The organism is Agromyces cerinus (genome assembly GCF_016907835.1).
GTDB lineage: Bacteria > Actinomycetota > Actinomycetes > Actinomycetales > Microbacteriaceae > Agromyces > Agromyces nitratus.
This window is the reverse complement of sequence record NZ_JAFBCT010000001.1, coordinates 1,879,735-1,936,603: the sequence shown is the minus strand read 5'-3', so window position 1 is coordinate 1,936,603 and position 56,869 is coordinate 1,879,735. Positions and strand designations below refer to the sequence as shown.

Here is a 56,869-nt window from a genome sequence, read left to right as displayed (position 1 = left end):
GCAATCGCTGGTCGACGGTGATCCTCGGCGTCGCCGCCCTCTCGGTCGGCGTGATGGTCTTCCGCATGTTCCAGATCTGGACCGTGCAGCAGGCGTGAGCGCCGAGTCTGAGAGAATCGATCGACATGAGTGACGTGCGCAGTGCCCGACCCGAGGCACGAGAGGGCCGACGGATGAGCGGCATCGGGCGAGTGCTCGTCGCCGTCTACGGGGTGCTCGCACTCGCGGCGACCGGGCGTTCCTTCGTGCAGATCGCCTCGAAGTTCGACGAGGCGCCGCTCGCCTACACGCTCTCGGCGCTCGCGGCGGTCGTCTACATCGTCGCGACGATCGCGCTCGTGCGCCCCGGCATCGCCTGGTACCGCGTCGCGTGGGCGACGATCGTGTTCGAGTTCACGGGGGTCATCGTGGTCGGCACGCTGAGCATCGTCTACCCCGAACTCTTCCCGCACGACACGGTGTGGTCTCGGTTCGGCGCCGGGTACCTGTTCATCCCGCTCGTGCTGCCCGTACTCGGCATGTGGTGGCTCGCCCGCCACCGCCCGACCTCGAGAGCGGATGCCTCGTGAAGACCTTCAAGGGACTCAGCGCCGTGCCTGCGGGCATCGGTCCGTCGGTCGTGACGATCGGCAAGTTCGACGGCGTGCACCAGGGCCACCGTGCCGTCATCGCCCGGGCCCGCGGCATCGCCGACGAGCGCGAGCTCGCGACGGTCGTCGTCACGTTCGATCGCAACCCGCTCGCGCTGCTCGCACCCGACAAGTGCCCCGACGCCCTCGTGAGCGTGCGACAGAAGCTCGAGCTGCTCGCCACCACCGGTGTCGACGCGACGCTGCTGCTGCCGTTCGACCGCGCGCTCGCCTCGGTGCCCGCGACGGAGTTCGTCGAACGGGTGCTCGTCGACGCGCTCGATGCCAAGGCCGTGCTCGTCGGCTCCGACTTCCGCTACGGCGCCCGCGGCGCCGGCGACGTACCCCTGCTCATCGAGCTCGGCGCGAAGTTCGGCTTCACGGTCGAGGTCGTCGACGACGTGCGCCCGGCCGGAGAGCGTCGCGTCTCGTCGACCTGGATCCGCGAGCTGCTCGCCGACGGCGATGTGCGCCATGCCACCGAACTGCTCGGCCACACGCCGACCGTGACCGGCATCGTCGTGCACGGCGCCGCCCGCGGCCGCGAACTCGGCTACCCGACGGCGAACCTGTCGCCCGAGTCCGAGGGGCTCATCCCGTCCGACGGCGTGTACGCGGGCTGGCTCACCGACGCCGGCACCCGGTATCCGGCCGCGATCTCCGTCGGCGACAACCCGACGTTCCAGGGCGTCGCGAAGAAGCAGGTCGAGGCCTACGTGCTCGACCGCGAGCTCGACCTCTACGACCATGTCGTCGACGTCGAGTTCGTCGAGCGCATCCGCGGCATGGTGGCGTTCACGAGCATCGAGGCGCTGGTCGACACGATCCGCGACGATGTCGAGCGTTCGCGCGTCATCCTCGCCGGCTGAGCACGAGGCGCCCCGCCTCTAGACTCGAGGGAATGATCTCGCTCCCGCCCCGACCGCTCTGGGCGGGCCGATCCCTCGCCCTCATCGGCATCGTGCTGGTGGCGTTCAACCTCCGCACCGCGGTGGCGTCGCTCTCGCCGATCCTCGGCCAGCTCGAGGCCGAGATGCCGCTCGCGCCGGCCGTCGTGGGCTTCCTCGGCATGCTGCCGCCGCTCTGCTACGCGCTGTTCGGCATCCTGACGCCCATGGTCGCGAAGCGACTCGGCCTCGAACTGACGCTCGTCGTCGCGCTCGTGGCACTGACGCTCGGCCTCGCCGGCCGCGGGGTCGCCGGTTCGGCGCTCTGGCTCGTGGCCGCCTCGGCGGTGACGTTCGCCGCGATCGGCGTGGGCAACGTGCTGCTGCCGCCGCTCGTGAAGCGATACTTCCCCGACCGCATCGGCCTCGTCACGACGATCTACGTGACGGCGATGTCGGTCAGCACGTTCACGCCGCCGCTCATCGCCGTGCCGGTGGCGGACGCGGTGGGCTGGCGGGTCTCCTTGGGCGAGTGGGCCTTCGTCGCGGCGATCTCGCTCGTGCCGTGGATCGCGATGCTCCTCCATCCGAAGCGCCAGGCCCCCGAGGCGCTGCCCGAAGAGGCCGATCCCGGCCTGCTCCGGTACGCGCTGCGCTCGCCCCTCGCGTGGTCGCTCACGATCGTGTTCGCCGTCTCGGGCTTCAACGCCTACGCGGCGTTCGCATGGCTGCCGACGATCCTGCACGACATCGCGGGCGTCTCGCCGGCTGAGGCAGGTGCGCTGCTCTCGCTGTACGCGGCGATGGGCCTGCCCGCAGGGCTGCTCGTGCCGCTGCTCGCCGCACGCTACGGCAAGGTCGGACTGCTCGTCGCCGTCGCGGTGGCGACGTTCGTGGCCGGCTACCTCGGGCTGCTGCTCGTGCCGAGCTGGGCGACGTGGCTGTGGGTCGCGCTCGCCGGCATCGGGCCGCTGCTCTTCCCGCTCGCCCTCGTGCTCATCAACCTGCGTACGCGAACGCACGCCGGCTCGGTCGCGCTCTCGGGCTTCGTGCAGTCGGGCGGCTACCTCATCGTCGCCGTCGGCCCGCTCGTCGTCGGGCTCCTGCACGAGGCGACGGGCGGATGGACCTGGCCGATCCTGTTCCTGCTCGCCTCGGCGGTGCCTGCGGCGATCGCGGGCGTGGTCGTCGCCCGCCCGCAGTATCTCGAGGACGAGCACTCGCTGGGTCGCTGACGCGCGGTCGGCTGGCGGGCTTCGATGCGCCGGTCACTCGGGGTTCCGTGCGCGCGGAGCGCCCGTGTCATCGGTGCTGCGAGCGCGCGCGGCATCCGCTGCTGCTCTGCTCATGTGAGCACGATCGCCTGCGAGTGTTGCCGATGCGCACCCACCTGCCTACGCTGGAGGAGGAACGAGGAGGCGCATGGACGAGATCGACGAACTGCTCTCGATCAGGGCTGCTGAGCTCTACTACGAGGAGAACAAGACCCAGGACGAGATCGGGCAGGCGCTGCGCCTCACCCGGTGGAAGGTCGGTCGACTCCTCGCCCAGGCGAAGCAGCGCGGATTCATCCGCATCGAGATCCTGCACCCGAGGGCGCGGCGCCTGCCGATCGAGCGGCGGCTTCGCGACGAGCGCGGCCTGGCCGATGCCATCGTCGTCTCGACCGCCGGGGTGACCTCGCCAGAAGAGCTGCAGGCGCGCACGGCCCAGGCAGCCGCCGACTACCTCACCGCGCTGCGACCGGTGCCGCGCACGCTCGGCGTCAGCTGGGGCCGCACGCTCTTCGAGATCTCCCAGCACCTGCGGCAGGGCTGGGCGACCGGCGTCAACGTCGTGCAGATCAACGGCGGAGTGAGCCTCAACCGCCGGCCGGGCACCGCCGCAGCCACCGCGGTCGGCATCGCCCAGAAGGGCGGCGGCAGCGCCACCCTGCTGCCGAGCCCCGCGATCCTCGAGCGTCTCGAGACGAAAGAGGCGATCGAGTCCGACCGCGTCGTCGCGGGCGTCATCGAACTCGCCCGCTCCGCCGATGCCTACCTGTTCAGCGCCGGCGCCGCCGACCACTCCTCGGTGCACGTCGAGAGCGGGTACCTCTCGGTGCCCGACGTCGACCTGCTCGTGCAGAAGGGCGCCGTCGGCGACGTCGTCGGCCGATACATCGACTCCGACGGCAACATCGTCGACCCCGCACTCGATGCGCGCACCGTCGGGCTCACGCTCGACGAACTCCGCAAGGCTCAGCACGCGATCGCCGTCATCTCGGGCCCCGGCAAGCACGCCGTCGCCGACGCGGTCGTACGCAGCCGGCTCTGCTCGGTGCTCGTCACCGACGAGGCCACCGCCCTCCATCTCCTCGACGGCTGACGCCGCCTCATCGCACCACTCACGAAAGCCAGGTCTCCTCTCATGTCAGGCACCTCCCTCGTCTCCGCCCGCGAGCGGGCCATCGCCGTGCTCGGCGGTGAGCCCGACGATGCGACCCTGCGGCGCTACCTGCACGGCATCGCAGGCGTCGACGCCGTCGGCCTCGAGCAGCGCGCCGCCGGGCTCGGCACCCGTTCGATCAAGACGAGCTCCAAGAAATGGGCGCTCGACCGCATCATCGAGCTGATCGACCTCACGACCCTCGAAGGCGCCGACACCCCCGGCAAGGTGCGCTCGCTCGTCGCGAAGGCGGTCACTCCCGACCCGTCCGACCCCTCGACGCCCCGCGTCGCGGCCGTCTGCGTCTACGGCGACATGGTGCCGTACGCGGTCGAAGCCCTCGGCGGCGCGCACGGCGACCCCGACGACGGCCTGATCTCGGTCGCCGCGGTGGCCACGGCCTTCCCGAGCGGCCGCGCCTCGCTCGACATCAAGCTCGCCGACACCGCCGAGGCGGTCGCAGCAGGTGCCGACGAGATCGACATGGTCATCGACCGCGGTGCGTTCCTCTCCGGCCGATACGGCCTCGTCTTCGACCAGATCGCCGCCGTGAAGGCCGCCTGCGCCCGACCCGACGGCACGAGCGCGAGCCTCAAGGTGATCCTCGAGACCGGCGAACTCGTCACCTACGACAACGTGCGCCGCGCATCGTGGCTCTCGATCCTCGCGGGCGGCGACTTCATCAAGACGTCGACCGGCAAGGTGGCCCCGGCGGCGACGCTGCCCGTCACCCTCCTCATGCTCGAGGTCGTGCGCGACTGGCACCTCGCGACTGGCCAGCGCATCGGCGTGAAGCCGGCCGGTGGCATCCGCTCGTCGAAAGACGCCATCAAGTACCTCGTGACGGTCGCCGAGACCGTCGGCGAAGACTGGCTGCAACCGCACCTCTTCCGCTTCGGCGCCTCGAGCCTCCTCAACGACGTGCTGCTGCAGCGGCAGAAGATCGCGACCGGGCACTACTCCGGCGCCGACTACGTGACGATCGACTGAGACGGACATCATGAGCTTCCTCGACTACGCACCCGCCCCCGAGTCGCGGGCGATCCTCTCGCTCCGCGACAGCTACGGCCTCTTCATCGACGGCGAGTTCGTCGACGGCCGCGGCGAACCGTTCCAGACCATCAGCCCGGCGAGCGAAGAGCGCATCGCGATGATCGCCAACGCGAACACCGCCGACGTCGACGCCGCGGTGGCCGCCGCCCGCCGCGCCTACGACCGCACCTGGTCGAAGATGAGCGGGCGCGATCGCGGCAAGTACCTCTTCCGCATCGCCCGCCTCGTGCAGGAGCGGGCCCGCGAGCTCGCGGTCGCCGAGTCGCTCGACAACGGCAAGCCGATCAAGGAGTCGCGCGACGTCGACGTGCCCCTCGTCGCCGCCTGGTTCTTCTACTACGCGGGCTGGGCCGACAAGCTCGATCACGCCGGCCTCGGCGCGAACCCCCGCTCGCTCGGCGTCGCCGCGCAGGTGATCCCGTGGAACTTCCCGCTGCTGATGCTCGCGTGGAAGATCGCCCCGGCGCTCGCCGCCGGCAACACCGTCGTGCTGAAGCCCGCAGAGACGACGCCGCTGACGGCGCTCATCTTCGCCGAGATCCTGCAGCAGGCCGAGCTGCCCGCCGGTGTCGTGAACATCATCACGGGGGCAGGTGACACCGGCGCAGCGCTCGTCGCGCACGAGGGCGTCGACAAGGTCGCCTTCACCGGATCGACCGGCGTGGGCCGGGCGATCGCCAAGCAGGTCGCCGGCACCGACAAGAAGGTCACGCTCGAGCTGGGTGGCAAGGCCGCGAACATCGTCTTCGACGACGCACCCATCGACCAGGCCATCGAGGGCATCGTCAACGGCATCTTCTTCAACCAGGGGCACGTCTGCTGCGCAGGCTCGCGCCTCCTCGTGCAGGAGAACATCCACGACGAGGTCGTCGAGCGACTGAAGCTGCGCCTCTCGACGCTGCGCCTCGGCGACCCGCTCGACAAGAACACCGACATCGGCGCGATCAACTCCAAGGAGCAGCTCGAGCGCATCCGCACGCTCTCCGACATCGGCGTGGCCGAGGGTGCCGAGCGCTGGACCGCGCCCTGCGACATCCCCGAGAACGGCTTCTGGTTCGCACCGACGATCTTCACGGGCGTGCAGACCTCGAGCCGCATCGCCCGCGAGGAGATCTTCGGCCCGGTGCTGTCGGTGCTGACGTTCCGCACTCCGGCCGAGGCCATCGCGAAGGCGAACAACACCCCTTATGGCCTCTCGGCGGGCATCTGGACCGACAAGGGCAGTCGCATCCTCGCGGTCGCCGACCAGTTGCGCGCCGGCGTGATCTGGGCGAACACCTTCAACCGCTTCGACCCCGCGTCGCCCTTCGGCGGCTACAAGGAGTCGGGCTACGGCCGCGAGGGCGGCCGCCACGGGCTCGGCGCCTATCTCGCGCCCGCCCCGATCGGCCAGTCGTCGACGAGCCGTGCGGCGATCGCAGCCGGGTCGTCGACCGCGGCCGTCGAAGCGGATGCCTCGGCGCCCGCGAAGCGCTCGCGGGCCGCGAAGCCCGCGCGAACGCTCAAGACCTCCACGAAGGGATCGAAGCGATGAGCCGCCTCGCCGTGCCGAAGACGTACAAGCTCTACATCGGGGGAGCGTTCCCGCGCAGCGAGTCGGGCCGCACCTACGAGGTGCTCGCGGCCGACGGCTCGTTCCTCGCGAACGCCGCGCTGGCCTCCCGCAAAGACGCCCGCGACGCGGTCGTCGCCGCACGGGCCGCCGTCTCGGGCTGGTCGGGCGCCACTGCGTACAACCGCGGCCAGGTGCTCTACCGCATCGCCGAGCTCCTCGAGGGGCGTCGGGCGCAGTTCGTCGCCGAGATCGAGGAGGCCGAGGGGGTCACGCGCGCCGCGGCATCCGCTCAGGTCGACGAGGCGATCGACCGCTGGGTCTGGTACGCGGGATGGGCCGACAAGTTCGCCCAGGTCGTCGGCAACGCGAACCCGGTCGCCGGGCCGTACTTCAACATCTCGGTGCCCGAGCCCACGGGCGTCGTGGCGGTCGTCGTGCCGCAGGACTCCTCGCTCCTCGGCTTCGTCTCGGCCGTGGCGCCGGCGCTCGTCGCCGGCAACTCCGTCGTGGCGGTCGCGAGCGAGCGGTTCCCGCTGTCGGCGATCAGCCTCTCCGAGGTGCTCGCCACGAGCGACGTGCCGAAGGGTGTCGTCAACGTGCTCACGGGTTCGCCGGCCGAGATCGCGCCGTGGCTCGCGAGCCACGCCGACGTCAACGCGCTCGACCTCGTGGGCGCGGGCGCGCTCGACTGGGTCTCGCTCGAGATCGACGCGGCAGACACACTGAAGCGCGTGCTGCGACCGGAGTCGGGCGCGGATGCCGCAGCGCCGGCACTCGGTCGCATCGCCGCGTTCACCGAGACCAAGACGGTCTGGCACACGAAGAGCCTGCGATAGGAGCACGATGTCCGGACGCAATGGCGCGTCAGACGAACGGGGCCGGCTCGCGACCGACCCCTTCGAGTACCGAATCACGAAGCAGGGCGGCATGATCGTCTCGCGTGGCGGTCATGCGGTGATGACCGTCGGCGGACGCGAGGCCGCACGACTCGTCGCCGCGCTGCAGCGCGCCGACGAGACGCAGGCGCAGCACCTGCTGGCCCGGGCGAGCGGCAACTATCGACGGGGCAACGAACGTTCGTAGGCCGTTCGCCACCGGGTGAGGAGGTTGCGCATGCGCGTGCTGGTGACTGGAGCGACCGGCTACATCGGCGGACGCCTCGTGCCCAGGCTGCTCGCCGCCGGGTACGAGGTCCGCGTGCTCGCACGCCGGGCCGAACGCCTCCGCGATGTGCCGTGGCGCGATCAGGTCGACGTCGTCGAGGGCGATCTGGCCGATCGGGCGTCCGTCGACGTTGCGACCAGGGGCGTCGACGTCGTCTACTACCTGGTGCACTCGATGGGCGGGCACGGGGACTTCGAGTCGACCGAGCTGCGCATCGCCGCGAATGTCGCGACGGCCGCGCGCGAGCACGGCGTCGGCCGTCTCGTCTACCTCGGCGGGCTGCACCCCGCTGGTGAGCGCCTGTCGCGGCACCTGCGCTCGCGCACGCGGGTCGGCGAGATCCTCCTCGCCTCCGGCGTGCCGACGATCGCGTTGCAGGCCGGAGTGATCATCGGCTCGGGGTCGACGTCGTTCGAGATGATCCGCCACCTCACCGAGGTGCTCCCGTACATGCCCGCGCCGCGCTGGGTGCGCAGCTTCATCCAGCCGATCGCGGTGCGCGACGTGCTGTACTACCTGATCGCCGCCGCCGAGGTGCCACTCGATGCGAGTCGTGCCTTCGACATCGGCGGCCCCGAGATCCTCCGGTACGGGCAGCTCATGAATGGGTACGCGGTCGAGGCGGGTCTGCCGCAGCGACCGATCGCGGCGCTCCCGGTACTGACGCCATGGCTCGCGGGGCAGTGGGTCAACCTCGTGACTCCGATTCCGCGTCGCATCGCCGTGCCGATCATCGAATCGCTCCAATTCGACTGCGTGATGCACGACCACGACATCGACCGGGTGATTCCGCCGCCACCGGAAGGGCTGCATCCCTACCGGGTCGCGGTGCGGTTGGCACTTGAGCGGGAACGAGCCGGTGAGGTCGAGACGAGCTGGCGCAACGCCGAGGTGGCCGGGGCCCCGAGCGACCCACTGCCGAGCGATCCCCAGTGGGCGGGGCACACGGTCTATCTCGACGCACGGGAGCGGCGGACTTCCGCTCCTTCGCGCGAACTCTGGCGCGTCATCGAGGGCGTGGGGGGTGAGAACGGATGGTACTCGTTCCCACTCGCCTGGGCGGTGCGCGGGTGGGCGGACAAGCTCACCGGAGGGGTCGGTCTCCGACGGGGGCGGCGCGATCCCGAGACGCTGCACGTCGGCGACGCCGTCGACTTCTGGCGCGTCGAGGCGATCGACCGTGGGAGCTTCCTCCGACTTCGTGCCGAGATGCGGGTGCCGGGGCGGGCGTGGCTGGAGCTCGAGGCGCGGTCGGCGCCGGGCGGTGCCGAGTACCGCCAGCGCGCGGTGTTCTTCCCGAAGGGCCTCTCGGGTCGCCTCTACTGGTGGGCGATCTTCCCCTTCCACGGCATCATCTTCGCGGGCATGGCGAACCGCATCACGGCCGAGGCCGAGGCCGCGGCGCTCCGCGTCGATCCTCGTGACGCCGTGGAATGACCTGGCGGTGGCTGCCGGAGCCGCGCGACCCGCGAACGGGAGGTAACGAAACGGTAACGGCGTTGCTAGAGTGACCTGCACCGCTCGCGCAACGTCGCGCGAACGGTGGAAAGGCCCGACCCGTGCTTCACCCGCTCGACACCCTCGCTTCGGCGAGGGTGCGCCGGCGGCCCGCCCAGGCCGTCCGCGCGATCTCCGAACCCCGACCTGCAGCACCGACCGCCGCTCGACGGCTCACCTTCGACCCGCCTTCGCGCGGCCCGAGAGCCGTGCTCGCGGGTCTCGCGGTGGCTGTGCTCGCCGGCGTGCTGCTCTTCGCACAGGTGCCCCCGACCGTGTACGCCATCGACGTCTTCGGGGCGCTGCGGGAGCCCGGGGAACCGGCGTTCACCGTCGGACACCGCGGCGACCGGGCCGCGGCGCCCGAGAACACGATGCCCTCGCTCGAACTCGCGATGGACGAACTCGCCTTTGTCGAGACCGACGTGCAGCTCACGCGCGACGGGGTGCCCGTGCTGTTCCACGACACGACACTCGAGCGCATCACGGGAGACACCCGGTCGATCGGCGAGCTCGATGCTGCCACGGTCGAACGGCTCGATGTCGGTGCCTGGTACGGCGAGGAGTTCGCGGGCACCCGCATCCCGACGCTCGACGCCTTTCTCGAGGCCCTCGCCGAACGCGACGAAGCGCGGGCCCTCATCGAGCTGAAGGCCGATTGGGGTGCAGCGGGCATTCGTGCGGTGACCGGACTCATCGAGCTCCACGGGCTTCGTGGGCGGGTCGTGCTGCAGAGCTTCAGCCTCGAGACGCTCTTCGCGCTGCAGCGCGTCGCGCCGACGATTCCCCGCATCATGCTGATCCGGGAGCTGCCGGCGAATCCGGTGCCGCTGGCCGAGCGGCTCGGGGTCATCGGGTTCGGCACGACCGTGGAATCCGTGACCGCCGAACCGGCCGCACTCGTGGCCCTGCACGAGGCCGGCGTCGCGGTGCTCTGCTACACGCTCAACAGTCACGAGCACTGGGAGGAGGTGAGCGCGCTCGGCGTCGACGGCATCATCACCGACGAGCCGAGCGAGCTCGACGACTGGCTGGCGGTCACCGCGCCGGGCACGTGATGCGCGCAGTGCGTGTGATGAAAGTGCGCTGAAAGGCGCCCGTCCCACGATGTCTCTCGACCAGACGAGAGCGATCGGAGCGGGCATGCGCACGAGGTATCGACGAAGCAGCAGTGGCAGTGGGCAGAGCGGAGGCGCAGCGGGCGCGCCGCTCTCCCGGGCTCGCATGGTGGTGGTCTGCCTCGCGCTGCTGCTCGAGGGCATGAGCGCATCGGGCATCAACGTGCAGATCGCCGCGATGCGCGACGAGGTCGGCATCGGCTCGGCCGAACTGGCGCTCGTGGCGAGCGCGTTCCTGATCGCCTACGCCGGGCTCCTGCCGATCGCCGGCTCCCTCGCCGACACGCTCGATCGACGTCGCGTGTTCCTGCTCGGCATCGCCCTGTTCGGCGTCGGATGCCTCGTCTGCGCGTTCGCTCCCGAAGCGTGGGTGCTCGTCGCCGGGCGCCTCGTGCAGGGCGCGGGTGCGGCCCTCAGCGCTCCCGCGGCGCTCGCCCTCATCACCGAGGGGCTTCCGAGCGGTGCGGCGAGGAACCGGGCGGTCGCACTGTACGGCGCGATGGGCGCCGTCGGCTTCTCGCTCGGTCTCGTCGTGCCGGGTGTCGTGGTGACGCTGTTCGGCTGGCGGGCGAGCTTCCTGGTCTCGATCCCGGTGGTGCTCGCGGTGCTCGCGGCGACCTGGCGCATTCGCGCCGGCCGAACCCGATCGACGGAGCGTCCCGATGTCTTGGGAGCCGTGCTGCTGACTGCCGGGCTCATGATCGGTGTTCACCTCGTCGGGGCGATCGGACGCATGTCGGCGCTCGTCGCCGGCATCGAGCTCGCCGTGTTCGGGGTCGTCGTGATCGCGCTCATCGCCAGGAGGGGCGTGCGGGGGTTCCCGAGCGGGGTCGTGCGTTCGCCGGGCGTGCGCTCGGCGTGCCTCGCGCTCGCCGGCGTGTTCGCCGGCGTCGTCGCGTCGATGTACGTGCTGAGCCTCGGGCTCGTCGAGAGCGGCGCGACGGCGCTCGTCGTCGCGCTTCTCATCCTGCCCCAGCCGCTGGCATTCAGCATGCTGGCGGGTACCGGTGCCAGGCTCGTGACCCGCATCGGCGCCCGGCCCACGGTGGCCATCGGTGCCGCGGTCCTCGTGGCGAGCCTCGCGTGGCTCGGATTCGTCGGTCTCGCCGTGCCGCCATGGGTCGGAGTCCTGCCCGCGATGCTCGGCGTGGGGTGCTCGCTCGCCCTGGCGTTCCCGGCCGTTTCGGTCGCCGCGGTCGATGCCGCACCTGAAGAGGCCCGCGCCACCACCGCCGGACTGCTGACGACGGCGCAGAACATCGGCGGCGCGGTCGGCATCGCCCTCGTGACGACGGCCGGCCTCGTGCCCGGCGTCGGGGAGCCGGTCGGCATCGAACCGGCGATGTTCGTCTCGGCGCTGTTCGTGGTCGTCGCTATGGTGGCGGCGGCCGGAGTCGGCGCGGCGCGACACCGAAGCCGGCAGACGCAGACGGAGGCGGGAGCTACGCGATGAGCCTCGTCATCGCCACCGATCTCGACGGCACGATCGCGTTCGACAACCGCCGCCCTGATCGCCTCATCCGCGCCGTGCTCTCCCGGTTGGTGTTCGGCTACGACGCGCGGCTCGTCGTGGCGACGGCCCGATCGCCGCGAGTGCTCGAGGCCTGGTTCGGTTCGCTCGGACCGTTCATCAGCGGGGTGTGCTGCAACGGGGCGCTGGTCAGCGAAGGCGGACGCGAGGTGCATCGTGCTGCGCTCCTGCCGGAGCTCGTGAGGGAGGTCGCGCTCGCCCTCGGAGCGGTCGATGCCGCATTCTGCCTCGACTACGGCGACGGGTTCGTCGAGAGCCGGCCGGGGGCACTGCCGTGGATGGGCGAGCGCGCTCGCCGGGCGATGCCGGAGGGCGGGCCGCGGCTCGACGGGGTCGTGAAACTCTGCGTCGCCGACGGCGCCGGCAGGGCGCCGGAACTCACGGCGTTGGCCGGGGGCCGGGCCGAGGTGTTCCCGCACGCGACGGGAGACGCCGACGTCGTCGCCGCCGGCACGAACAAGGCGAACGGGCTCGCCCGCATTCTCGCGGACGACGACGTCGTGCTCGCCCTCGGCAACGACCTGAACGATCTGGAGCTGCTGCGCTCGGCCGATCGTGCGGTCGTGGTCGGCACCGGGCTGCCCGGGATCGAACGCCTCGGCCACGTGGTTCGCACGCCGGCCGACATCGGCAGGATCGCGGCCACGCTGATGTCGGAGGCACGCGGACTGGCGCCGTGGATGCCGCGAGCGCGCCTGGCGTGAGCGCGCCCGGCGCGAGGGCGGGCCCGGTGGTCTGCGACCCCGCGGCCGCCGATCACGGCTCGATCGGAGCAGTCGCGCCGTTCCGCAGTCGCTCGCCGATCGCCATCGCCTCCTCGAGGAGACGAGCCGACTCCTCGGGCGCTCGCCCTTCGCGGAGCTCGGCGAGCGCGCGCAGGGCAGGCGCCAGCTGAGCGAGCGATCCGCTCCGTCTGCTCGCTTCGATCGCCGCCTCGAACATGCGCTCGGCCTCGTCGGGCGTTCCGCTCGCGGAGAGCGCTCGGCCGAGCACCTCCGCCGACCAGCCCTCCATCTCCAGGTCGTCGATGCTCCGCGCGAGTTCGTGGGCACGGCGGGCGATGCGCACCGACTCGGCCGTCGAGCCGAGTCCGAGCTTCGCGTCGGCGAGCGCCCGGAGGCCGAGGCAGCGAACGCGCTCCGAGCCGATCCGGTCGGCCGCCTCGAGCGCGAGCCGACTCGCCGCCTCCGCCGCCTCGTGGTCGCCGAGCGCGTTGTGGGCGAGCGCGAGGTTGCCGTGCCCGAGGCCGAGACGGGCGACGTCGCCGACCTCGGCGTTGATCTGCACGGCCTCCTCGAGGCGTTCCACTGCGCGGGCCGGGTCGCCGAGCAGCCGCTCCATCTCGGCGATGTTGTTCAGCGCGATCGCCGCCCCGGTGGGGTCGCCGAGTCGGCGGCTCAACTCGAGCGCACGGGTGAGGCGTCTGGTGGCGGACGGGTAGTCGATGATGTGCGCGTCGTGCGAGCCGAGCAGTCGCAGCGCAGTTGCCTGCCCGAGCAGGTCGTCGCGACGGGTGGTGCGCTCCAGCAGGTCGGAGAACAGGAGCCGTGCCTCGGCCAGCCATCCCTGCGCAGCCAGATACGGGCGGAGCCGGAGCACGATCGCGATCGCCCGTGCGTCCGACTCCGGTCCGGTCGCCCTGACGACCGCGGCGATCGCACCGTGCTCGTCGTCGAGCCAGGCGCGCGCAGCCACGGCGTCGGGGAACGGGCCGGCGCGGGTGGCGGGGGAGACCTCGTTCACTGCGGCGTCGTCGGGTTCGCGGGCGTCACTCGCCGTCGGCATCGGTCCCCATCTGGGCACGAGCACCGCCGCGGCATCGGCGCAGCCGGCGGCGTAGTACGCGAGGAGGCGGTCGTGGGCATCGGCTTCCGCACCGGCTCCGTGTTCGGCCTCCGAGAGCTCCCGGGCGTACGCCCGCAGCAGGTCGTGCTGGGTGTGCCGACCGCGTTCGTCGACGTCCACGAGATGCACGCGCCTGAGGGAACGCAGATCGGTGCGTGCATCACCGGGGTCGCCGCCGATGACGGCGACGACGGCGGCTTCGGGCGCGCCCTGATCGGGGAGGCGCCCGAGCAGCCGGAACACCCGTCGCACCCGCGGGTCGAGGGCTTCGTACGACCAGGACAGCACCGTGCGCAGGCCCGACCGGGAGTCGTCGCCGGTGTCCAGCCGATCGAGGTGGTCGCGGTGGGCGTCGAGGTCGTCGGCGAGCCGTTCGACGCCGTGCCCATGGGTGACGGCGATGCGCGCGGCGATCTGCAGGGCGAGCGGCAGGCCGGCGCACTGCGCGGCGAGGCGTTCCGCTTCGGCCCGGCGCACCCGATCCGGCACCAGCGTGCGGATCAGTTCGACGGCGGCGTCGCGGTCGAGGGCGGCGAGCTCGACGTGGTGGACGGGAACATGCACGCCGAGCCCGACGAGCCCTTCGCGACTCGTGACGACGACCACGGGACCCTCGCCGGGCAGCAGGGGCCGCACCTGGTCGACCGATCTCGCGTTGTCGAGCACGATCACCATCCGCCGGTCGTGCACGAGACTGCGGAAGAGGGCCGCGAGCTCCTCGACGTCGCTGGGGACGTTCCACCGGTAGCCGAGTGCCCGCACGAAGCCCGCGAGCACGTCGCTCGTGGCGCGCGGACGTGTCTCGCTGAAGCCGCGGAGGTCGACGAACAGGCTGCCGTCAGCGAAGTGCCGTCGCGCCCGGCGTGCCCAGCCGAGGGCGAGCGCCGTCTTGCCGGCGCCCGCCGTGCCCGAGATGACCGCGATGCCTGCTGCATCCATCGAGGTCAGCAGATCGAGCCGTTCGAGTTCGGCGTCGCGGCCGACGAGGGTGCCGGCGGCCGGCAGCTGTCGGGGTGCAGGCGTTGGATCGAGCGCGTCGCCCGACACGAGGCGCCGGTGCAGCTCGTCGATCTCGGCGCCGGGATCGATGCCGAGTTCCTCGGCGAGCGCCGAGCGGAGCGAGAAGTAGGCGTCGATCGCGTCGGCCTGGCGCCCGGAGCGGGCCAGCGCGATCATGTGCAGGGCGACGAGCTCTTCGTCGAGCGGGTCTGCCGCGACCGCCGCGCCGATCTCGGCGAGGAGCCCGGCCGGATCGTCGCGTTCGAGCTCGGCGCGGAGCACTCGGTGCTGCACGGTCCGCTGCGCGTCGCGGGCGCGCACGCGTGCGGACTCGAACGCTTCGCCGTCGAACCCGTCGAACGCGGGGCCACGTACCAGCGCGAGAGCGGCACGACCCCGATCGGATGCCACGAGGCGCTCGAACTCGGCGGTGTCGAGTTCGTCGTCACCGGCGATGAGCCGGTAGCCGTCGGGCTCGCGCAGGAGGCGGTCGGCGTCGTCGAGCGTCGCTCGCAGTCGGTGCACGAGCAGCTGGAGCCGGGCGGCGGTTCCGTCGTCGCCCCAGAGCAGCTCGCTCAACCGGTCGTCGGTCACGCGGGCCCCGTCGGCGACCAGGAGGGCGGCGAGCAGGGTGCGCGTGCGGACTCCGCGCGGCGTGATGTCGCGACCGTCGAGACGCACCACGAGCGGACCCAGCACCTCGAAGCGCATGGTCATGAGGCATGCCACCACCGACACCACATCGCCCGGAGTCTACCGAATCTCCCCCCGTTCGGGGGTCAATCGGTGGTGACGGTGAGACCGAGGGCCGCAGCGGCGTCGGCGAAGACGCCGTGCATGGCGGGGGAGAAGAGCACGAAGCGGATGAGCTCCGGCGCCGGTGAAGCAGCCGCCGTCGAGAGCGCCACGCGCGCGGCATCCGCTGCGGGCCATCCGTAGACGCCGGCCGAGACGGCGGGGAGGGCGACGGAGGCGGCTCCGAGCGACTCGGCGAGGCCGAGCGAGTTGCGGTAGGCGTCGGCGAGCAGCGCTCGCCTGGCGTCGGCCTCGGGGCCGTCGCCGGGCCAGACCGGGCCGACCGTGTGGATGACCCAGCGCGCGGGAAGCCGGCCCGCGGTCGTCGCGACGGCCTCGCCGGTCGGCAGGCCGTCTGGCAGGTCGGTCGCGCGAAGGCGCCGGCACTCGGCGAGGATCTCGGGACCGCCCGCCGCATGGATCGCGCCGTCGACACCGCCGCCGCCGAGCAGCGAGGAGTTGGCCGCGTTCACGATGGCGTCGACCTGCTGCACGGTGATGTCGCCCGTGACCAGCTCGATGCGCGGCATCCGCTCGCCTACCCCCGGTTGTTGGAGAGCTCGAAGATGCGCACGAGTTCGGCCACGGCGGCGTCGCGCTGCTCACCGCCGGCGTCGTACATCTCGGTCACGTGCGTGCGCAGGTGGTTCTCGACGAGGAGCTTGTTGAGGGAGCCGAGCGACTTCTGCACGGCCAGGGAGAGCGTGATGATGTCGACGCAGTAGTCGTCGTTGTCGATCATCTTCTCGATGCCGCGCAGCTGGCCCTCGATGATCTTCGTGCGGTGCAGTGCGCGCTTCTTGATGTCCTCGATCACCTCAACAGGATACCCCGTTTGCGCCAGATACCCCAGGGGGGTACTGTTGGGACTCGGCCCTCGACCAAGGAGACATGGATGACGCTGCAGCACGAGACCCGCACGATCGACCTCGGCATCGAGGGCATGACCTGTGCGAGCTGCGTCGGGAGGGTCGAGAAACGGCTCGGCAGGCTCGACGGCGTCGAGGCCGAGGTCAACCTCGCGACCGAGAAGGCGCGCGTGCGGTTCCCGGCGACGACGTCGATCGACGACCTCGTCGAGGCGGTGCGCCAGGCGGGCTACACCGCCCATGTGCCGGCCGCTCCCGCCGCCGAACCGGACTTCGGCGACCAGGGCGCAGACGTCACGCTCCCGCCGTCTCTGCGCGGCGCGTCGGCCACCGGTTCCGACCTCGTCACGGATGCCGCGGGGCGGGCGAGTGCTGCGGCATCCGACCCGCTCATGACCCGTCTCGTGGTGTCGGCCGCACTCACCGTGCCCGTCGTGCTGCTCGCGATGGTGCCCGCGCTGCAGTTCACCTACTGGCAGTGGTTCTCGCTCATGCTCGCGGCGCCGGTCGTCGTCTGGGGCGGCTGGCCGTTCCACCGCGCAGCGGCGGTGAACCTGCGCCACGGCTCGATGACGATGGACACGCTGGTCTCGCTCGGCACGCTCACCGCGTTCGCCTGGTCGCTCTGGTCGCTCTTCTTCGGGCACGCCGGCATGCCGGGCATGACGCACGAATGGACCTTCGGGGTGCGGGGCACCCCGGGCGGCGACATCTACCTCGAGGTGGCGGCGGGCGTCATCACGATCCTGCTGCTCGGGCGCGTGCTCGAGCACCGTTCGAAGCGGCGCGCAGGCCAGTCGCTGCGCACCCTCCTCGAACTCGCGCCGCGCGAGGTCTCGGTGCTGCGCGGCGAGGGCGCCGAGGAACGCGAGGAGCGGGTGCCGATCGCGGCGCTCCGCCCCGGCGACCGCTTCGTCGTGCGCCCCGGCGAGCGCATCGCCGCGGACGGTGTCGTGGTGCGCGGCGAGGCCGGCGTCGACGAGAGCATGCTGACCGGCGAGCCCGCGCCCGTGGACGTGGCACCCGGAACCTCGGTGACCGCGGCGACCATCGTGCACGGCGGCAGCCTCGTCGTGGCGGCCGAGCGCGTCGGCACCGACACCCGGCTCGCGCAGATCGCGCGCCTCGTCGAGGACGCGCAGCTCGGCAAGTCGCGCGCCCAGCGCCTCGCCGACCGCATCTCGGCGGTGTTCGTGCCGATCGTCATCGCGCTCGCCGCGGCGACCGCGATCGTCTGGGTCGCCACCGGCAGCCCGGTCGAGCAGGCCATCACCGCGGCGGTCGCCGTTCTCGTCATCGCCTGCCCCTGCGCGCTCGGCCTCGCGACGCCGATGGCGATCCTCGTCGGCACCGGGCGGGGCGCCGAACGCGGCATCCTCATCACCGGACCGGAAGCGCTCGACCGTGCGGGCGACGTCGACACGATCCTCCTCGACAAGACCGGCACCCTGACCACCGGCCGCATGAGCCTCACCGGTGTGACGCCCGCCGACGGCGCGGAGGGTGGCGAGAGCGTTGAGGGCGCCGCCGCCCTGGATCTCGCTGCAGCGCTCGAGCGCGGCTCCGAGCACCCGGTCGCGCGGGCGATCGTCGACGGGGCGGATGCCTCGGGCTCGGCGTGGCGCGGCCTGCAGGTGCACGACTTCCGGGCCCACGCCGGGCTCGGTGTCTCGGGCGTCGTCGACGGGGTGCCCGCGGCGGCCGGGCGTCCGGCCTTCCTCGTCGAGCTCGGATACCGCATGCCGGCGGCACTCGAGGCGCGGGCAGCAGCCTCCGACCACACCCTCGTCGCCGTGGGATCCGCCGGCGAGGTGCAGGCGCTCGTCGAGGTCGGCGACCGGGTGCGCGACGGTGCCCGTGAAGCGGTCGACCGGCTCCGTGCGCTCGGGCTCCGTCCGGCGCTCGTGACCGGCGACGCCGAGCGCCCTGCCGCCCGGGTCGCCGCGGCGCTCGGCATCGACGAGGTCCACGCGGGAGTGAGCCCCGAGGGCAAGCTCGAGATCGTACGTCGCGAGCAGGCCGAGGGTCGCAGGGTCGCGATGGTCGGCGACGGGGTGAACGACGCCGCGGCGCTCGCGGCGGCCGACCTCGGCATCGCGATGGGCGGGGGCACCGACGCCGCGGCATCGGCGAGCGACCTCGCGCTCACGCGCGACGAGCCGGGGGCCATCGCCGACGCGATCTCCCTCGCCCGGGCGACGCTCCGCACGATCAAGGGCAACCTGTTCTGGGCATTCGCCTACAACGTGGCGGCGATCCCACTTGCGGCGGCGGGCTTCCTGAACCCGATGATCGCGGGCGCCGCGATGGCGTTCTCGAGCGTGTTCGTCGTGCTGAACAGCCTTCGTCTTCGCCGGGCATGAGCTGCGACGCGGGCCTCGAACGGGGTAGCCCGTCGGGGCCCGCGACCGCGCTAGCGTAGGGGCATGCGCCGCTCCCGCACCGCACTGATCGGCACCGCTGCCGCTGCCGCGGCCGTCGGACTCGTGGCCGCGCTCGCCGCGGCGCTCCCGGCCGCAGCGGTCATGACCGCAGCTCCGAGCGCCGCAGCCGCAGCATCGCGAACACTCGCCGAGCCTGCGGCATCCGTCATCGGAGATGTCTCGAGCGGCCTCGACGACTTCACCTTCGATTCCTTCGACGCCGTCTACCAGCTCTCGCGCGATGACGGCGGCCGCTCGGTGCTCGACGCGACCGAGACGCTCGTCGCCCGGTTCCCCGAGTTCGACCAGAACCGCGGCATCCGGCGTGCGATCCCGAGCTCCTACCGCGGGCACCCGACCGACATCGAGCAGATCACGGTCTCCGACGGCACCGGCGCGCCGCGTTCGTTCGAGGTCGAGGAGTCCGACGACGACGATGACGGGGACTTCCTCTACGTCACGATCCGCGCCGACGACTTCGTGCACGGCGAGCAGACCTACGTCATCAGCTATCGGCAGCACAACGTCACGCAGCAACCCGACGATGCGAACATCGACGAGTTCTACTGGGATGTGAACGGCACGGGGTGGGCCCAGCCGTTCGGGCGGGTGAGCGCCGAACTGCACCTGAGCGACGACCTCGACGCGGCCCGCACCGGCGCGGTCGCCTGCTATCGCGGCACCGAGGGCTCGAGCACACCCTGCGATTCGCTCCAGGAGGAGTCGCAACCGCCCGTCATCACGGCCGAGGTGTTTGACCTGCTGCCGCTCGAGACGCTCACTCTCGCGCTGGCGTTCGACGCCGACACCTTCGTGCCGCGCGATGAGGCGTTCGGCTCGTCGCCCGCTGCGGTCGGCGGGGCCGTCGCAGCCGTGATCGCCGTGCTCTCCGCGGCGGCGGCGCTGTTCCTGCGTCTCACCCGGTGGCGCGACCATCCCGGGCGCGGCACGATCATCGCCCAGTACGAGCCGCCGCCGGGCGTCTCGACGCTCGTCTCCGCCGATCTGGTCGGGGCGTCGGCGAAGGGCGTGACGGCGACGATCCTCGAACGGGCGGTCGCCGGTCAGTTGCGCATCGTCGAATCCGGCAGGAAGAAGTACGCGGTCGAGTACGTGGGCGGCGGCGCACCTGTCGATCCCGATGCCGATGCGGTCGTGTCGGCGCTCTTCCGCGACCGCCGAGCCGGTGAGCGGCGCGAGCTCGCGAACGACACGGCGCTCGGCAAGCGCCTGTACGGGATCAATCAGGCGATCGGCAAGCGCGTGGTCGCATCGGGCCTGCGCCGCCGGCCAGCCCTCGGGCTCCGGGTGCTGCTCCTCGTGATCGCGGGCGTGGCCGCGATCCTCTCGTTCGTGCTCGGCGTCATGGCGCTCGATGCCCAGATGGGCGGGTTCTGGCCGGCCGTCTGCTTCGGCATCGCGTTCCTCGCGGCGGTGCTGACGCTCGTCGCCGTCGCCAGCGTACGTCCGCTCACCGAGCAGGGCCGCGCGCTCCGCGACCACCTCGAGGGCCTGCGTCTCTACATCCGGCTCGCCGAGGCCGACCGGCTCCGCGTGCTGCAGAGCCCGAGCGGTGCGCTCAGGGTGGAGCGGCCCGCGGCATCCGATGGCGGGGCCGCGTCGACGGATGTCGCGGGCGCACCGGTCTCGACCGTCGCCCTCGACCCGGTGACCGTGCTGAAGCTCAACGAACGGCTGCTGCCCTACGCCGTGCTCTTCGGCCTCGAGCGCGAATGGGCCGAGGTGCTCTCGGCGCTGCACGAGCAGGTCGGCACCGAGCCCTCCTGGTACTCCGGATCCAGCGGGTTCAACGCCGGAGTGCTCGCGTCGGGCATCTCGTCGTTCTCCTCCGCCTCCAGCTCGTCGTGGTCGGGGTCGGCGTCGAGTTCCGGGTCGAGCGGCTCCGGCGGCGGCGGCTCCGCGGGTGGCGGCGGAGGCGGCGGAGGCGGCGGCGGGGTCTGACCGTCACCGTGTCGCGGCCCTCGTGCGCCGGACGCTACTCGGCGGCTGCGCCCGGCTCGTCGCCGAGATCGACCCGGCGCTCGGCGTCGACGCCGGGTACCTCGTCGTCGAGGCTGTCGTCGATCGAGCGCGCGTCGTCGTCGGCAGCGTCGTCGAGTTCCTCGAACTCCATGTCTTGCGACACCGTGAATTCATCATCGGGCGAGAGGTCGTCGCCCGCACCTGCGAGACCGTCCATGAGGCAAGGGTAGGCCTGTCGCGCCGATCTTGCACGGGGTTGAGGCTAGACTGGCTCTGCGCACGACGAATCCGTTCTTCGTCCGACCGCGTGAGCTGGGTGTGAATGAACCCGAGTTCGCGTGCTGCTCGGTTCGGGATTCGCGCACCGCGGGCCACCGACCAGTTCGGTGCCGCCGAGCGGTCTCGACCATCTCACGATGTCGAGGGGGGCGCCGGATTCGGCACAAACGGATTCGGCCCAGACACTGGAGGACCATTGGCCCAGACGAGGCAGCGGCAGCGCACGCGTTCGCGTGACGATGACGCACCGATCATCCCGATCCTCGCGCGCAAGGTGCGCGAGGTGGAGCAGAAGGCGCAGAAGGGCAAGCTCGGCCCGACGAACCGCACGAAGTTCCAGGTGATCGCACTCCTCATGCGCGAAGAGCGCGCCCGGGTCAAGGCCGACACCGAGATCACGGATGCCGCCCGCTCCGAGCTCCTCAAGCGACTCGACGGCATCGCGCAGATCCTCGCGAAGACCGCGGCCCGCGACACGAGCCTCATCGCGCTGCTCGAGCCCGACGCCTCGATCTCGACCGTCGCCCAGCGGTTCCGCCGCGACTGGCTGCTCGAGTCGGGTGCCGAGCTGTCGCCCGATGAACTCATCATCACCCGCGAGGCCGAGGTGACGCCCGTGCTCAGCGAGAACCAGGTGATCCCGGCATCCGTGCGCTCGCGGCAGCTCGCGAACCCGTTCCTCGCACCCGACTTCTCGAAGCAGGCAGCTCCGGTCGTGCCCGTGCGTCGGCTCGCCAACTGGGAGCTGCTCGGTCCGCTGTTCAAGTCGTTCGAGGTCGGCTCCGGTGGTCAGGCGGCCACGATGGAGCTGCCCGAGGCGCCGAAGGTCGACCGGCTCGCGCCGCGCGGCCTCGAGCTCATGAAGCACCAGGCGCGTTTCATCGAAAGCGCTCGGCTGGGGCACCGCACCTTCCTGCTCGCGGACGAGCCGGGTCTCGGCAAGACGGCGCAGTCGGTGCTCGCGGCATCCGTCGCCGGCGCCTACCCGTTGCTCGCGGTCGTGCCGAACGTCGTGAAGATGAACTGGGCGCGCGAGGTCGAGCGGTGGACCCCGCATCGCCGGGCGACCGTCATCCACGGAGACGGCGACACGCTCGACGCCTTCGCCGACGTCGTCGTGGTCAACTACGACGTGCTCGACCGCCACATGGCGTGGCTGTCGACCCTCGGGTTCAAGGGCATGGTCGTCGACGAGGCGCACTTCATCAAGAACCTGCAGTCGCAGCGTTCGAAGAACGTGCTCGCCCTCGCCGACCGCATCCGTCGTGCCGCGCCGGGCGGCGACCCGCTGCTGCTCGCCCTCACGGGCACGCCGCTCATCAACGACGTCGACGACTTCCGCGCGATCTGGAAGTTCCTCGGCTGGATCGAGGGCGACAAGCCCTCGCCCGAACTGCTCGGCAAGCTCGAGGAGTCGGGGCTCACGCCCGCCGAGCCCGGCTTCTACATCGCCGCACGCCGCGCCGTGATCGACCTCGGCATCGTGCGTCGCCGCAAGGTCGACGTCGCCGCCGACCTGCCCGCCAAGCGCATCGCCGACCTGCCCGTCGAACTCGATGACGAACTCGGCCGCTCGGTGCGCGCCGCCGAGCGCGAGCTCGGCAACCGTCTCGCCGGACGCTTCCGCGCACTCGTCGAGGCGCGGCACCTGCGCGTCGGCGACCTCGACGACGACCAGCGCGACCAGTTCATCCGTGCCGTCGCGAGCGCGGAGCTCGAGGAGTCGAAGGCGACGAAGTCGGGTGAGAACGTCTTCACGATGGTGCGACGCATCGGTCAGGCCAAGGCCGGGCTCGCCGCCGACTACGCGGCCCAGCTCGCGCGCTCGGTCGGCAAGGTCGTCTTCTTCGCCAAGCACATCGACGTCATGGACCAGGCCGAGGCGGCCTTCGCAGCTCGTGAGCTGCGCACCGTGTCGCTCCGGGGCGACCAGACGGCCCTGCAGCGCCAGGCCGCGATCGACGCGTTCAACAACGACCCCGAGGTCGCCGTCGCCGTCTGCTCGCTCACTGCGGCAGGCGTCGGCGTGAACCTTCAGGCCGCGTCGAACGTCGTGCTCGCCGAGCTCAGCTGGACCGCCGCCGAGCAGACGCAGGCCATCGACCGCGTGCACCGCATCGGTCAGGACGAGCCCGTCACCGCGTGGCGCATCATCGCCGCGCACACCATCGATGCGCGCATCGCCGAACTCATCGACTCGAAGCAGGGGCTCGCAGCCCGTGCGCTCGACGGCAGCGATGTCGAGCCCGGTTCGGCGGACTCGGTGCAGTTGGACGCCCTGCAGCACCTGCTGCGTCAGGCGCTCGACGGCGCGCTGTAGGTCGATTCGAGGCACGGCGCACGGCTCGGGTGACCCGGGTCGGAAGGGGAAGTCGAGGTTCGCTAGACTTCCGGAGTCGTGCCCCGATGAAGCGGCTCCGGCGACGAACCCCAGAGCAACAAGGAGTCCCACGAGCATGAAGATCGGCATCCTCACATCGGGCGGCGACTGCCCCGGCCTCAACGCGGTCATCCGCGGTTCCGTGCTGAAGGGCGTCATCTCGTACGACACCGAGTTCGTCGGCTTCCGCAACGGCTGGCGCGGCGTCGTCGAAGAGGACATCGTGCCCATCGTGCGCCACGACGTGCGCGGCCTCGCCAAGCAGGGCGGCACGATCCTCGGCTCGAGCCGCACCAACCCGTTCGAGGGCGAGGGCGGCGGCCCCGAGAAGATCCAGGAGATGCTCGACCGCAACGGCATCGACGCGATCGTCGCGATCGGCGGCGAGGGCACGCTGACCGCAGCCCGTCGCCTCTACGACGAGGGCGGCATCAAGGTCATCGGCGTGCCGAAGACGATCGACAACGACCTCGCGGCCACCGACTACTCATTCGGCTTCGACACGGCCGTGCAGATCGCGACCGAGGCCATCGACCGCCTGCGCACGACGGCCGACTCGCACGGGCGCTGCATGGTGCTCGAGGTCATGGGCCGCCACGTGGGCTGGATCGCCCTGCACTCGGGCATGGCCGGCGGGGCGCACGCGATCCTCATCCCCGAGCAGCCGCAGTCGATCGAGCAGATCACCGAGTGGGTCGAGTCGGTGCGCGATCGCGGCCGGGCGCCGCTGGTCGTCGTCGCCGAAGGCTTCAAGTTCGACGACATGGCCGAGGCGCACTCGCACAAGGGCCTCGACGCGTTCAACCGCCCCCGCCTCGGCGGCATCGCCGAGCTCATCGCTCCCATGATCGAGGAGCGCACGGGCATCGAGTCCCGTGCCACGGTGCTCGGTCACATCCAGCGCGGCGGCGAGCCGACCGCATTCGACCGCGTGCTCGCGACGCGCCTCGGCATGGCCGTGGTCGACGCGGTCTACGACGGCGCATGGGGATCGATGGTCACCCTCCGCGGCACCGACATCCAGACCGTCTCGATCGCCGACGCGGTCGGCACCCTCAATCAGGTGCCGCAGTCGCGCTACGACGAGGCGAAGATCCTCTTCGGCTGAGCGTGCCACTGCCCCAGGTGTGCGTCTGCTACCTCCTGCGCGAGCGGGCGGGGCGCGTGGAGGTGCTCCTGGGGCGCAAGAAGCACGGCCTCGGCATGGGCTACTTCGTCGCGCCCGGCGGCAAGCTCGAGCCGGGCGAGTCGGCGACGGATGCCGCGGTGCGCGAGGTCTTCGAGGAGTCGGGTCTCGTCGTCGCGACGGCCGACCTCGAGCCGCGCGGCATCCTGAGCTACCTCTTCCCGCACAAGGAGTCGTGGAGCCAGGAGTCCAACGTGTTCGTGTGCCGCAGCTGGACGGGCGAGCCCGTGCCGTCGGACGAGCTCGACCCCGTGTGGTTCGACGTGCGCGAGATCCCGCTCGACGAGATGTGGGACGACGCGAGCCGGTGGCTGCCCGACGTGCTCGCCGGCGGCACGGTGCGGCGCACCTTCGTGTTCGGTGCCGACCTCGCTACGGTGGTGGAGGAGCACAGCACCGTCACGTAGGATCGATTCGTGCATGGCGGACTTGCTTCTGCAAGGCACGTCCCTTGAACATCTGGTGAACTCCCTCATCCGGGAGTCACCGATCCCAGAGAAAGACGCCGGTGGATCTCACCCTCATCGTCGTGCTGGTCATCGCACTGGCGCTCTTCTTCGACTTCACCAACGGGTTCCACGACACCGCCAACGCGATGGCGACCCCCATCGCCACGGGTGCGCTGAAGCCGAAGGTCGCCGTCGGGCTCGCCGCGATCCTGAACCTGATCGGCGCGTTCCTCTCCACCGAGGTGGCCAAGACCATCTCGGGCGGCATCATCAAAGAGGACGACATGGGCTCGCTCGCGCCAGAGCTCATCTTCGCGGGCCTCATCGGCGCGATCGTGTGGAACATGATCACGTGGCTGCTCGGCCTGCCGTCGTCGTCGAGCCACGCGCTCTTCGGCGGGCTGATCGGCGCGGTGATCGTGGGTGCGGGCATCGGCGCGATCGATTTCGCGGTCGTGATGTCGAAGGTCATCCTGCCCGCGCTGCTCGCCCCGGTGACGGCAGGGCTCATCGCCTACGGCGCGACGAAGCTCGCCTACGCCATCACCCGGCGCTACGATGGCAAGCCCGACGGGCGCGACCGGTTCCGCCACGCGCAGATCTTCTCCTCGTCGCTCGTCGCCCTCGCGCACGGCACCAACGACGCGCAGAAGACGATGGGCGTCATCACCCTGACCCTCGTCGCTGCTGGCCTGCAGCCCGCCGGCTCCGAGGTGCAGCTCTGGGTCATCGTCACCTGCGCCATTGCGATCGCCCTCGGCACGTACATGGGCGGCTGGCGCATCATCAAGACGCTCGGCACCGGCCTGACCGACGTGAAGCCCGCACAGGGCTTCGCCGCCGAGACCGCGACCGCCGCGACCATCCTGGCCTCGAGCCACGTCGGCTTCGCCCTGTCGACCACCCAGGTCGCCTCGGGCTCGGTCATCGGCTCCGGCCTCGGCCGCAGGGGTTCGAAGGTGCGCTGGCGCACCGCCGGCCGCATCGGTGTCGGCTGGCTCCTGACCTTGCCGGCGGCGGGCGGCGTGGGCGCACTCGCCGCGGTCGTCGCCCATCTCGGCGTCATCGGCATCATCATCGACACCATCGTCGGCGTCTCCGTGATCATCGGCATCTTCCTCTGGTCGCGGCGCAACGAGGTCTCCCACCACAATGTGGTGAGCGAGGTCGCCCACTCGGGGCGCGCCGTGAAGATCAAGCGCAACCCGAAGCCGAAGAAGAAGGTGACCTCGTGATCGACCTGGGTGCGTTCCTCCTCGTCTTCGTCTCCGCCATGATCGGCACGATCGTCGTGGTCTCCGCATACGCCCTCGGCGTCCGGCTCCTCACGCTGTCGGGGCGCACACCCATCGTGACGCCCGCCGAGTTCACCGACGCGATCACCGTGGTGACACCCGCCGAGATCCGCCAGGCCGAGAAGCGAGCGGCCAAGGCGGCGAAGAAGAGCCCGCTGAGCGAACGACAGAAACGCGCTGCGCTCGTCGGCGCATGGGCGTGCTTCGTCGTCAGCGGCGCGGCCGTGATCTACGGCATCTACCTGATCGTCGGCGAGCACGTCATCAAGCTGTTCACCTGAGCCACTCCAGTCCACCCGTCGCGCCCTCCTGGGCGCGTCCCTCATCGAAGGTTCCCGGATGACCACTGAAACGACGACCGAGACGACCCCTGAGGCGGCACCGCAGAGCGAGACGCCGCGGCATCCCGTCGATCGCTTCTTCGAGATCACCAAGCGCGGCTCCACCGTCGGCACCGAGGTGCGCGGCGGCATCGTCACCTTCGTGACGATGGCCTACATCGTGATCCTCAACCCGATCATCCTGTCGGCCGGCGTCGACGTCGACGGCAACCAGCTCGGGTTCGCCCAGGTCTCTGCCGTCACGGGCCTCACCGCCGGTGTCATGACGATCCTGTTCGGCCTCGTCGCCCGGCTCCCGTTCGGCTTCGCCGCCGGCCTCGGCATCAACTCGTTCCTCGCGGTCTCGGTCGTCGGCCAGGTCACCTGGCCGGAGGCGATGGGCCTCGTCGTCATCAACGGCCTCATCATCGTGCTGCTCGCCGCGACCGGCCTCCGGCGTCTCATCTTCGATGCCGTGCCGATCCAGCTGAAGCTCGCGATCACCGTCGGCATCGGCGTCTTCATCGCGTTCATCGGCTTCGTCAACGCGGGCTTCGTCACGTCGACCGGCGACCCGTCGCCGCCCGTCGGCCTCGGCGTCGACGGCTCCGTCGCGACCGTGCCGACCCTCGTCTTCATCGTCACCCTGCTGCTCACCGGCATCCTCGTGGCACGCAAGGTCAAGGGCGGCATCCTCATCGGCCTCGTCTCGGGCACGGTGCTCGCGGTCGTCGTCGAGGCGATCTGGAACCTCGGCCCGATGTTCGCCGGCGACGAGTTCAACGCGGGCGGCTGGAGCCTCTCGGTGCCCGAGCTCACCGGCTCGATCGTGAGCCTGCCCGACCTCTCGCTCGTCGGACAGGTCTCGTTCGGCAGCTTCGAGCGCATCGGCGTGCTCGCCGCCGTCATGCTCGTCTTCACGCTCGTCTTCACGAACTTCTTCGACGCCATGGGCACGATGACCGGTCTCTCGAAAGAGGCGCAGCTCGCCGACGCGAAGGGCGACTTCCCCCGCCTGAAGTCCGCGCTGATCGTCGAGGGCGTCGGCGCCGTCGCCGGTGGCTACGCCTCGGCATCGTCGAACACGGTCTTCATCGAGTCGGGCGCCGGCATCGGCGAGGGTGCTCGCACGGGCCTCGCGAACATCGTGACGGGCCTGCTGTTCCTCGCCGCGATGTTCTTCACGCCGCTCGTCTCGATCGTGCCGACCGAGGTCGCCTCGGCGGCGCTCGTCATCGTCGGTGCGCTCATGATGGCGCAGATCAGGCACATCGACTTCTCGGAGTTCTCGGTGCTGCTGCCGGTGTTCCTCGCGATCACCGTCATGCCCCTCACCTACTCGATCGCCAACGGCATCGGCGCGGGCTTCATCGCCTGGGTCGTCGTGCGCTCGCTGTCGGGCAAGGCTCGCGAGATCAGTCCGCTGCTCTGGATCGTCGCGGCCGGCTTCCTCGTCTACTTCGCACGTGGGCCGGTCGAGGCGCTCTTCGCCTGACCTTCCGCTGAAACGACGGATGCCCCGGGGCCGATCGGCCCCGGGGCATCCGTCGTTCGTGCACCGGCTCGTGCGAGCCGCGCGGCTCAGTTCGTGCCGCGCGCCTTGGCGATGCCGTTCATGAGGTGGTAGATCACGATGGCGGCGATCGTGCCGAGCGCGATGCCGTTGAACGAGACCCCGCCGACCGCGAACGTGAAGTCCGCGATGCCGATGATGAGGGCCGTCGCCGCCGTGAACTGGTTCACCGGCTTCGAGAAGTCGACCTTGTTGTCGAGCCAGATCTTCACGCCGATGATGCCGATGAGGCCGTAGAGCGCCGTCGTGACGCCGCCGAGCACGCCCGCCGGGATCGTGTTGATGACCTCGCCGAACTTGGGGGAGAGGCCGAGCAGCACGGCGACGATGCCCGCGATCCAGTAGGCGGCGGTCGAGTAGATGCGGGTCGCGGCCATGACGCCGATGTTCTCGCCGTAGGTGGTCGTGCCCGAGCCGCCGAAGAAGCCGGCGATCGTCGTGGCGAGGCCGTCGGCGAAGAGCGCGCGTCCGGTCGACCGGTTCACCGACGGGTCGGTCATCTGCGCGACGCCCTTGATGTGGCCGACGTTCTCGGCGATGAGCACGAGCACGACGGGCAGGAACGCGGGGAGGAAGCCCCACACGGCGGCGTCGGCGAAGGGGTTCGCGGGCGGGTGGAAGGTCGGCAGGCCGATCCACGCGGCCTCCGCGATGCGCGTGAAGTCGATCTCGCCCTGGATCGCCGCGGCGACATAGCCGATCACGACGCCGACGAGGATCGACATGCGACCGAGGATGCCGCGGAAGGCGACGCTCGCGATGATGACGGCGGCGAGCGTGATGAGCGCGGTGAGCGGGGCGAGCATGAAGTTGTTCTTCGCGGCCGGCGCGAGGTTGAAGCCGATGAGCGCGACGATCGCACCCGCGACGACGGGCGGCATGAGCACGTCGATCCAGCGCGTGCCGACCCACTGCACGAGGAGGCCGACGAGGGCGAGCAGCACACCGACGACGACGATGCCGAAGAGCGCGGCGCCCATGGGGTCGCCGATGCCCTTCGCGCCCATCGCTGCGCTGATCGGGGCGATGAACGCGAACGAGGAGCCGAGGTAGCTCGGCACCCGATTCTTCGTGATCACGAGGAAGAGGATGGTGCCGAGACCCGAGAAGAACAGCGTCGTCGCGGGCGGGAAGCCCGTGAGGATCGGCACGAGGAAGGTCGCACCGAACATGGCGACGACGTGCTGGGCGCCGAGGCCGATCGTGCGGGGCCAGCTCAGGCGCTCACCGGGGGCGACGACCTCGCCGGGGTTGACGTTCTTGCCGTCGCCGTGGATGGTCCAGGGCAGAGTCATGCTGCTCCGTTTCATGGGAGGGGAAGGGTGGGGATCCATCCGATCGTATCGGGGGGATAGCCCCATACCGCGCGATTCCGCGGGTCCGTAGCGTGGAAGCACGCCCGAAAACGGGCACCCACGAACAGGAGACAAATCACATGACCACCGTCACCGACACCGCAACCCAGGCGCCGTTCGCGGAGCCGAACCCCTACGCCGCGCCGGCCGCGGAGACGAACGGGTTCAGCATCGCGAGCCTCGTGCTCGGCATCGTCTCCATCGTGGCGAGCTCGACCTTCTTCGTGCCGGTGGCCGGGCTCGTGCTCGGCATCCTGGCGCTGAAGCGCGAGCCCGCGTCGCGCACCATGGCCATCTGGGGCATCGTGCTGAACGCCGTGATGCTCGCGGGCACCGTGCTCTTCGGGCTCATCGCGATCGTCTTCGGGCTCGCGATGCTGCCGTTCGCGTTCCTCTGAGTTCGCGCCTGAGACGGGCCGCCTCCCTCGGGAGGCGGCCCGTCTCCGCGTTCACGGCGACGGCGAGGCGAGCGGATGCCGCGGCATCCGCTCAGGCGTAGAAGCCGCGCAGCAGCGCCTCGGTGCCCTCGAGGTGCTCGGCCATGGCGCTCGCGGCGTCGTCGGGGCTGCCCCGGAGGATCGCGCCGACGATCGCCCGGTGCTGCTCGTTCGAGTGCGCGATGTTCGGCGCGAGCAGGGGAATGCCGTCGAGGAGCTCGTTGACCCGCATGCGCACGTCGGCGACGAGCGGGATCACGCTCGGCGCCCCGAGCACCTCGGCGATCAGCAGGTGCAGGCGGGAGTCCGCCATGCGGTACTGCTCGCCCACGGCGGCGCTGCACTCCTCGTAGGCCTGCCAGAGCCGCTCGCGGTCGTTGCCCGACAGCTCGCTCTCGGCAGCGCGGTGCGCGGCGCCGACCTCGATCACCGAGCGCAGCGCGAGCGTGTCCTCGAGCCGGCCGGAGGTCACGAACGGGTCGTCGGCCGTGCCCGGCGATGCGGGGAGCGCCACGGGCAGCTCGTCGGAGACGAAGGTGCCGCCGTAGCGTCCGCGCCGGGCCACGACCCATCCGGCGTCGGCGAGCGAGCCGATGGCCTCGCGCAGCGTGTCGCGACTGACCTCGAGCATGGCGGCCAGCTCGCGCTCGGCGGGCAGTCGCTCGCCGGGGCCGATGAGCCCCAACCGGATCGACTGCAGCAGCCGCTGCACCGTCTCCTCGAAGGCGTTGGCGGGGCGCGCCGGGGTGAGCAGCAGCCCGGCGCTCAGCACCTCGGCCGGTTCGGCCTGCTCGGCCTGCTCGTCGTCCACCGCATCGCCCATGCTTCGAGCCTAGAGCGGTGTGACGTAGGCCGAGCTGATGCCGCCGTCGACGAGGAACGTCGAGCCGGTGATGAACGAGGCATCGTCGCTCGCGAGGAACGCGACCGCCGCCGCGAGCTCCTCGGGTTCGGCGAAGCGACCCACGGGGATGTGCACGAGGCGGCGCTGCGCACGCTCCTGGTCCTTCGCGAACAGCTCCTGCAGCAGCGGCGTGTTCACCGGGCCCGGGCAGAGCGCGTTCACGCGGATGCCCTGCCGTGCGAACTGCACGCCGAGCTCGCGGCTCATCGCGAGCACGCCGCCCTTCGACGCCGTGTACGAGATCTGCGAGGTCGCCGACCCCAGCACCGCCACGAACGAGGCCGTGTTGATGATCGAGCCGCGCCCCTGCGCGACCATGTGCCGCAGGGCCGCGCGCGAGCACAGGTAGACCGACTTCAGGTTGACGTCCTGCACCTTCTGCCAGGCCGGCAGCTCGGTCGTCTCGATCGAGTCGTCGTCGGGCGGCGAGATGCCCGCGTTGTTGAAGGCGATGTCGACCGAGCCGTAGACGCGGGCGGCCTCGTCGAAGAGGTGGTCGACCTGGGCCTCGTCGGTGACGTCGACCTGCACGAACAGTCCGCCGACGAGTTCGGCGGCTGCCGGTCCGGTCGTGGCGTCCATGTCGCCGATGACGACGTGCGCGCCCTCGGCTGCGAGGCGCTTGGCTGTCGCGAGGCCGATGCCCGAGGCGCCGCCGGTGATCACGGCCACGCGGCCGGCGAGGCGCTGGGTGAGGTCGATGCGTGGAAGGTCGGTCATGGTGCTCCTGTCGTAGGGTTCGTGTCGTCAGTCGACGGCGAGGAAGACGTTCTTGGTCTCGGTGAAGGCGAGTGGAGCGTCGGGTCCGAGCTCGCGGCCGAGGCCCGACTGCTTGAACCCGCCGAACGGCGTCGAGTAGCGCACCGAGGAGTGCGAGTTCACCGAGAGGTTGCCCGACTCGACGGCTCGGGCGACGCGGATGCCGCGGCTCAGGTCGCGGGTCCAGATCGAGCCCGAGAGGCCGTACTCGCTCGCATTCGCGAAGCGCACCGCGTCGTCTTCGTCGTCGAACGGGAACACCGAGACGACGGGGCCGAAGATCTCCTCGCGGGCGGTGCGCGAGTCGCGCGCGGGCGTGAGCACGGTGGGCGGGAACCAGAAGCCCGGGCCCGTGGGCGCGGTGGCGCGGAACGCGAGCTCCGAGTCGTCCGGCACGAAGGAGCGCACGCGCTCGAGGTGGGCTTCGGCGACGAGCGGGCCCATCTCGGTCGCCTCGTCGGCGGGATCGCCGACCCGAACACCCGCGACAGCGGGTTCGAGCAGCTCCATGAAGCGCTCGTAGACGCTCCGCTCGACGAGGATCCGGCTGCGCGCGCAGCAGTCCTGGCCGGCGTTCTCGAAGACGCCGTAGGGCGCGGTCGCCGCGGCGCGTTCGAGGTCGGCGTCGGCGAAGACGATGTTGGCGCTCTTGCCGCCGAGTTCGAGGGTCACGCGCTTCACCTGGTCGGCGCAGCCCGACATGATCTGCTTGCCGATCTCGGTCGAGCCGGTGAAGACGATCTTGCGCACGGTCTCGTTCGTCACGAAGCGCTGGCCGACGACCGATCCCTTGCCGGGGATCACCTGGAAGAGGCCGTCGGGAAGGCCCGCCTCGAGCCCGAGTTCGGCGAGTCGCATGCTCGTGAGCGGGGTCCACTCGGCGGGCTTCAGCACGACGGCGTTGCCGGCCGCGAGCGCGGGCGCGAAGCCCCACGCGGCGATCGTCATCGGGAAGTTCCACGGCGTGATCACGCCGACGACGCCGAGCGGCTCCTGGAAGGTGACGTCGAGACCGCCCGCCACGGGGATCTGACGGCCGAAGAGACGTTCGGGCGAGGCGGAGTAGTACTCGAGCACGTCGCGCACGTGCCCCGCCTCCCACCGGGCCTGGCTGATCGGATGCCCCGAATTGCGCATCTCGATGGCCGCGAGCTCCTCGACCGCGCCGTCGACGGCGTCGGCGAAGCGGCGGAGGAGGCGTGCACGATCGACGGGCGCGAGGCGGGCCCAGTCGCGCTGCGCCGCGGCGGCGCGGGCGATCGCGGCATCGGTGTCTTCGATCGACGCGGCGGCGACCGTGGTCACGACGCTCTCGTCGGCGGGGTTGACGATCGTGTGGGTCACTGGGCGGTCCTTTCGGAAGGGGCGTTCGAGGCAGCGGTCGCGGAGCGTGCGGCGCGGTGCTCGCGGGCCGCGTCGACGAGTCCGGCGAAGAGCCGGCGGTCGGCGGCGTTCTCCTCGGGATGCCATTGCACCCCGATGCCGAACGGCACCGTCTCGAGCTCGACGGCCTCGATGACGCCGTCGTCGGTGCGGGCGGTCACCCGCAGGCCGTCGGCCACCTCGTCGAGCGCCTGGTGGTGGTAGACGTGGATCGGCAGGGGAGTCGCGGCGTCACCGAGCACGGCCGCCAGACGCGAGTCGGGCTCGACGATCGCGGCGGTCTCGCCGAATTGCGCGGGCCCCGGCTGATAGGCGTCGCTGCCGACGACGTCGGGCAGGTGCTGCACGAGCGTGCCGCCGAGCGCCACGTTCAGCATCTGTGCGCCGCGGCAGATGCCGAGGAACGGCAGCTCGAGGTCGATGGCCGCGGTCAGCAGGTGGTCCTCCCATTCGTCGCGATCGGTGCGCGGCGCGCCGGTGCGCTCGTGCGGCGTCTGGCCGTAGCGCGCGGGGTCGACGTCGGCGCCGCCCGAGACGATGAGCCCGTCGAGCGTGCCGAGCACGGCCCGCGCGGTCGCGTCGTCAGCGGGTTGCGGCGGCAGCAGCACGGCGATGCCGCCCGCGTCGGTGACGGCGTCGATGTAGACCTTCGGCAGGAAGGAGGCCCGCACGTCCCACACCCCGGTCTGCGCCTGCTCGAGGTAGGTCGTGATGCCGATCACCGGTGCCGGTGCCGGTGCCGGTGCGGGCGCCGTGGCTGGCGCATCCGTCATCGGCTCAGAGTCGTTCGAAGCCACGCACCCGCTCCCAGTCCGTGACGGCCGCGTCGTAGGCGGCGAGCTCGATGCGTGCGTTGTTCAGGTAGTGCTCGACGACCTCGTCGCCGAACGCCTCGCGGGCGATCGCCGAGCCTGCGAAGAGGTCGGCCGACTCCCGCAGCGTCGCCGGCACGCGCGCCACGTCGCTCTCGTAGGCGTTGCCCTCGAACAGGTCGTCGAGCTCGAGCTCGCCGTCGATGCCCGCGAGGCCCGCTGCGATGAGGGCGGCGACCGCGAGGTACTGGTTCACGTCGCCGCCCGGCACCCGGTTCTCGACGCGCATGCCGAGCCCGCGCCCCACGACGCGCAGCGCGCACGTGCGGTTGTCGAGACCCCAGGCGATCGCGGTCGGGGCGAAGCTGCCCGCGACATAGCGCTTGTACGAGTTGATGTTCGGTGCGGAGAAGAGCGTGAGCTCGCGCATCGCGGCGACCTGGCCCGCGAGGAACCGACGGAACAGGGTCGACATGCCGTGCGGGGCATCCGGGTCGCTGAAGACCGCTTCGCCGTTCTCGCCGCGCAGGGAGATGTGGATGTGGCAGCTGTTGCCCTCGCGCTCGTTGAACTTCGCCATGAAGGTCAGCGACTTGCCGTGCCGGTCGGCGATCTCCTTCGCACCGTTCTTGTAGACGGAGTGGTTGTCGCACGTGCCGAGCGCATCCGTGTAGCGGAATGCGATCTCCTGCTGGCCGAGGTTGCACTCGCCCTTCACGCCCTCGCAGTACATGCCCGCGCCGTCCATCGAGTTCCGGATGTCGCGGAGCAGTGGCTCCATGCGCGTCGAGGCGAGCAGAGCGTAGTCGATGTTGTAGTCGCTGGCCGGCGTGAGCTCGCGGTAGCCCTTCTGCCAGGCGGTGCGGAACGAGTCGTCGAAGACGATGAACTCGAGCTCGGTGCCGACGAAGGCGGTGAGGCCGCGCTCGGCGAGTCGTTCGAGCTGCCGCTGCAGGATGCGCCGGGGCGAGGCCTCGACGGAGGCGCCGTCGAGCCATTGCAGGTCGGCCGTGACGAGCGCCGTCGCCTCGAGCCAGGGCGCCATGCGCAGGGTCTGGAAGTCGGGGATCATCGCCATGTCGCCGTAGCCGCGCTCCCAGCTCGACATCGCATAGCCGTCGACGGTGTTCATGTCGACGTCGACGGCGAGCAGGTAGTTGCAGCACTCCGCGCCGTGCGCGGCGACATCCTCGAGGAAGAGCCGCGCCGAGACGCGTTTGCCGACGAGCCGGCCCTGCATGTCGGTGAAGGCGACGATGACGGTGTCGACGTGGCCGTCGGCGACCGCGCCGCGCAACGCGTCGAGGGTGAGGTATCCGGTGGGTGCCGTCATCCGCTTTGCCTCCGTGGGTCGTGAATGGTCTGGGTTGCCGACCATTACACCACAGGCGTGGTTGAACATGTTCGCCGGATTCCGCGCAGTTCTCGCGGGATTCATCCGAATGCATTTCAAAAAGGTCTGTACTGGCAACCATTGGGCGCTCTATAGTTCAGGCCAACGCATCCCACCCCCGCGCTGCTGCGGCCGCGCGCTTCGAGAGAGCAAGGGAACCGCCATGACCAAGGACACGCTGAAGGTCTCGGGAGTGAAGTACACGACCGCCGAGGCCGGGTACTTCGAGAAACGCAAGCTCACCCGCACCGCCGGGGTCTGGGGGCTCTGGGGCCTCGCCGTCGCGGCCGTCATCTCGGGCGACTTCTCGGGGTGGAACTTCGGCATCGACTTCGCCGGCTTCGGCGGCATGCTGATCGCCTTCGCGGTGCTCGTCGTCATGTACTACGGGCTCATCTTCTCGATCGGGGAGATGTCGTCGGCGATGCCGCACACGGGCGGCGCCTACTCCTTCTCCAGGGCCGCGATGGGGCCATGGGGCGGCTTCGTGACCGGCCTCGCCGAGACGATCGAGTACGTCGCGACCACCGCGGTGATCGTGTTCTTCTCCGGCTCCTACGCCGACGCGATCACGAGCGAACTGCTCGGGTTCTCGATGCCGCAGTGGGTCTGGTGGGTGATCCTCTACCTCGTCTTCATCGGCATCAACGCGGCCGGGGCGAGCATCTCGTTCAAGTTCGCGATCGTCGTCTCGATCATCTCGATCGCGATCCTGCTCGTCTTCAGCGCGATGGCGATCTTCTCGGGCCAGTTCTCGTGGGACAAGCTCTTCGACATCGTTCCCGACGCCGGGCAGACCGCGTTCCTCCCGCACGGCGTGCTGCCGATCCTGTTCGCGCTGCCGTTCGCGATGTGGTTCTTCCTCGGCATCGAGGAGCTGCCGCTCGCGGCCGAGGAGTCGAAGGACCCCGTTCGCGACATCCCGAAGGCCGGCCTGATCGCCCGTGCCACGCTCATCGTGACGGGCCTGCTCGTGCTGTTCCTCAACACCGGCGTCGTCGGGGCCGAGGCCACCGGCACGGCGGGCGAGCCGCTGCTCGACGGCTTCCGGGCCATCGTCGGCGACGAACTCGCCGCGGTGCTCGCGCTGTTCGCGCTCATCGGACTGCTCGCGTCGCTGCAGGGCATCATGTTCGCCTACGGGCGCAACATGTACTCGCTCTCGCGGGCCGGCTACTACCCGAAGTTCCTCTCCCTCACGGGCAAGCGCCAGACGCCGTGGGTCGCCCTCGTCGCAGGCGCGATCATCGGCTTCGTCGCGCTCGTCGTGCTCGACGTGCTCGCCCAGGTCGACGCCGAGGGAGCGGGCGCGGTCGCCGGCGCCATCGTGCTGAACATCGCCGTCTGGGGCGCGGTGCTCGCCTACCTGCTGCAGATGGTCGCGTTCGTGATCCTCCGCCGCAAGTACCCGAACGCGAAGCGGCCCTACGTCAGCCCGTGGGGCGTGCCGGGGGCCGTGGTCGCCGCGCTGATCGCCGCGCTCATCTTCCTCGGGTTCCTGCTGAATCCGACGTTCGTGCCCGCGATCATCGCCATCGGCGTCGTCTACGCGGTGATGCTCGCGATCTTCGCACTGTGGGGCCGGCACCGACTCATCCTGTCGCCGGAGGAGGAATACGCCGTGTCCGGGGGACTGCACGGCGACCCTCAGTCCGAGGGCTACGGCGGCGCCGTCGAGAGCGAACTGCTCGCCACCGACGGCGTCGACGAGTCCGACCGGGTCTGATCGGAGCGGGCGGCGGGCGTGGGGGCGCCCGTCGCCGCCGAGCGGCACCTCCTCCTGTGGTGTCGATCGGCACGTCGAAGGGCCCGGCCGCGAACGGCCGGGCCCTTCGTCGCATTCGTCTCGTCGCACCGGCGGCGATAGGCTCGTTGACGAGTACGAGCGCGGCGACCCCGCGCAGACCCCAGGCGATGGAGCCGGCTGCGGGGGCGTCGACACCCTCGACGTCCACTCGCGCACGACTCCGTGGAGGAAGACATGCACGAGCCCGAGTCCACCGACGACACGTACACCGATCCGACGCTCGTCGGCAGCGGTGCGCAGCCGCCGACCCGCACCGAGACCGACTCGCTCGGCTCGGTCGAGGTTCCCGCCGACGCCTACTGGGGTGTGCACACCATGCGTGCGCTCGAGAACTTCCCGATCTCGAAGCGCCCGATCTCGGTCTATCCCGACCTCGTCGTGGCCCTCGCCTCGGTCAAGCAGGCCGCCGCCCGCGCCAATCGCGAGGTCGGCGTGCTCACCGACCAGAAGGCCGCGTGGATCGACGAGGCGTGCCAGCGCATCATCGACGGCGAGCATCACGAGCAGTTCGTGGTCGGCGTCATCCAGGGCGGCGCGGGCACCTCGACGAACATGAACGCCAACGAGGTCATCGCGAACCTCGCGCTCGAGATCGCCGGGTTCCCCAAGGGCCGCTACGACGTGCTGCACCCGATCGACGACGTCAACCGCAGCCAGTCGACGAACGACACCTACCCGACCGCGGTCAAGCTCGCGATGACGTTCTCGCTCACGACGATGATGCGCGAACTCGACCTGCTGCGCGTCTCGTTCGGCCGCAAGGGCCAGGAGTTCCACGAGGTGCTGAAGGTGGGCCGCACCCAGCTGCAGGACGCCGTGCCGATGACCCTCGGCCAGGAGTTCCACAGCTTCGCGACGACGCTCGGCGAAGACTACGAGCGGTTGAACGAGACCATCAAGCTCCTCTCCGAGGTGAACCTCGGTGCCACCGCGATCGGCACCGGCATCACGGCCGACCCCGGCTACGCGGCGGCCGCCGTGCGCCACCTCAGCGCGATCACGGGGCTCCGCCTCGAGTCGGCGCCCGACCTCATCGAGGCGACGAGCGACACGGGCGTCTTCATGACGTTCTCGAGCGCCCTGAAGCGCAGCGCGATCAAGCTCTCGAAGATCTGCAACGACCTGCGCCTGCTCTCGTCGGGCCCGCAGGCGGGCTTCGGCGAGATCAACCTGCCGCCGCGGCAGGCGGGCTCGAGCATCATGCCCGGCAAGGTCAATCCGGTGATCCCCGAGGCCGTCAGCCAGGTCGCCTATGCGGTCGCCGGAGCCGACGTCACGGTCATGATGGCGGCCGAGAGCGGGCAGTTGCAGCTGAACGCCTTCGAGCCGGTCATCGCCCACTCGCTCCTCCAGTCGATCACGTGGATGCGCCAGGCCTGCTGGACCCTCCGCGTCAACTGCGTCGACGGCATCACGGCCAACGTCGACCGGCTCGAGGCGATGGTCGCCTCGAGCGTCGGCGTGATCACCGCGCTCATCCCGTTCATCGGGTACACCGAGGCATCCACCATCGCCAAGCTCGCGCTGAAGACGGGCCGGCCCGTCGCCGACCTGGTGGTCGAGGCCGGACTCATGAGCCGCGAGGCCGTGATGGCGCAGCTGCAGCCCTCGAAGCTCTCGGGCATCCGCCCGATCACGATGGCCATTCCGCTCATCGACCTGCAGGGCGAGCCCTCGGAGTGAGGCCCGCTGTCGGTGCCGCGGCCGCGATACGGCGGAGGCGGCACCGACGGGTCAGATGACCCGGCAGTGCGTCGTCAGCGAACCGATGCCCTCGACGGTCACCGTGACGGTCGAGCCGTCGCGCAGGAACACCGGGGGCTTACGGGAGTAGCCCGCGCCGCCAGGGCTGCCGGTCGAGATGAGGGTGCCCGGGGGGATCGTCGCCGAACGCGAGAGCAGCGAGATGATCTCGGCGACGCTGCGCACCATCTCGTTCGTCGACGCGTCCTGCATGATGCTGCCGTCGAGGTTCGTGGTCAACCAGAGGTCCTGCGGGTCGGGGATCTCGTCGGCGGTGACGACGACGGGCCCGGTCGGCGTGAAGCCGTCGAACGACTTGCAGCGCGACCACTGCGCCTCGCTGAACTGGATGTCGCGGGCGGTGATGTCGTTGACGACGGTGTAGCCCCACACGTAATCGAGCGCATCGCGCTCGTGGACGCCGCGCGCGGACCGGCCGATGATGACGCCGAGCTCGGCCTCGTAGTCGACCTGTGTCGTGAGGTCTTCTGGCCAGGTGGTCGTGGCGCCGTGCGCCGTGAGCGAGTTCGGCCAGAGCGAGAAGATCGTCATCGCCGTCTCGGAGCGCAGCTTCAGCTCCGAGGCGTGTGCGGCGTAGTTCGCGCCGATCGCGATGACCTGCGCGGGGCGGAGCACGGCAGAGGAGTGGCGGAGCCCGGCGACCGGTGTCAGCTCTGCGCCGAGCGAGACGGCCGTGTCGACGACCTCGCGCACCTCGGCGAGGCCTTCGGGGCCACGCTCGATGAGGTCTTGCAGGTCGCGCGGCGGTCGCTCCATGAACTCGTCGAGGAAGAGCGCGGATTCCGCGATCACCGCCGCGAGCCGAGGGGTCGTCTGGCCTTCGGCTCTCAGGTGCGCGAACTTCACCTGTTCAGGCTATCGGGAGACGCGGCGAACCGGCTGTGCACGATGTACAACGAACACAGCCGGATGCACCGCCACGTCGACAAACGAGCGGATGCCGCGTCAGCTGCCTGCCGGACGCAGGCGCAACTCCTGCATGCCGCCGTCGACGGCGAGTTCGACGCCGGTGGTCGAGCCCGATGCAGGGCTCGCGAGGTACGCGACCGCACCGGCGACCTCGTCGGCCGACACCAGGCGGCCGTGCGGCTGCCGGGCCTCGAGGGCGGCGCGCTCGGCAGCGGGGTCTGCGGCCGACGCCAGCAGGCGGCCGATCCACGGCGTGTCGGCGGTGCCGGGGTTCACGGCGTTCACCCGGATGCCCTCGCGCAGGTGGTCGGCGGCCATGGCTCGCGTGAGCGCGGCGACCGCGCCCTTGCTCGCGCTGTAGAGCGCGCGCTGGGGGAGCCCGGCCGTCGCCGCGATGGAGGCGGTGTTGACGATCGATGCCGCAGGAGAGTTCCGCAGGTGGGGCAGCGCCGCGCGGGCGACCCGCATCATGCCCAGCACGTTGATGTCGAACACCTTGTGCCATTCCTCGTCGGGGTTCGACTCGATCGTGCCCTGCGCCCCGATGCCGGCGTTGTTCACGACGATGTCGATGCGGCCGAACTCGGTCGCGACGCGTTCGACGCCCGCTCGCACGCTGGCGTCGTCGGCCACGTCGACCGCGATCGCGAGATCGGCGTGCGCCGCGGCATCCGGCTGCAGGTCGAAGACAGCGACTCGAGCGCCGCCCTGCTGGAGGCGGTCGGCGATCGCGGCGCCGATGCCGGACGCCCCGCCGGTGACGATCGCGACGAGGCCGGTGAATTCGTTGCTCATAGGGGGATCCTTCTGCGTCGGGTCGATCGGAATCAGGCGGAGACGTACTGCTGGCGCTGGCTGCCGAGGCCCTCGATGTCGAGTTCGACGACGTCGCCCGCGGCGAGGTAGGGGAAGCGACCCGACAGGGCCACGCCCTCGGGGGTGCCGGTGAGCACGAGGTCGCCCGGCTCGAGTGCGAGGTACTGGCTGAGCGTCCAGACGATCGTGTCGATGTCGAAGATGAGGTCGCCCGTGCGCGAGTCCTGGCGCGGCTCGCCGTTGACGAAGCTGCGCAGGCGCACGTCGTCGGCGTTCAGCTCGTCGTTCGTGGCGAGCCAGGGCCCCGTGGGGCAGAAGCCCGGAGCGCTCTTGCCCTTCGACCACTGGCCGCCCGAGACCGCGATCTGCCAGTCGCGCTCGGAGAGGTCGTTGGCCATCACGAAGCCGGCGATGTGGGCGCGGGCGTCGGCGGGGGAGTCGAGGTAGCTCGCACGGCGACCGATGACGATGCCGAGCTCGACCTCCCAGTCGGTCTTCTCGCTGCCGCGCGGGATCGCGACGTCGTCGAAGGGGCCGACGACGGTGTTCGGCGACTTCATGAACATGACAATCTGCTTGGGCGGCTCGGAGCCCGACTCGGCGGCGTGGGCCGCGTAGTTCATGCCGATGCAGTAGACCGCCGAGGGGCGGGCGATCGGTGCGCCGATGCGGAGGCTCGCAGCGTCTGGAAGGTCGGGGAGTTCGCCGGCGGCGACCGCCGCGCGAGCGCGCTCGACGCCCTCGCCGCTCAGGAAGGCGCCGTCGACGTCGGCGGTGATCGATCGCAGGTCGAGGGTGCGATCGCCGTCGAGGACGACGGGGATCTCGATGCCGACGTTGCCGAGGCGGGCGAATCTCATGCTGTGCTCTTTCTGAAGTCTGATCGTTCCGACGAATTCGCGGGTACTTCGCCGATTCTGGCACATTTCGTCGAGATTGACACCTATACATCGGATGTTTAGGATCGAACCTGTCACGAAAGGACCCCATGACCGCAATCATCGCCGTCGACACCCACGACATCCGATTCCCGACCTCGCTCGCACTCGACGGGTCGGACGCGATGAACCCCGACCCCGACTACTCGGCGGCCTACCTGGTGATCAGGACCGACGCCGAAGACGGCCTGGAAGGGCACGCGTTCGTCTTCACGATCGGGCGCGGCAACGACGTCGAGGTCGCGGCACTCGAGACGCTCCGCGGTCACCTCGTCGGCCGCGACGTCGAGGAGCTGCTCGGCGACATGGGCGCGACATCCCGCATGCTGCTGCACGACTCGCAGCTGCGCTGGCTCGGCCCCGAGAAGGGCGTCATGCACATGGCCATCGGCGCGGTCGTGAACGCGCTGTGGGACCTCCGTGCGAAGCGCGCCGGCCAGCCGCTCTGGCTCCACCTCGCGAGCCTGAGCCCCGAAGAGCTCGTCTCCCTCGTCGACTTCCGCTACCTCAGCGACGCGCTGACGCCCGAAGAGGCGCTCGAGATCCTCCGCGCAGCTGAACCCGGCCGTGCCGAGCGCGTCGCGCGCCTGCAGGCGACCGGCTACCCCGCGTACACGACGAGCCCGGGCTGGCTCGGCTACTCCGACGAGAAGCTCGAGCGCCTCTGCCGGGAGGCGGTCGCCGACGGCTTCCCGCAGATCAAGCTGAAGGTCGGCGCCGATCTCGACGACGACATCCGCCGCCTCGCCATCGCGCGCAAGACCGTCGGTCCCGACTTCCCGATCGCGATCGACGCCAACCAGCGCTGGGACGTCGCCGACGCCATCCGCTGGGTGAACGCGCTCGCGCAGTTCGACCTCGCCTGGATCGAGGAGCCGACGAGTCCCGACGACATCCTCGGACACGCCGCGATCGCCCGTGGCGTCGCGCCGATCCGCGTGGCGACGGGCGAGCACGTGCAGAACCGCGTCGTCTTCAAGCAGCTGCTGCAGGCCGGTGGCATGGACGTCATGCAGATCGACGCCACCCGCGTCGGCGGCGTGAACGAGAACATCGCGAACCTGCTGCTCGCGGCGAAGTTCGGGGTTCCGGTCTGCCCGCACGCCGGCGGCGTCGGACTCTGCGAGGCCGTGCAGCACCTCTCGATGTTCGACTACGTGGCGGTCTCCGGCACGATGGACGGACGCATGGTCGAGTACGTCGACCACCTCCACGAGCACTTCGTGACCCCGACGGTCGTGGAGCACGGTCGCTACCTGGCTCCGAGCGCTCCCGGCGCCGGCACCGAGATGTTGCCGTCATCCGTCGCGGAGTTCACGTGGAGCGAGCCGCAGGCGGTCGCCCGATGAGCCGGTCGGCGTCGCCCGTCGACCTCGGGCCGCTCGGCTTCGGCAGCGCATCGATCGGCAACCTCTACCGCGAGACCGACGAAGACCGCGCTCGGAGCGCCCTCGAGGCGGCATGGGACGGCGGCATCCGCTACTTCGACACCGCCCCGCACTACGGACTCGGCCTCTCCGAGCGCCGCCTCGGCGCGTTCCTGCGCGAGCGGCCGCGCGACGAGTTCGTCGTCTCGACGAAGGTCGGCCGACTGCTGGAGCCGAACCCCGACTTCGCCGGAGGCCGCGACCTCGCGAACGGGTTCGACGTGCCCGACGACCGGGTGCGGGTCTACGACCCGAGCCTGTCGGGCGTGCGGCGCAGCCTCGAGGCATCCCTCGATCGCATGGGTCTCGATCGCATCGACGTGCTGTTCCTGCACGACCCCGACGTCTACGACCTCGAGCGCGGCCTCGCCGAGGGCCTGCCGGCACTCGCGACCCTGCGCGACGAGGGGCTCGTGCGGCAGATCGGCATCGGCGTCAACGATGCGGATGTCGCGGCGCGCGCCGTGCGCGAGGGTGACCTCGATCTCGTGATGATCGCCGGGCGGTACACGCTGCTCGAGCAGCCGGCGCTCGTCGAGCTGTTCCCGGCGTGCGAGGAGCGCGGCGTGCGCATCGTCGACGCCGCGGTGTTCAACTCCGGCCTGCTCGCGACGGCGACGCCGCGCCGCGACGCGACGTACGACTACGGCGCCGTGCCCGACGCCGTGTTCGAACGCGCGCAGGCGCTCGCAGCGACGTGCGAGGAGTTCGGCGTCGAGCTGCCGGCGGCGGCGCTGCAGTACCCGTTGCGGCACCCGCTCGTGGCCACCGTCGTCGTCGGCACCTCTCGTCCCGATGCCGTGCGGCAGAACGTGGCGAACATGTCGGCCGCGATCCCCGACGAGCTCTGGAGCGCGCTCGAGGACCGCGCGCTCATCCCCGCCGGCGACCGGGCCTGAAGCGGCGACGGGGTCTGAGCCGACGACGGGGCTTCGGCGGACGACGGATCAGCGGAGCGACGCGATGAGTTCGACGACCGGCAGGAAGCGGACCCGCGAGAGCTCGATGTGCTCGCGCATGAGCTGCGACGCCTCTGCCCCGTCGCCGGCGATGATCGCCTCGGCGATGGCCGCATGATTGTCGATCGTGCGCGAGACCTGACCGGAGCGGTCGTACTCCTCGAGCACCGCGTTCAGTCGCCGGTGATCGGCGTCGCCCTCCGCCTCGGCGGAGTGGGACGCGAGGTAGAGCCTCAGGAAGTGCAGGTGGAAGTGCGTGCGCTCGAACGACTGCGCGATCAGGTCGTTGCCGGCGGACTTCGCGATGAGCGCGTGGAAGCGCGCATCGTGATCGGTCAGTGCGCGGAACGCCTCGGGGCCGGCTTCGCCGGCGCCGGTGGTCGCGCGCCCGGTCTCGAGTTCGGCGCGAAGCGCCGCGGTCGTCGCCGGATCGATCGAGGCCGATGCCTGCGCGGCGGTCCACTGCTCGATGAGCACGCGGAACTGGGTCAGCTCGACGAACTCGCGCACGGTCAGCAGCGGCGTCGTCGAGTATCCGCGAAGCGGCACCTTCACGACGAGGCCGTCGGATTCGAGGCGGGCAAGCGCCTCTCTGACGGGGGTCGGGGAGACTCCGAGCTCGGCCGAGAGGGAGTCGATGTTGACCCGGCGGCCGGGAGCGATGCGGTGTTCGAGCACGAGGTCCCGAATCACCCCGTACGTCTCGTCGGACAGCACCGAGCGCGCGATGCGGGCCCCTTCGGGAAACGTCGTGCTCATTCGTGCCCCACTGTCTTCGAACGGTAGAAACGGAGGGCGGTGCCGTGATCGAGCTGCTCTCGTTCCGATCCGGTCGCGGCCGTCACCCGATGTACGCGTTCGATCCAGTCGGAGAACGTGCCCCCAGCACCAAGGTAGCGGCTCACAGGCCAGTCGCTGCCGAGCATCGAGCGCGCGGGTCCGAATGCGGCGAAGCCGTGTTCGATGAACGCGTCGGCATTCGCGTCGAACGTCTCGGTTCCGGATGCCTCGGCGGCCAGCCCTGAGAGCTTCACCGTCGTCCGGGGGCGGGCGGCGAGCTCGGTGACGGCCTGTGCCCATGCGCCCCCGGCCTCGGTGCCGATGCCGGCGTCGACCGGCGGCTTGCCGAGGTGATCGAGTACCACGTCGAGCTCCGGCACCCCGCCGAGGAGGGCGATCAGGTCGGGGAGCTGCGAGTGGGTGACGCAGGCGTCGAAGCTCAGGCCGCGCGCGGCGAGCAGGCGGAGGCTGTCGAGCAGCACGGGGTCGGAGAACACGGCGGGCGACTCGCCCTGCAGCAGGTGGCGGATGCCGACCACCCGGCCGATGCCGTCGAGCGCGTCGAGGTGCGCTTCCAGCGTCTCGGGGTCGAGCAGATCGGCCGCCGCGACGATGGCGGCGAGCTCGGGCCACTCCTGGCCGAGGCCGGCGACCCAGTTCGCCTCATCGAGCGACTGGGAGTCCGCGCATCCCGCCTGGACGAAGATCGCCTCGGTCACCTGCCCGTCGGCGCGATCGAGATCGCGCGGCAGGAGGGGACGATCGAGCACGTCGAGGCCGGCGAGCCACGGGTAGTCCAGTCGCGTCGGATCCCACACATGAGCGTGCGCGTCGACGATGCCGGTCATGGTCGGTGCTCGTCACCGCGCTGGCGCCTGAGGTCCCAGACCTCTTCGATCGGCGTGAATCCGCTGCTGCCGTCGGCGTCGCGGAACGCCTCCACGAACTCGCCGATCGTCTGCTGCCAGGCGAGGTTCGCGGGGTCGGAGTCGAGTTCGCGCATCGCGGCGTCGAAGTCGTCGCACTCGACGACGTGGAACAGACGGTCGCCCGAGCGCCAGATGGTCCAGTCGTGGATGCCGAGCCGTGCGAAGGATCGCTCGAGGTCGTCGGGGATGGAGGCGTGCTCGGCCCGGTACCCGTCGATCGCGCCTGCCCGGATGACGGAGTGGAGTGCGACTCGCATCAACCCTCCACCACATCGATCCGCTCTTCGTGGATGAGGCGGATGACCGACTTGCTCATCTCATCGTAGTCATGCGAGTTCAGCACGCTTCCGGTGACCTCGAAGTCCTGCATGACGACGATTCGGTCGACGAGGGTCACCATCTCGGCGAGGTCGCTCGAGATCACGAGCACGGCCTTGCCCTGCTCGGCGAGCGCCCAGATCAGTTGGTAGAACGCGCCCTTCGTGCGCACGTCGATGCCGACGGTCGGCTCGTCGATGATGAGGATGTCGGTGTTCGCGGCGAGCCACTTGCCGAGCGAGACCTTCTGCTGGTTGCCGCCCGAGAGCTGGCCCACGAGCTGGTCGCGGTTCGACACCTTGACGTCGAGCGAGGCGATGTACTCGTCGGCGGTCGTGCGAGCGGCGCGCTCGCGCACGAATCCGAACGCGTTCGACAGCCGCTTCAGCACCGTGACCGTCAGGTTGCGGGCGACCGTCTGGTCGAGGAAGAGCCCCTCGGCCTTCCGGTCCTCGGTCACGTAGCCGATGCCGTAGCGACCGAGCGCATCGCCGACCGATCGGATCTGCGCGACGGCGCCGTTGACCCGCACCTCGCCGCTCGTGATGCGGTCGAGGCCGAGGATGGCCTTGGCGAGCTCCGAACGGCCGGCGCCGACGAGTCCGTAGATGCCGAGGATCTGGCCGGGGTGCACGGCGAACGAGACGTCGCGGTGGCCGCCGGCGGTCGACACCTCCTGCAGTTCGAGCGCCGGGGTGCCGGCCTCGGACGGCGAACGATCGGGGACCTCGAGCTTGGCGAGGGTGCGCCCGACCAGCAGGTCGACGATCGTGTCCTTCGAGTAGTTCGCGAGCGGCTCCGACTCCGCGACGGAACGTCCGTCGCGGAAGACGGTGACGGTGTCGCAGTGCGCGAACACCTCCTCGAGCTTGTGGCTGACGAAGAGGATCGCGCGTCCCTGCGCGGCGAGCCGATGCACGACGTCGAACAGCAGCTTCGACTCGGTCTCGCTGATCGAGGCTGTCGGCTCGTCGAGCAGGAGCACGGCGCTGTCGGTGTAGAGACCGCGCGCGATCTCGACGAGCTGCGTCTGCGCGGGGGAGAGGAGGCTCGTCGGCGTCGCGGGGTCGATCGGGAAGTCGAGCAGGTCGAGCACGCGCTTCGCGCCGTCGCGCACCTCCCGCCACTGCACGCGACCGCTCTTGACGGGGGTGTTGCCGAGCACGATGTTCTCGGCGACCGTGAAGTCGGTGATGACGTTTCGCTCCTGGTGCACCACGCCGATGCCGGCACGGGTCGCCTCGTGCGCCGACCGGAAGGTTCGCGCCTCGCCGTTGACGATGAGCTCGCCGGAGTCCTGCGGCTGGATGCCGGTGATGATCTTGATGAGCGTGGACTTCCCCGCCCCGTTCTCACCGAGGAGCGCGTGCACCTCTCCGGGCTTCAGACGGAGGTTGACCTCGTCGAGAGCCCGGACGCCGGGGAACGTCTTGGTGATGCCGCGCACTTCGAGCGCGTAGGCCGTGTCGGTCATGCCGGTGCTCCTGGATCGATGGCTCGCGATGCTGCGGTGGGCGGCGCGTCGGGCGGTGTGCGGCGGCTCCGCTGGCGGGTCGCAGGGCGACGCGTTCGCACCCGGTCGAGGGCGACCGTGCCGAGCACGACGGCGCCGATGACGAAGTTGACCCAGCTCGGCTCGAGCTGGAACTGCGCGCGGGCGCTGTCGACGAGTCGCACGATCGTCGCAGCCAGCACGGTGCCGAGCACGGCCACGGTGCCACCGGTCAGCGAGACGCCGCCGATGATCGGCGCGGCGAAGCTCGAGAGCAGCCAGTCCTCGCCGATGCTCTTGTTGACCCCGGGCAGCGAGGCGAGCACGAGGAACGCCGCGACGCCGCACAGGAGTCCGGAGAGACCGTGCGCGGTGACGAGGCTCCGGTTGTTCGAGATGCCCGAGAGGGTCGCAGCGAGCGGGTTGCCGCCGCTCGCGAGCATGTTCCGGGCGAGGAGCGTCTGCCGGTATGCGACCGAGAGCAGGATGGCGATGCCCACGGCGATCCAGAAGATCAGCGGGATGCCGAGCGGTCGAGCGGTGCCGATGTCCGCGATCTCGGGCCAGGATGCCGAGGTGATCGTGCGGGTGCCGACGATCGCGTACTGGGCACCGGAGAGGATCGTCATCGTCGCGAGGGTGACGATGAAGCCGTTGATCTGGGTGAGCACGACGATGAGGCCGTTCAGCACTCCGGCGGCCAGGCCGATGAGGATCGCGATGAGCCCGCCGAGCCACGGGGGCACGCCGAAGTCGGCGATGAGCACTCCCGCGGAGCAGGCGGCGAATCCGCCGATCGCACCGACGGCGAGGTTCATCTGGTTGACGGCGAGGGCCGCCATCTGGGCGAGGCCGATGACGATCGGGATCGCGAGGAACTGGAAGAACGTCTCGATCGAGATCGGCGACAGGAACCCGCCGCTCGAACTGATCGTCAGCACGATCACGCCGGCGACGATCACCGCGGCGAGGATCGTGTTCTGGTCGCGGGCGAGCCGTGCGAAACGCGCGCTCATGACACCACCGCCTCTTCTTTGGACTGAGCGGGCGAGTGCTGTCGCGACGCCCGCAGACGGGATCGGGCTCCTGCGACCGAACGGATGCGGTCGGCGGAGAGGGCGATCAGGAGGATGGTGCCGAGCAGGATGTTGAGTCCTTCGATGCCGACGCCGAACAGCAGGAGGCCCTGGCGGATCACGACGGTGATCGTGATGCCGAGGAAGGTGCCGATCACGGAGACGTACCCGCCGGCGAGCAGGGTGCCGCCGAGGATCGGACCGAGGAACGACTGCAGCATGAACTCCTGGCCGATGCCGGGGGTGAACGAACCGGTGCTCGCCCCGAGCATGAATCCCGCGAGCGCGGCCAGCATGCCCGACAGGGTGTGCACCGTGATGATGCGGCGCGGAACGGGGATCGCCGAGAGCAACGCGGCACGATCGTTCGAGCCGGTCAGCAGGATCTCGCGGCCGATGCGCGACTTCGAGTAGAGGACCCCGATCACGATCATCGCCGCAACGGCGACGAAGAGGATGAGTGGGACGCCGTCGGGGCCGCAGGTGTCGCCGATGCAGAGGTCGGAGAGCGTCGAGCGGCCGAGCTCGGCCAGACCCGGAGTCTGCACCGTGATCGCGTTGCCCGTGCTGACCCACGAGTAGACGGCGGGCACGAGGCCGAGCAGGGCGAAGCTCATCGCGAGCGTCACGACGAAGGAGTTGACCCCGGCGTAGGCGATGAGCACGCCGCAGAGCGCGCCGACGGCGCCGCCGAACACGAGGCCGACGGCGATTCCGACGATCAGGGGCACATCGAACGCCTGGAAGACCATCGCCGAGCCCATCGCCCCGATCGCGGCCATGCCGCCGACGGCGAGGTTCATCTGGCCGACGGAGAGCACCACCATCTGGGCGAGGCCGACGACCGTGAAGATGGCGATGCTCGTGAGCATCGGTCCGATCACGAAGGCGGGGGAGAAGAACATCGGCTTGAGGCTGCCGATCAGGACCACGAGTACGACGATGAGGAGCAGGAGCCCGACGCGGTTGTCGCTGAGCACGCTGGTCAGTCGGTTGGATCCGCGCGTCATGCGATTCGCCTCCGGTCGATCTCGTCGGCATCCCAGTCGATGCCGAGGCCCAGCGTCGACGGTGCGACCGCGGAGCCGTCTTCGATGACGAGCTCCGTCTTCGTGATGCCGCGGAGCTGGGGGATGTGCTCGACGTAGGCGCCATTGGGCACGGCGGCGACGAGGCTGACGTGCAGCTCCATGAGGAAGTGCGGGCAGACGGCGACGTTGTACGCCTCTGCGAGGTGCGCGACCTTGAGCCAGGGGGTCACACCGCCGATGCGCGCGACGTCGACCTGGACGATGCCGGCTGCGCCGCGGTGCAGGTAGTCGCGGAACTGCGCGATCGAGTACATCGACTCGCCCACGGCGATCGGGATGCTCGTCGATGCGGCGAGGCGCACGTGGCCGCTGACGTCATCGGCGGGCAGCGGTTCCTCGAACCAGTAGAGGTCGGCGTCTTCGAACGCTGCTGCGCGGCGGATCGCCTCGGCCGACGTCATCGACTGGTTCGCGTCGACCATGATGTGCAGGTCGTCGCCGACGGCCTCGCGCACCGCGAGCAGACGCTCGCGGTCCTCGCGCACCGACGGCTTGCCGACCTTGAGCTTGACTCCGCGGAGGCCCTTCGCCTGCGATGCGAGCGCACCCGCGACGAGGTCGTCGGTCGGCAGGTGGAGCCAGCCGCCCTCGGTGTCGTAGAGCGGCACGCGCTGGCGGTAGCCGCCGGCGACCTGCCAGAGCGGCTCGCCCGCGCGGCGGGATCGGAGATCCCAGAGCGCCGTGTCGACCGCCGCGAGGGCGAGGGAGGTGATCGCGCCGACGGTGGTGGCGCGCGTCGAACGGAAGAGCTCCATCCAGATGCCTTCGACGTTCCTGCTGTCGAGGCCGGGGAGGAGAGGGACCAGGTGGTCGCGCAGCATGGAGAGGACTGCGCGACCACCGGTTCCGATCGTGTAGGAGTAACCGACACCCGTGAGTCCGTCCGCAGTGTCGATCTCGAGGAAGATCGTCTCCTGCTTGATGAAGCTCTGGACGGCGTCGGTGCGCATCGTCTCGACCTCGAGGTCGACGAGCGAGGCGCGTGCCGCAGTGATGGTGGTCATGGTGTCGGTCGGCTCCGTGGTTACTTGCAGTCGAGCAGGTCGTTCTTGAACAGGTCCATGATCGTGTCGGACTCCGAGTCCTGCTCGTCGGTGTAGGTCTCGAGGTTGTCGGTCGTGACGACGAACGAACCGGAGTCGACGATCACGCCCGGGTCCTTCACGGTGCAGGCCTTGGTCTGCAGCTGCGCGAGCACCCACGAGCCGACGAACGCCTGGCCGGTCGGGTTCTGCACGACGGTCGCCGAGACGGAACCGTCGGCGATGCCGTCGAGGATGACCGCGTCGTCGTCGATCGCGACGACCTTGATCGGCAGGCCCGACTCCTTCACCGCAGAGGCGGAGGCGACGGCGGGGTTGTACGCGGTCGAGACGAATCCGTTGATCTCGGAGCCCTTGGCCGCGAGGAGGTCGGCGACGGCCTTCTGCGCCGTGCCGAGGTCGACGTCGATGTCGGTGACGGTGCTGAGGAGCGTGACCGCGCCGCCCGTCTCCTCGACGGCCTTCTCGACGCCGGCGATGCGACGCTGGGTGTTCGAGTCGACGTTGTTGCCGGTGAGGTGCACGAGGTTGCCCTTGCCGCCCATGGCCTCGATCGCGGCGACGGCAGCCTTGTACGCGGCGACCTCGGTGTCGGTCGAGAGGCAGAAGTCGGCCTCGTTCACGTCACCTGCGGGGCAGGAGGCGATGGAGCCGACGGCGAAGCCCTGGTCCTTCAGCATCTTGAAGGTCGTGTTGATGTCGGTCGGCGAGACGCCGAAGATGCCGAAGGCGTTGACGCCCTGGGCCGCGAGCGAGTTCAGCACCTCGTTCTGCTTGGCCTGGTCCCACTCGGCGGTCTCGTTGAAGACGGTCGAACCGAGGCCGAACTCCTCGACGGCTGCTTCTCCTGCAGCCGCCCACGGCTGGAAGTAGGGGTGCGAGCCGCCGGGAACGAGTGCGACGTTCACCGAGGCGAGATCGCCTGCCTCGCCGGAGCCGGCGCCGGGGTCGGCGGCCTTGCTGGTGCATGCGGCAGTGGTGAGCGCGAGCGCGATTGCCGCGGTAGCGAGCAGCCCGCGAGCGGCCTTGGTGCGAACAGCCATGATGTCCTCCACGTTGAGAAATGAAATATCCAATAGGATCATCACCAACGATGAGTGAACATCGGATCATTGTCAAGCAGTCATGATCACAAGTTCGTCACGGTCATTCACGGGTCGCCTCGTGCCCGATCCGCTGCCGCGACGGCGCCGATTCACAGCGCTGCACGCAGCCAGTTCTCGACGCCTGCGATGTGCGTCAGGGTCAGTGCACGGGCCAGCTCGTGGTCGTGCTGCTCGAGTGCGGCGAGGATCGCCCCGTGCTCGGCGATGGTGCGACCGGTCGCGTCCTCCTGGGTGATGCCACGCCAGATCCGGGCGCGCACGGTGTGACTCGACATCGACTCGAGCAGGCTCGCGAGGTACGTGTTGCCGGCCGCTGCGGCGATGCCGCGATGGAAGTCGAGGTCGTGCGCGACGAGCGACTCGATGTCGGACGACACGTCGACGCCCTCGAGCAGCGCGTGCAGGTGCGCCAGGTCTTCGGGCTCCGCGTTCTGGGCGGCGAGCGCCGAGGTCGCCGGCTCGAGGATGCGTCGCACCGAGAAGATCTCGAGCACCGACTGGTCGCTGTGCAGGTCGACGACGAAGCTCATGGCCTCGAGCAGCAGCGTCGGCTCGAGGCTCGTGACGTAGGTGCCGTCGCCGCGACGGACGTCGAGGACCCTGATGACCTCGAGGGCCTTGACTGCTTCCCGCAGTGAGGACCGGCTCAAACCGAGCCGCTCGCTGAGCTCCTTCTCGGGTTCGAGGCGGTCGCCCGGGCGCAACTCGCCCGAGACGATCATCGCCTTGATCTTCAGGATCGCTTCGTCAGTGACCGCCATGACGGCGATCATAGCCGACAACCGGCTGAGACATCAGATCTTTGCACCCGCGGCGCGCCAGAGGTGCATCGACGCGTAGCTGCGCCAGGGTGCCCACCGCGTGCCGAGGACGGCGAGCTCGCGCGCAGCCGAGGGCAGCCCCAGTCGTTCGGCGCCGTTCCGCAGCGCCAGGTCGCCGGTGAGGAGCACGTCGGGGGCACGGGTCACGCGCATCGCGACGTAGCCGGCCGTCCACGGTCCGATGCCGGGCACCGCGAGCAGGTCGGACTGCAGTTCGATGCGTTCGCGCTCGGAGGCCACGACCAGGGAACCCGACACGAGCCGATTCGCGACGTCGACGATGGTGCGCACCCGGGCAGCGGGGCCCCTGAGCACCTCCGGCCCGTGCTCGGCGATCGCCGCAGCCGACGGGAAGAGCGTCGACGGAGCGCCGTCGGCGTGCGGGGCCACGCGCTCGCCGAGCTCGGCGGCGAGCCGGGCGAGGGCGGTGCGGGCCGCCTTCACCGAGACCTGCTGCCCGATGAGTGCGCGGAAGACGAGCTCGTGGGGATCGAGGCATCCGGGCACGCGGATGCCGGGAGTCTCGGCGACGGATGCCGCGAGCGCCGGGTCTCGGGAGAGCGCGGCGTCGATCGCCACCGCGTCGGCGTCGAGGTCGAAGAGCCGGCGCACGCGGGCGACCAGCGGGGGCAGGTCGGCGAGGGTCGCGAGGCGCGCCTCGACCTCGATCGCGGGCGAGGCGGCGTCGCCCGCCGCGGCGAAGGCGACGACGGCAGGGCCGCCGGGCAGGCGGAGCGTGCGCTCGTAGCGGGCGTCGCCGGCGTGTTCGACGCCGTCGAGGGCTCGGGCCGCGAGCCAGCCGAACACGCCGGCGGCGTCGAACGGCGGCCGCGCCGGCAGCCGCAGCCGCACCACCCCGCCGTCGGGGCCCGAGTCGGGCACGGCGGCCGAGGGCTGCGGCTGCCGCTCGCGCACCCGAGCCGCGGCACGGAGCTCGAGCGGACTGCGCTCGTAGACCTCGCGGATCGTCTCGTTGAACTGGCGGATGCTGCCGAACCCCGAGGCGAACGCCACGTCGGCGGCCGGCAGCGCGGTCGAGGTGAGCAGCGCCCGCGCGTTCTGGGCGCGATGCGCGCGAGCCAGTGCGAGCGGGCCGGCACCGAGCTCGCCGGTGAGCACGCGCGTAAGGTGCCGCGGGGTGTAGCCGAGCCGGGCGGCGAGCCCCGGCACCCCCTCGCGCTCGACGACGCCGTCGGCGATGAGCCGCATGGCGCGGGCGGCGAGGTCGTCGCGCAGGTCCCACTGGGGAGAGCCGGGCACGGCGTCGGGCAGGCACCGCTTGCACGCCCGGAGGCCGGCCTCGTGCGCTGCAGCCGCGGTGAGATAGAAGCTGACGTTCGACGCCTTCGGCGCGACTGCCGGGCAGCTCGGCCGGCAGTAGATGCCCGTCGAGTGCACGCCCGTGATGAACTGCCCGTCGAAGCGGGCGTCGCGCGCCTGCATCGCCCGGTACCGCTCGGCGAACTCGGGGTCGTCGAGCGGGTCGCCGTGCAGCCGGCGGCGGGTGGGCGCGGTGGTCGCGGTGCTCGTCATGCGACCAGCCTCGCACGCCCCGACGACACCGACCAGCGGGAATCGGACATCAGCGCCGCGCCGTATGGTGGAGGGATGCCGCACGCCGTCGTGACCCTCCTGCAAGACGCCCTCGGGGCATCCGTCTCCATCGCATCGGCCGATCTCGAGGCTGCCCGCGAGGACCGCTCGGGGTGGCGGAGCGCGACCCCGCCGATCGCGGTCGTGCACGCGGCATCCGTCGCCGAGGTGCAGGCCGTCATGCGCATCGCCCATGAGACGTCGACTCCCGTGGTGCCGCGCGGCGCCGGCACGGGCCTCGCCGGCGGGGCCATCGCGAGCCCCGGCGCCATCGTGCTCGACCTCTCGCGCATGAACCGGGTGCTCGAGGTCTCCGAGGCCGACGAGCTCGCCGTCGTCGAGCCCGGCGTGCTGAACGGCGACCTGAACGACGCGCTCGCCTCGCGCGGACTCTGGTTCGCGCCCGATCCCGCGAGCCGCGCCATCTCGTCGATCGGCGGCAACATCGCCACCAACGCCGGAGGTCTCCTCTGCGCCAAGTACGGCGTCACCCGTGAGGCGGTGCTCGGCCTCGCGGTCGTGCTCGCCGACGGGCGGCTGCTGCGCACCGGGCACCGCACGGTGAAGGGGGTCACGGGGTACGACCTCACGGCGCTCTTCACCGGTTCGGAGGGAACGCTCGGCGTGATCGTCGAGGCGACCGTGCGGCTGCGGCCGATCACGCCGGGCGAGACGGTCACCGTCGCCGCGGTGCTTCCCGACGTCGAGGCCGCAGCCGCGGCATCCGCTGCCGTCACCGCGGCCCGCCTGCGGCCCGCCGTGCTCGAGCTCATCGACGCGGCCGGGCTCGCGCGTGTGGCGGCGTACCTCGGCACAGACGGCGTCGTCGGCACGCCGCTCGCGACGCTCGCCCCGTCGGAGACGTTCCTGCTCGCGCAGTGCGACGGCGCCGGCGCCGCCGATGAGGGGGCCGAGATCGCCCGCCTGTTCGCCGAGTCGGGCGCCAGGGTGACGCTGTCGACGGATGCCGCGACGGGCGATCGCCTGCTCGGCATCCGCCGGGCGATGCACCCCGCGCTCGCGGCGTCGGGCCAGGTGCTCATCGAGGACGTCGCCGTGCCGCGCTCGCGCCTGCCCGAGATGTTCCGCGCGATCGAGGAGATCGGCCGACGCCACGGCATCGAGATCCCGACGATCGCGCACGCGGGCGACGGGAACCTGCACCCGAACTTCGTGTTCACCGGCGACGAGGTGCCCGAGCACGTGTGGGCCGCGGCCGACGACATGTTCCGCACCGCGGTCGCGCTCGGCGGCACGCTCACCGGCGAGCACGGCGTCGGCGTGCTGAAGCGGCGCTGGCTGGCCGACGAGCTCGGCGACGACTCGTTCGAGCTGCAGCGCGGCATCAAGGCGCTCTTCGACCCGAGCGGCATCCTGAACCCGGGGGTCATGTTCGAAGCACCCGTGTCTTCCGACGCGCCGGAGGCACCCGCTCGATAGGCTGCCCGCGTGACCTCCGTGGCCCCGAACTCAGCCCCCGACCCCGCCCTGAATCCGTCGCCGGCGCCTCCGATCTGGACGGCGCCGCCGAAGCCGCGCGGCGGCGGCGTGCTCTTCGCGATCATCGGCATCGTCGTGGCCGGGTTCGTCGGCCTCCTGGTGCTCGCCTACCTCGCCGTCGGGCTCGGCGTGTCGACCCTCCTCATCGGGTCGCTCCTCGCCCTCGTGCCGCTCGCGATGGTGCTGCTCGCCGTGCGGTGGGTCGACCGCTGGGAGCCCGAGCCGCGCTGGGCGCTGTGGTTCGCCTTCCTCTGGGGCGCCGCCGTGTCCGTGGCGATCGCGCTCATCGTCGACCTCGGCGTGCAGCTCGCGATGGCATACGCCGAGCCCGGCGGCGCACCGAACGAAGCGCTGCAGGCGGTCGTGCAGGCGCCGATCGTCGAGGAGGTCGCGAAGGGCATCGGCGTGCTGCTCATTTTCGCCTTCTCGCGTTCGCACTTCGACGGCCCCGTCGACGGGCTCGTCTACGCCGCGACCGTCGCCGCGGGCTTCGCGTTCACCGAGAACGTGCTGTACTTCGGCGAGGCGTTCGTCGAGGGCGGCGCAGAGACGCTCGGCGCGACCTTCGTCGTGCGCGGCCTCTTCTCGCCGTTCGCCCACGTGCTCTTCACGGCGTGCACAGGGCTCGCCATCGGCATCGGCGCCCGCCGCGGCGGGGGAGCCGGCGTCGTCGGATGGTTCCTGCTCGGCCTCCTCGGCGCGGTCGCGCTGCACGCGCTCTGGAACGGCTCGCTCACCTTCGCCGACGACGCGATCGGCCTCTACCTCACGGTGCAGGTGCCGATCTTCATCGCCGCGATCGTGCTCACCGTGCTCCTGCGGCGACAGGAGGTGCGGGTCACCCGGCACCGGCTCGCCGAGTACGGCGCCGCCGGGTGGTTCAGCCCGGCCGAGGTCGAAATGCTCGCCACGCCCGCCGGGCGGCGACAGGCGAGGGCCTGGGCGAAGGCGCAGACTCCGCCGCGCACCGGCGTCATGCGCAAGCTCATCGCGGATGCCACGCACCTCGCCTTCACCCGCCAGCGCATCGCCACCGGCCTCGCGAGCGAACGCACGATCGTCAACGAGCAGGGTCTGCTCGCCGCCGTCGTCGAGGATCGCCGGGTGCTGCTGAGCTGAGGCTTCCGCCGGCCGCCGCCGCAGAGCGGCGCGGCCCTGCACTGAGCACAAAAAACTCGTCGCCCTGTGGTGTGGCACTGC

Annotated in this window: 51 protein-coding genes (1 of these 51 cut by a window edge); 28 read left to right on the top strand and 23 right to left on the bottom strand. The window is 70.6% G+C overall.

From position 1 onward, the window contains the following. From JOE59_RS09010 to JOE59_RS08950, 13 genes are all read left to right on the top strand, one after another. Nucleotides 1-98 carry the 3' end of a hypothetical protein gene (locus tag JOE59_RS09010; RefSeq protein ID WP_204459962.1) on the top strand. The gene continues 271 nt to the left of window position 1, outside the view, so only the last 98 of its 369 coding nucleotides appear in the window; its start codon lies off the left edge, out of view; its stop codon occupies nt 96-98. Nucleotides 99-125: 27 nt separating this feature from the next. Further along, nucleotides 126-569: a hypothetical protein gene (locus tag JOE59_RS09005; RefSeq protein WP_204459961.1), complete on the top strand. Its 444-nt coding sequence runs from the start codon at nt 126-128 to the stop codon at nt 567-569. After that, nucleotides 566-1,498, top strand: a complete 933-nt coding sequence (locus JOE59_RS09000) for a bifunctional riboflavin kinase/FAD synthetase (protein WP_204459960.1) — start codon at nt 566-568, stop codon at nt 1,496-1,498. The genes JOE59_RS09005 and JOE59_RS09000 overlap by 4 nt, the downstream gene beginning before the upstream one ends. A 32-nt stretch (nt 1,499-1,530) precedes the next feature. After that, entirely contained in the window at nt 1,531-2,751 is a 1,221-nt protein-coding gene (locus JOE59_RS08995) for an MFS transporter (RefSeq protein WP_204459959.1), read from the top strand. 187 nt (nt 2,752-2,938) lie between these two features. Further along, nucleotides 2,939-3,883, top strand: coding sequence for a sugar-binding transcriptional regulator (locus JOE59_RS08990; RefSeq protein WP_204459958.1), 945 nt, complete (start codon nt 2,939-2,941; stop codon nt 3,881-3,883). Between the two features lie 42 nt (nt 3,884-3,925). Next, the gene (deoC, locus tag JOE59_RS08985; protein WP_204459956.1) at nt 3,926-4,933 is read left to right on the top strand and encodes a deoxyribose-phosphate aldolase; all 1,008 of its coding nucleotides are present in this window, start codon (nt 3,926-3,928) and stop codon (nt 4,931-4,933) included. 10 nt (nt 4,934-4,943) lie between these two features. Beyond that, nucleotides 4,944-6,530 (top strand): aldehyde dehydrogenase family protein, encoded by a 1,587-nt coding sequence (locus tag JOE59_RS08980; RefSeq protein ID WP_204459954.1) that lies wholly within the window; start codon nt 4,944-4,946, stop codon nt 6,528-6,530. Further along, on the top strand, nt 6,527-7,387 hold the full coding sequence (locus JOE59_RS08975; RefSeq protein WP_204459952.1) for an aldehyde dehydrogenase family protein: 861 nt from the start codon (nt 6,527-6,529) through the stop codon (nt 7,385-7,387). Before JOE59_RS08980 ends, JOE59_RS08975 begins: the two co-directional genes overlap by 4 nt. 7 nt (nt 7,388-7,394) lie before the next feature. Further along, nucleotides 7,395-7,634: a hypothetical protein gene (locus tag JOE59_RS08970; RefSeq protein ID WP_204459950.1), complete on the top strand. Its 240-nt coding sequence runs from the start codon at nt 7,395-7,397 to the stop codon at nt 7,632-7,634. Nucleotides 7,635-7,664: 30 nt separating this feature from the next. Continuing rightward, on the top strand, nt 7,665-9,152 hold the full coding sequence (locus tag JOE59_RS08965) for an SDR family oxidoreductase (RefSeq protein ID WP_204459948.1): 1,488 nt from the start codon (nt 7,665-7,667) through the stop codon (nt 9,150-9,152). Between the two features lie 122 nt (nt 9,153-9,274). Further along, a complete protein-coding gene (locus tag JOE59_RS08960; protein ID WP_204459945.1) occupies nt 9,275-10,270 on the top strand; it encodes a glycerophosphodiester phosphodiesterase in 996 nt (331 codons plus the stop codon). A gap of 85 nt (nt 10,271-10,355) precedes the next feature. Beyond that, a complete protein-coding gene (locus JOE59_RS08955; protein WP_204459944.1) occupies nt 10,356-11,783 on the top strand; it encodes an MFS transporter in 1,428 nt (475 codons plus the stop codon). Next, the gene (locus tag JOE59_RS08950) at nt 11,780-12,565 is read left to right on the top strand and encodes an HAD family hydrolase (protein WP_204459943.1); all 786 of its coding nucleotides are present in this window, start codon (nt 11,780-11,782) and stop codon (nt 12,563-12,565) included. The genes JOE59_RS08955 and JOE59_RS08950 overlap by 4 nt, the downstream gene beginning before the upstream one ends. 52 nt (nt 12,566-12,617) lie before the next feature. On the opposite strand, the gene JOE59_RS08945 is transcribed toward JOE59_RS08950, so the two are convergent. From JOE59_RS08945 to JOE59_RS08935, 3 genes are all read right to left on the bottom strand, one after another. Continuing rightward, the gene (locus JOE59_RS08945) at nt 12,618-15,422 is read right to left on the bottom strand and encodes an AfsR/SARP family transcriptional regulator (protein WP_204459942.1); all 2,805 of its coding nucleotides are present in this window, start codon (nt 15,420-15,422) and stop codon (nt 12,618-12,620) included. A gap of 62 nt (nt 15,423-15,484) precedes the next feature. Beyond that, the gene (locus JOE59_RS08940) at nt 15,485-16,030 is read right to left on the bottom strand and encodes an O-acetyl-ADP-ribose deacetylase (protein WP_204459941.1); all 546 of its coding nucleotides are present in this window, start codon (nt 16,028-16,030) and stop codon (nt 15,485-15,487) included. Between the two features lie 8 nt (nt 16,031-16,038). Next, entirely contained in the window at nt 16,039-16,317 is a 279-nt protein-coding gene (locus JOE59_RS08935) for a metal-sensitive transcriptional regulator (RefSeq protein ID WP_074261209.1), read from the bottom strand. Between the two features lie 78 nt (nt 16,318-16,395). On the opposite strand from JOE59_RS08935, the gene JOE59_RS08930 reads away from it, so the two are divergent. Then, nucleotides 16,396-18,732, top strand: coding sequence for a heavy metal translocating P-type ATPase (locus tag JOE59_RS08930; protein ID WP_204459940.1), 2,337 nt, complete (start codon nt 16,396-16,398; stop codon nt 18,730-18,732). Between the two features lie 63 nt (nt 18,733-18,795). Next, the gene (locus JOE59_RS08925; protein ID WP_204459937.1) at nt 18,796-20,754 is read left to right on the top strand and encodes a DUF2207 domain-containing protein; all 1,959 of its coding nucleotides are present in this window, start codon (nt 18,796-18,798) and stop codon (nt 20,752-20,754) included. 34 nt (nt 20,755-20,788) lie between these two features. Here the strand turns inward: JOE59_RS08925 and JOE59_RS08920 are convergent, their stop codons facing one another. Beyond that, nucleotides 20,789-20,992 carry a hypothetical protein gene (locus JOE59_RS08920; RefSeq protein ID WP_204459935.1) on the bottom strand — a complete coding sequence of 68 codons (204 nt, stop codon included), beginning with the start codon at nt 20,990-20,992 and terminating at the stop codon, nt 20,789-20,791. Nucleotides 20,993-21,250: 258 nt separating this feature from the next. Here JOE59_RS08920 and JOE59_RS08915 point away from each other — a divergent pair, with 258 nt between their 5' ends. From JOE59_RS08915 to JOE59_RS08890, 6 genes are all read left to right on the top strand, one after another. Then, the gene (locus JOE59_RS08915) at nt 21,251-23,374 is read left to right on the top strand and encodes a DEAD/DEAH box helicase (protein ID WP_239560163.1); all 2,124 of its coding nucleotides are present in this window, start codon (nt 21,251-21,253) and stop codon (nt 23,372-23,374) included. A gap of 136 nt (nt 23,375-23,510) precedes the next feature. Beyond that, complete coding sequence (locus tag JOE59_RS08910; RefSeq protein WP_204459930.1) at nt 23,511-24,542, top strand: 6-phosphofructokinase; 1,032 nt, start codon at nt 23,511-23,513, stop codon at nt 24,540-24,542. 2 nt (nt 24,543-24,544) lie between these two features. After that, complete coding sequence (locus tag JOE59_RS08905; protein ID WP_204459928.1) at nt 24,545-25,027, top strand: 8-oxo-dGTP diphosphatase; 483 nt, start codon at nt 24,545-24,547, stop codon at nt 25,025-25,027. A 101-nt stretch (nt 25,028-25,128) separates the two neighbouring features. After that, nucleotides 25,129-26,304 carry an inorganic phosphate transporter gene (locus JOE59_RS08900; RefSeq protein ID WP_204459926.1) on the top strand — a complete coding sequence of 392 codons (1,176 nt, stop codon included), beginning with the start codon at nt 25,129-25,131 and terminating at the stop codon, nt 26,302-26,304. Continuing rightward, complete coding sequence (locus JOE59_RS08895; RefSeq protein WP_307837012.1) at nt 26,301-26,645, top strand: peptidase; 345 nt, start codon at nt 26,301-26,303, stop codon at nt 26,643-26,645. The genes JOE59_RS08900 and JOE59_RS08895 overlap by 4 nt, the downstream gene beginning before the upstream one ends. Nucleotides 26,646-26,703: 58 nt before the next feature. Then, nucleotides 26,704-28,179 (top strand): NCS2 family permease, encoded by a 1,476-nt coding sequence (locus tag JOE59_RS08890; protein ID WP_204459923.1) that lies wholly within the window; start codon nt 26,704-26,706, stop codon nt 28,177-28,179. A gap of 86 nt (nt 28,180-28,265) precedes the next feature. Here JOE59_RS08890 and JOE59_RS08885 read toward each other — a convergent pair whose 3' ends face one another. After that, nucleotides 28,266-29,552 carry a uracil-xanthine permease family protein gene (locus JOE59_RS08885; RefSeq protein ID WP_204459921.1) on the bottom strand — a complete coding sequence of 429 codons (1,287 nt, stop codon included), beginning with the start codon at nt 29,550-29,552 and terminating at the stop codon, nt 28,266-28,268. A 140-nt stretch (nt 29,553-29,692) separates the two neighbouring features. On the opposite strand from JOE59_RS08885, the gene JOE59_RS08880 reads away from it, so the two are divergent. Then, nucleotides 29,693-30,010 (top strand): DUF4190 domain-containing protein, encoded by a 318-nt coding sequence (locus JOE59_RS08880; RefSeq protein ID WP_204459919.1) that lies wholly within the window; start codon nt 29,693-29,695, stop codon nt 30,008-30,010. A 91-nt stretch (nt 30,011-30,101) separates the two neighbouring features. Here JOE59_RS08880 and JOE59_RS08875 read toward each other — a convergent pair whose 3' ends face one another. From JOE59_RS08875 to JOE59_RS08855, 5 genes are read right to left on the bottom strand one after another with little or no spacing between them, the layout of a single operon-like run. Next, on the bottom strand, nt 30,102-30,872 hold the full coding sequence (locus JOE59_RS08875) for a FadR/GntR family transcriptional regulator (protein WP_204459918.1): 771 nt from the start codon (nt 30,870-30,872) through the stop codon (nt 30,102-30,104). Between the two features lie 9 nt (nt 30,873-30,881). Next, nucleotides 30,882-31,673, bottom strand: coding sequence for a 3-oxoacyl-ACP reductase (locus JOE59_RS08870; RefSeq protein ID WP_179549736.1), 792 nt, complete (start codon nt 31,671-31,673; stop codon nt 30,882-30,884). Nucleotides 31,674-31,700: 27 nt separating this feature from the next. After that, nucleotides 31,701-33,056, bottom strand: a complete 1,356-nt coding sequence (locus tag JOE59_RS08865; protein WP_204463493.1) for an aldehyde dehydrogenase family protein — start codon at nt 33,054-33,056, stop codon at nt 31,701-31,703. Then, nucleotides 33,053-33,868: a gamma-glutamyl-gamma-aminobutyrate hydrolase family protein gene (locus tag JOE59_RS08860; RefSeq protein ID WP_204459917.1), complete on the bottom strand. Its 816-nt coding sequence runs from the start codon at nt 33,866-33,868 to the stop codon at nt 33,053-33,055. Before JOE59_RS08860 ends, JOE59_RS08865 begins: the two co-directional genes overlap by 4 nt. Nucleotides 33,869-33,872: 4 nt before the next feature. Further along, nucleotides 33,873-35,240 (bottom strand): glutamine synthetase family protein, encoded by a 1,368-nt coding sequence (locus tag JOE59_RS08855; RefSeq protein WP_204459916.1) that lies wholly within the window; start codon nt 35,238-35,240, stop codon nt 33,873-33,875. Between the two features lie 223 nt (nt 35,241-35,463). Here JOE59_RS08855 and JOE59_RS08850 point away from each other — a divergent pair, with 223 nt between their 5' ends. Continuing rightward, nucleotides 35,464-37,026 carry an amino acid permease gene (locus JOE59_RS08850; RefSeq protein WP_204459915.1) on the top strand — a complete coding sequence of 521 codons (1,563 nt, stop codon included), beginning with the start codon at nt 35,464-35,466 and terminating at the stop codon, nt 37,024-37,026. A gap of 255 nt (nt 37,027-37,281) precedes the next feature. Next, nucleotides 37,282-38,790 (top strand): aspartate ammonia-lyase, encoded by a 1,509-nt coding sequence (locus JOE59_RS08845; RefSeq protein WP_204459912.1) that lies wholly within the window; start codon nt 37,282-37,284, stop codon nt 38,788-38,790. 51 nt (nt 38,791-38,841) lie between these two features. Here the strand turns inward: JOE59_RS08845 and JOE59_RS08840 are convergent, their stop codons facing one another. The 3 genes from JOE59_RS08840 to JOE59_RS08830 all read right to left on the bottom strand — a co-directional run bounded on the left by JOE59_RS08840 (nt 38,842) and on the right by JOE59_RS08830 (nt 41,456). Beyond that, nucleotides 38,842-39,717, bottom strand: a complete 876-nt coding sequence (locus tag JOE59_RS08840) for a fumarylacetoacetate hydrolase family protein (protein WP_204459911.1) — start codon at nt 39,715-39,717, stop codon at nt 38,842-38,844. Between the two features lie 99 nt (nt 39,718-39,816). Continuing rightward, nucleotides 39,817-40,575 (bottom strand): SDR family NAD(P)-dependent oxidoreductase, encoded by a 759-nt coding sequence (locus JOE59_RS08835; RefSeq protein WP_204459909.1) that lies wholly within the window; start codon nt 40,573-40,575, stop codon nt 39,817-39,819. Between the two features lie 32 nt (nt 40,576-40,607). Next, on the bottom strand, nt 40,608-41,456 hold the full coding sequence (locus JOE59_RS08830; protein WP_204459908.1) for a fumarylacetoacetate hydrolase family protein: 849 nt from the start codon (nt 41,454-41,456) through the stop codon (nt 40,608-40,610). A 128-nt stretch (nt 41,457-41,584) separates the two neighbouring features. Between JOE59_RS08830 and JOE59_RS08825 the strand changes: the two genes are divergently transcribed. Next, nucleotides 41,585-42,883 carry an L-fuconate dehydratase gene (locus JOE59_RS08825; RefSeq protein ID WP_204459907.1) on the top strand — a complete coding sequence of 433 codons (1,299 nt, stop codon included), beginning with the start codon at nt 41,585-41,587 and terminating at the stop codon, nt 42,881-42,883. Beyond that, complete coding sequence (locus JOE59_RS08820; protein ID WP_204459905.1) at nt 42,880-43,860, top strand: aldo/keto reductase; 981 nt, start codon at nt 42,880-42,882, stop codon at nt 43,858-43,860. The genes JOE59_RS08825 and JOE59_RS08820 overlap by 4 nt, the downstream gene beginning before the upstream one ends. 48 nt (nt 43,861-43,908) lie before the next feature. Here the strand turns inward: JOE59_RS08820 and JOE59_RS08815 are convergent, their stop codons facing one another. The 10 genes from JOE59_RS08815 to JOE59_RS08770 form a co-directional block, all read right to left on the bottom strand. After that, nucleotides 43,909-44,679: a GntR family transcriptional regulator gene (locus tag JOE59_RS08815; RefSeq protein WP_204459904.1), complete on the bottom strand. Its 771-nt coding sequence runs from the start codon at nt 44,677-44,679 to the stop codon at nt 43,909-43,911. Continuing rightward, nucleotides 44,676-45,548 carry an amidohydrolase family protein gene (locus tag JOE59_RS08810; RefSeq protein WP_204459902.1) on the bottom strand — a complete coding sequence of 291 codons (873 nt, stop codon included), beginning with the start codon at nt 45,546-45,548 and terminating at the stop codon, nt 44,676-44,678. Before JOE59_RS08810 ends, JOE59_RS08815 begins: the two co-directional genes overlap by 4 nt. Continuing rightward, on the bottom strand, nt 45,545-45,886 hold the full coding sequence (locus JOE59_RS08805) for an L-rhamnose mutarotase (protein ID WP_204459901.1): 342 nt from the start codon (nt 45,884-45,886) through the stop codon (nt 45,545-45,547). The genes JOE59_RS08810 and JOE59_RS08805 overlap by 4 nt, the downstream gene beginning before the upstream one ends. After that, the gene (locus tag JOE59_RS08800) at nt 45,886-47,421 is read right to left on the bottom strand and encodes a sugar ABC transporter ATP-binding protein (protein ID WP_204459900.1); all 1,536 of its coding nucleotides are present in this window, start codon (nt 47,419-47,421) and stop codon (nt 45,886-45,888) included. Before JOE59_RS08800 ends, JOE59_RS08805 begins: the two co-directional genes overlap by 1 nt. Continuing rightward, entirely contained in the window at nt 47,418-48,455 is a 1,038-nt protein-coding gene (locus JOE59_RS08795; protein ID WP_204459898.1) for an ABC transporter permease, read from the bottom strand. Before JOE59_RS08795 ends, JOE59_RS08800 begins: the two co-directional genes overlap by 4 nt. Beyond that, nucleotides 48,452-49,525: an ABC transporter permease gene (locus JOE59_RS08790; protein WP_204459897.1), complete on the bottom strand. Its 1,074-nt coding sequence runs from the start codon at nt 49,523-49,525 to the stop codon at nt 48,452-48,454. Before JOE59_RS08790 ends, JOE59_RS08795 begins: the two co-directional genes overlap by 4 nt. Continuing rightward, nucleotides 49,522-50,610 (bottom strand): mandelate racemase/muconate lactonizing enzyme family protein, encoded by a 1,089-nt coding sequence (locus tag JOE59_RS08785; RefSeq protein ID WP_204459895.1) that lies wholly within the window; start codon nt 50,608-50,610, stop codon nt 49,522-49,524. Before JOE59_RS08785 ends, JOE59_RS08790 begins: the two co-directional genes overlap by 4 nt. A gap of 20 nt (nt 50,611-50,630) precedes the next feature. Continuing rightward, nucleotides 50,631-51,692, bottom strand: a complete 1,062-nt coding sequence (locus JOE59_RS08780; protein WP_204459894.1) for a sugar ABC transporter substrate-binding protein — start codon at nt 51,690-51,692, stop codon at nt 50,631-50,633. 152 nt (nt 51,693-51,844) lie between these two features. Then, entirely contained in the window at nt 51,845-52,516 is a 672-nt protein-coding gene (locus tag JOE59_RS08775; RefSeq protein ID WP_204459893.1) for a FadR/GntR family transcriptional regulator, read from the bottom strand. 33 nt (nt 52,517-52,549) lie between these two features. Continuing rightward, nucleotides 52,550-54,109 (bottom strand): DNA-3-methyladenine glycosylase 2 family protein, encoded by a 1,560-nt coding sequence (locus JOE59_RS08770; RefSeq protein WP_204459892.1) that lies wholly within the window; start codon nt 54,107-54,109, stop codon nt 52,550-52,552. 75 nt (nt 54,110-54,184) lie between these two features. Here JOE59_RS08770 and JOE59_RS08765 point away from each other — a divergent pair, with 75 nt between their 5' ends. Next, entirely contained in the window at nt 54,185-55,609 is a 1,425-nt protein-coding gene (locus JOE59_RS08765; RefSeq protein WP_204459891.1) for an FAD-binding oxidoreductase, read from the top strand. Between the two features lie 9 nt (nt 55,610-55,618). Then, nucleotides 55,619-56,788, top strand: a complete 1,170-nt coding sequence (locus JOE59_RS08760; protein ID WP_204459890.1) for a PrsW family intramembrane metalloprotease — start codon at nt 55,619-55,621, stop codon at nt 56,786-56,788. Nucleotides 56,789-56,869: the final 81 nt, after the last annotated feature.

Bases quoted from the DNA above. Each gene is read 5' to 3' on its own strand.
- JOE59_RS09005 (WP_204459961.1), top strand. From the start codon at position 126: ATGAGTGACGTGCGCAGTGCCCGACCCGAGGCACGAGAGGGCCGACGG.
- JOE59_RS08995 (WP_204459959.1), top strand. From the start codon at position 1,531: ATGATCTCGCTCCCGCCCCGACCGCTCTGGGCGGGCCGATCCCTCGCC.
- JOE59_RS08990 (WP_204459958.1), top strand. From the start codon at position 2,939: ATGGACGAGATCGACGAACTGCTCTCGATCAGGGCTGCTGAGCTCTAC.
- deoC (WP_204459956.1), top strand. From the start codon at position 3,926: ATGTCAGGCACCTCCCTCGTCTCCGCCCGCGAGCGGGCCATCGCCGTG.
- JOE59_RS08980 (WP_204459954.1), top strand. From the start codon at position 4,944: ATGAGCTTCCTCGACTACGCACCCGCCCCCGAGTCGCGGGCGATCCTC.
- JOE59_RS08975 (WP_204459952.1), top strand. From the start codon at position 6,527: ATGAGCCGCCTCGCCGTGCCGAAGACGTACAAGCTCTACATCGGGGGA.
- JOE59_RS08970 (WP_204459950.1), top strand. From the start codon at position 7,395: ATGTCCGGACGCAATGGCGCGTCAGACGAACGGGGCCGGCTCGCGACC.
- JOE59_RS08965 (WP_204459948.1), top strand. From the start codon at position 7,665: ATGCGCGTGCTGGTGACTGGAGCGACCGGCTACATCGGCGGACGCCTC.
- JOE59_RS08955 (WP_204459944.1), top strand. From the start codon at position 10,356: ATGCGCACGAGGTATCGACGAAGCAGCAGTGGCAGTGGGCAGAGCGGA.
- JOE59_RS08950 (WP_204459943.1), top strand. From the start codon at position 11,780: ATGAGCCTCGTCATCGCCACCGATCTCGACGGCACGATCGCGTTCGAC.
- JOE59_RS08945 (WP_204459942.1), bottom strand. From the start codon at position 15,422: ATGACCATGCGCTTCGAGGTGCTGGGTCCGCTCGTGGTGCGTCTCGAC.
- JOE59_RS08940 (WP_204459941.1), bottom strand. From the start codon at position 16,030: ATGCCGCGCATCGAGCTGGTCACGGGCGACATCACCGTGCAGCAGGTC.
- JOE59_RS08930 (WP_204459940.1), top strand. From the start codon at position 16,396: ATGACGCTGCAGCACGAGACCCGCACGATCGACCTCGGCATCGAGGGC.
- JOE59_RS08925 (WP_204459937.1), top strand. From the start codon at position 18,796: ATGCGCCGCTCCCGCACCGCACTGATCGGCACCGCTGCCGCTGCCGCG.
- JOE59_RS08920 (WP_204459935.1), bottom strand. From the start codon at position 20,992: ATGGACGGTCTCGCAGGTGCGGGCGACGACCTCTCGCCCGATGATGAA.
- JOE59_RS08910 (WP_204459930.1), top strand. From the start codon at position 23,511: ATGAAGATCGGCATCCTCACATCGGGCGGCGACTGCCCCGGCCTCAAC.
- JOE59_RS08890 (WP_204459923.1), top strand. From the start codon at position 26,704: ATGACCACTGAAACGACGACCGAGACGACCCCTGAGGCGGCACCGCAG.
- JOE59_RS08885 (WP_204459921.1), bottom strand. From the start codon at position 29,552: ATGACTCTGCCCTGGACCATCCACGGCGACGGCAAGAACGTCAACCCC.
- JOE59_RS08880 (WP_204459919.1), top strand. From the start codon at position 29,693: ATGACCACCGTCACCGACACCGCAACCCAGGCGCCGTTCGCGGAGCCG.
- JOE59_RS08875 (WP_204459918.1), bottom strand. From the start codon at position 30,872: ATGGGCGATGCGGTGGACGACGAGCAGGCCGAGCAGGCCGAACCGGCC.
- JOE59_RS08870 (WP_179549736.1), bottom strand. From the start codon at position 31,673: ATGACCGACCTTCCACGCATCGACCTCACCCAGCGCCTCGCCGGCCGC.
- JOE59_RS08860 (WP_204459917.1), bottom strand. From the start codon at position 33,868: ATGACGGATGCGCCAGCCACGGCGCCCGCACCGGCACCGGCACCGGCA.
- JOE59_RS08855 (WP_204459916.1), bottom strand. From the start codon at position 35,240: ATGACGGCACCCACCGGATACCTCACCCTCGACGCGTTGCGCGGCGCG.
- JOE59_RS08850 (WP_204459915.1), top strand. From the start codon at position 35,464: ATGACCAAGGACACGCTGAAGGTCTCGGGAGTGAAGTACACGACCGCC.
- JOE59_RS08845 (WP_204459912.1), top strand. From the start codon at position 37,282: ATGCACGAGCCCGAGTCCACCGACGACACGTACACCGATCCGACGCTC.
- JOE59_RS08835 (WP_204459909.1), bottom strand. From the start codon at position 40,575: ATGAGCAACGAATTCACCGGCCTCGTCGCGATCGTCACCGGCGGGGCG.
- JOE59_RS08830 (WP_204459908.1), bottom strand. From the start codon at position 41,456: ATGAGATTCGCCCGCCTCGGCAACGTCGGCATCGAGATCCCCGTCGTC.
- JOE59_RS08825 (WP_204459907.1), top strand. From the start codon at position 41,585: ATGACCGCAATCATCGCCGTCGACACCCACGACATCCGATTCCCGACC.
- JOE59_RS08820 (WP_204459905.1), top strand. From the start codon at position 42,880: ATGAGCCGGTCGGCGTCGCCCGTCGACCTCGGGCCGCTCGGCTTCGGC.
- JOE59_RS08815 (WP_204459904.1), bottom strand. From the start codon at position 44,679: ATGAGCACGACGTTTCCCGAAGGGGCCCGCATCGCGCGCTCGGTGCTG.
- JOE59_RS08810 (WP_204459902.1), bottom strand. From the start codon at position 45,548: ATGACCGGCATCGTCGACGCGCACGCTCATGTGTGGGATCCGACGCGA.
- JOE59_RS08805 (WP_204459901.1), bottom strand. From the start codon at position 45,886: ATGCGAGTCGCACTCCACTCCGTCATCCGGGCAGGCGCGATCGACGGG.
- JOE59_RS08800 (WP_204459900.1), bottom strand. From the start codon at position 47,421: ATGACCGACACGGCCTACGCGCTCGAAGTGCGCGGCATCACCAAGACG.
- JOE59_RS08795 (WP_204459898.1), bottom strand. From the start codon at position 48,455: ATGAGCGCGCGTTTCGCACGGCTCGCCCGCGACCAGAACACGATCCTC.
- JOE59_RS08790 (WP_204459897.1), bottom strand. From the start codon at position 49,525: ATGACGCGCGGATCCAACCGACTGACCAGCGTGCTCAGCGACAACCGC.
- JOE59_RS08785 (WP_204459895.1), bottom strand. From the start codon at position 50,610: ATGACCACCATCACTGCGGCACGCGCCTCGCTCGTCGACCTCGAGGTC.
- JOE59_RS08780 (WP_204459894.1), bottom strand. From the start codon at position 51,692: ATGGCTGTTCGCACCAAGGCCGCTCGCGGGCTGCTCGCTACCGCGGCA.
- JOE59_RS08775 (WP_204459893.1), bottom strand. From the start codon at position 52,516: ATGGCGGTCACTGACGAAGCGATCCTGAAGATCAAGGCGATGATCGTC.
- JOE59_RS08770 (WP_204459892.1), bottom strand. From the start codon at position 54,109: ATGACGAGCACCGCGACCACCGCGCCCACCCGCCGCCGGCTGCACGGC.
- JOE59_RS08765 (WP_204459891.1), top strand. From the start codon at position 54,185: ATGCCGCACGCCGTCGTGACCCTCCTGCAAGACGCCCTCGGGGCATCC.